This is a genomic window from Streptococcus sanguinis, assembly GCF_003943735.1.
GTDB lineage: Bacteria > Bacillota > Bacilli > Lactobacillales > Streptococcaceae > Streptococcus > Streptococcus sanguinis_E.
The window spans coordinates 56,283-113,953 of sequence record NZ_RJMV01000002.1; the positions used below are offsets into that span (position 1 = coordinate 56,283).

Sequence of the window (57,671 nt, forward strand, 5' to 3'; positions counted from 1 at the left end):
TGATGGAAGCCCATCCGGAGATTATCGCTTTAGATGCGACAAATTCCAGCAGACCTCAAGGAGAGAGTTTAAAAGCATTTTTCCAGAAAGTGAAAGAAAAATATCCTCAGCAGCTTTTGATGGCTGATTGTTCAACTCTTGACGAGATGCTGGAAGCTGATCGAATGGGATTTGATTTTATCGGAACAACCTTGGTGGGCTATACTAGTCAGAGCGAAGGAGATAAGATTGAAGCCAATGACTTTGAAATCATCCGAAAAGCTTTAGCTGAGATTCAGCACCCTCTGATTGCTGAGGGGAATATTGATAGTCCTGAAAAGGTGAAAAGAGTTCTAGAGCTGGGAGCCTTTAGTGTGGTAGTAGGATCTGCCATTACACGGCCGCAGCGGATTACAAGGAAGTTTGCAGACGCAACAAAAGAATAGAAAAGAGGAAGAATATGTCAAAATTAGAAAAATATGAAGGTGTCATTCCGGCTTTTTATGCTTGTTATGATGAAGCAGGAGAAGTAAGCCCAGAACGTGTTCGTGCTTTGACTCAGTACTTTATTGATAAGGGAGTTAAGGGTGTCTATGTTAATGGTTCTTCTGGTGAGTGTATTTACCTCAGTGTAGCAGACCGGAAATTAATTTTGGAAAATGTCATGGAAGTGGCTAAGGGCAAACTGACAGTTATCGCTCATGTGGCTTGCAACAACACTAAGGACAGTGTGGAACTGGCTAAGCATGCTGAAAGTTTGGGTGTTGATGCTATCGCTGCTATTCCTCCTATTTACTTCCGTTTGCCGGACTATTCTATCGCTAAGTACTGGAACGATATGAGTGCAGCGGCTCCGAATACTGACTTTGTCATCTACAATATTCCGCAGCTGTCTGGAACGACCCTGACACCAGCCCTCTATGCAGAAATGCGTAAAAATCCACGAGTTATTGGGGTTAAAAACTCTTCTATGCCGACTCAAGATATTCAAATCTTTGTCGCAGAAGGTGGGGAAGATCATATTGTCTTTAATGGTCCAGATGAACAGTTTATCAGCGGTCGAGTTATTGGTGCTAAGGCTGGAATTGGCGGAACCTATGCTGTGATGCCGGACCTCTTCCTGAAGCTCAACCAGCTTATCATTGACAAAAAACTGGATCGTGCTAAAGAACTGCAGCATGCGATTAATAGTGTGATTTACAAGATGGTCAGCGGTCGCGCAAATCTCTATGCTGTTATGAAAGAAATTCTTCGTCTCAATGAGGACTTAGATATTGGTTCTGTTCGAGCACCGTTAGAGCCTCTATCTGAGGGAGACTATGCGATTGCCAAAGAAGCGGCTGCTATGATTAAGCAGGTAAGAGAAGATTTCTTGTAATATAAAGAGTGTGACACCAGAGTCTAGGGCAGTCTAAGCCTGCCCATCCCACGCTCTGGAGATGAATAATAATGGAGAAATTCTATGGGAAATGTTGGTTTTACCACAATCGATATGATTATTCTGATTGTGTATTTACTAGTTGTTCTGGTAGCAGGTTTGCTGTTCTCCAAAAAGGAGATGCAGGGTAAAGAGTTCTTTAAAGGTGATGGAACGGTGCCTTGGTATGTAACATCTGTTTCCATTTTTGCTACATTGCTAAGTCCGATTTCCTTTATGACACTGGCGGGGAACTCTTATGCAGGGACTTGGCTGCTCTGGTTTGCCCAGTTGGGTATGATTTTTGCCATTCCAGTGGCTATTCGTTTCTTCTTGCCGATTTATGCACGTCTGGATATTGATACAGCCTATGACTACCTGCAAAAACGTTTTGGTTCTAAGGCCTTGCGGGCTTTGTCAGCTGTCTTCTTTATCATCTATCAAATCGGCCGCATGTCCATCATTATGTATCTACCTTCAGTGGCTCTGGCTACTCTGACGAAGATTGATGTCAATATCTTGATTATCGCGATGGGTGCGATTGCCATTGTTTACTCCTATACTGGCGGGGTCAAGTCAGTTCTGTGGACAGACTTTATTCAAGGTTCTGTACTCTTGATTGGTACAGTTGTAGGGCTTTTCTTCCTGATTGCTAATCTCAAGGGTGGCTTTGGCGATATTGCTAGTGAGCTGGCCAGCGGTAAATTTATCTCAGGAAATGAAACTATTTTCAATCCTAATTTGCTGAAAGATTCTATTTTCCTAATTATCTTGGGATCTGGTATCAATACCCTGTCCTCTTATGTATCTTCGCAAGATATCGTTCAGCGCTTTACGACAACTCAGAATGTGAAGAAACTCAATAAAATGATGTTTACGAATGGAGTTTTGTCAATCTTTATCGCTTCTGTCTTTTATCTGATTGGTACAGGCTTATACGTCTATTATCAAGTACAGCATCCAGGCAGTGAGGGCAGCTCGATTCCTCAAGACCAGATATTCACTTACTTTATCGCCTATGGTCTTCCAGTTGGAGTGACCGGTGTTCTGATTGCAGCAATTTATGCTGCTGCTCAGTCTACTATTTCTACGGGTCTTAATTCTGTAGCGACTTCTTGGACTCTGGATATTCAAGATGTTGTATCCAGCAATCTGGACGACAAGAAACGGACTAAAATCGCTCAATATGTTTCTCTAGGTGTAGGAGTCTTCTCCACAGTAGTTTCAATCGTGATGGCTCATACAGGTATTACATCGGCTTATGTTTGGTTTAATGGCTTTATGGGCTTGGTACTAGGTGTCTTGGGAGGAATCTTTATTCTAGGAATCTTCACCAAGCGTGCCAACCTCAAGGGAGCTTATGCGGCTATGATTGCTTCCAGTATTGTCCTACTAGTCATCAAGTACGCTTTGCCAGCAGAAGCAGTGAGTATCTGGGCTTATTCATTGATTTCAATTGTGGTTTCTTTAATTGTAGGCTATGTGGTTTCCGTCTTAACTGGAGGCAGGGCTGCGCCAGAGAATACAACAGTTTACGATATTGCAAGTATTCATGCAGATAAATCCTGGGAGGTACGGCACTAATGGAATTAGTTCAATATAAAGGAGCAGCTGTTGAGAGAGACATTCAGCATCCTGCCTTAAAAAAAGTCTTAGAATTTTTACAGACACATGATGTCAGCCAAGATGAAAAGGGCAACCACCCTGTGTCTGATGATTTCTTTTACAATGTCATTGAAATGACGACTACGACCGACGATGAACGGGTCTGGGAAAGTCATAGGGAATTTTACGATGTGCATCTGATTTTTGAAGGAAGGGAGCGCATCCACTATAACTTTTTGTCCAATATGGAAGAAGGGGATTATGATGCGGAAGGAGACTGGCAGCAGATGTCCGGCCAAGCTTTGTTTGACCTGATATTCACTCCTGGCAGCCTGCTCTTGCTGGATCCTAATGACGCCCATAAGACTGGACTGATAGCTGAAGAAGCCGGCCCCATCCGTAAGGTTGTCTTTAAAGTAAAAATTGTATAAAAGGCTGCGGGCGGGATGAGAAAGACAGATTGTTCTTAACATGCTGCCCCAGTTTTTTTAGTCAGTTTTGAACTTTATTTTCTGCTGGAGAATTCTAGCAAGGAAGGGTTGGAATTACTTTTGAGAAAGTGGTAGAATAAAGAAAATAGTTGCAGGAGGAAAGTGTCTGATGGTTTCTTTGGAAAAAAACATTTTGCCAGTGATTGAGTCTGTATACGGCAGTCTGACACACCTGGAAAAGAAGATTGCAGATTATTTTCTGTCTGATGAGGCGCTGACAGCTGATCTATCGGCTCAGGCTGTGTCTCAGAAGCTCTATGTCTCTGTGCCTTCTCTGACTCGCTTCGCTAAAAAATGTGGCTTTTCAGGCTATCGGCAGTTTATCTTTGAATTTCAGGAATCCAGCTCAGAAAGTAAAAATGTCAGTCGCGATTTGACCAGAAATGTCTTGTCTGATTATGGCGAATTGCTTAATAAGACTTTTTCCTTGATTGACGAAGAACAGTTCCTGCGCGTGGGGGATATGCTCAACAATGCTGGGCGAGTCTATATCTACGGGCAGGGGAGTTCAGGCTTAGTGGCTCGGGAAATGGAGTTTCGCTTCATGCGGTTGGGAATGGTTTGTAAGGCCATTACGGATGACCATATGATTCGGGTGAATAGAGTCATGCTTGATCCGGACTGTCTGGTTATTGGCATTTCCATATCTGGCGAGACTAAAATTATCACGCAGGCTATTCAGAATGCCCAAAAAGTCGGAGCCAAGACTGTGCTGGTAACTTCCAATAACAGCGACGACTTGAGGCAGCAGTGTGATGAACTGGTTCTAGTAGCTGTCAAGAAGCACTTGGCACAGGGCAATAATATCTCTCCTCAGTTTCCGGTTTTAGTTGTGATGGACATTTTCTATGCCTATTATATGGATTTAGACCGAGATCATCGCAGCCAAATCTTTACAAATACACTTTCAGCTTTAGAAGAAAATCAAGAAGAGAAGGAGTATGAATCGTGAATATTGTGGGAATAGATATCGGTGGGACAACGATTAAAGCAGATCTCTATCAGTCTGATGGATGTAGTCTAAATGAGTTTCGAGAAGTCGCCACTGAGATTGACTTTGAAAAGAAAACGAATCAGATTTTAGAACAGGTTTGCCAGCTAATAGCATTTTATAAGGAGAAGTTTGAGCTAGATGGAGTAGCGATTTCGTCTGCTGGTGTGGTTGACAGCCAGGCAGGAAAAATCAGTTATGCTGGCTATACTATTCCAGGCTATATTGGGACAGATTTCCGTAGTCGGGTTTTAAAAGAATTTGGTTTGCCGATTGCGATTGAAAATGATGTTAATTGTGCTGCTCTGGGTGAGGCTTGGCTAGGTGCTGCCAAAGGTCATGCTTCTGCAGTTATGATTACTGTCGGTACAGGCATTGGCGGTGGCATTATCTATGATGGAAAGATTGTCAATGGATCCACCTATACCGCTGGTGAGGTAGGCTATCTGCCTATGGAAGATGGACAGGACTGGCAATCTCTGGCCTCAACAACTGCCTTGTTAGCATTATACAGCCAAAAGACAGGTGAGCAAGGCCATACTGGGCGTAGTTTTTTTGCAGCGGTAGACCAGGGAGATAAGCTGGCGCAGGAAACACTTGATATATTCTTGGGCCGCCTAGCTAAAGGTCTCTTAACCCTGTCCTATATTCTAAATCCAGAGGTCTTGATTGTCGGAGGCGGCATATTAGCTAGATCTGAGCTTATTCTGCCACGTCTTGAAAGTCTGATGAAGCAGCAAGTAGTAGATCCGCGCTTTTTGCCTAAAAACTTAGTGGCAGCAGCTCTAGGGAATGAAGCCGGACGATTAGGCGCTGTTCGACATTTTCTGAATCAGGAGAAAAACTCTGTTTGAAAAAGATGTTTTCAGAAAGAATATGATATAATTTATGCAAGTACGAAGCTGTATTCCAGAAGATGACTATACCAGATGCTGGACTGTCAGCCAGGAATGCAGATTTTAAAATCCGTTTTCGAAGGTTTTTGAAAACGAGGGGGTGAATAGATGGCCAATGAAACACTTGAAAAAATGCAGGAAATTGAAACTGCTGCAGAAGAAGTTTTGATGGGCTACAGGAAGCAGACTCAGGAGCTGCGACAGCAGGTAGATGAAAATCTCAGGCAGCTGGGTCTGACCTATGACAATGAAACGCAGAAGCTGGCAGAAGAATTAACCGCGTCTTCCCAACAAAAGTTGGTGCTCCTGCAGCAAGACTTGGAGCAGACAACCCAGCAAAATGAGGCCAAGGTTGCGGCTGCGTTGACGGACAAAAAAGCAGACTTGGCGCGAGCCATTGTAGAGAAGGTGGTAGAAGCCTATGGCCATTAGTCAAATGCGGCAGCTGTCTCTGCTTCTGTCCAAGGAACTGCTGGATCAGCTTCTCTTTTACCTACAGGGCTTAGAGTCGGTTCAGATTCATGACTTGCGGCAGGAAGAGGACTGGCAGGCAGCCTTTGAGCAGGCTTTAGTCTTCCGGCCAGATCGGCAGCTATCTCAACAGGATTTGCTCAGTCGTCAAGAAAAGCTCGAGAGGCTAATTGCAGAGCTGGAGCCTTTTATGCCCAAAAAGAAACTGCTGGAATCCTTAAAAGAAGAGCCTTTAGAATTATCCTTTACTGCTTTAGAGCAGGCAGGGAAGGCTCGCGATGAGGTTGCGCTATTAGAAGGAATCAGTAAGCAACTCAGGGTCTTGCAAGAGGCCAAGGGTCAGATAGAAGCTGATTGCTTAGAAGTGGCTGCGCTGGAGAAGTGGGAGCCACTGGAGCTAACACCGCAAGCAGCTGCGACTTTCAGTCATCTGGGAGCTTTGATTGGGACGATTCCTAATACCGACGACGATGCTCTGCGCTTGGCTCTGGGAGCACATCCTGACCTGAAGTTTCAGGAAGTCTTTACCGATGATACAGAGCATGGGGTTCTTGTTTTTTATAAGACAGGCTCTCTGGAAGAAGTTCGCAAAATCTTGAAAGAGTATGGCTTTAAGCCTTTTGAGTATGACCATGAGGAACTGCCTGCTGAGCGAATAGCCCTGCTCAAGGCCAATATTCGACAGCAGGAGGCTGTGGCAGAAGCTCTAACTAAGAGTCTGGCAGCATCTAAGAACGAGTTGGATCAGCTCAAGGTTCAGCTGGACTATCTCTGCAATCTCTCCTCCCGTCAAGAAAGTAAAAATCAGTTAGCCAGTACGCAAAATCTGGCAGCCTTGGAAGGCTGGATCGAAAGCAAGCAGGTTCAAGCTCTTGAAGCTTGTTTGACAGAGCAGTTTGGTCAGAGCATTCTCATCCAGACCAGAGAGATTCGACAGGACGAGGAAGATAAGGTTCCGACCAAGCTTAAAAACAATGCCTTGGTGGAGCCCTTCGAGCTTGTGACGGAGATGTATTCCCTGCCTAAGTATGGTGATAAGGATCCAACCCCCGTCGTTTCCCTCTTTTATTTTGTATTCTTTGGCATGATGGTTGCCGACATCGGCTACGGTCTCTTGCTCTTTGTGGGCACCAGCTTGGCGCTGCACTTCTTGCATGTCAAGTCGGGGTTGGCTAAGAATCTGCGATTCTTCCGCCTGCTGGGTGTGGCAGTCATCATCTGGGGACTGGTTTATGGTTCTTTCTTTGGCCTTGAACTGCCCTTCGCTCTGATTAGCACCAGCTCTGATGCCATGACGATTCTGGTTATTTCGGTCGTCTTTGGCTTCATTACAGTGCTGGCGGGCCTCTTCCTCAGCGGTCTGAAAAATATCCTCCTCAAGGATTATGCAGAAGCTTATAATGCGGGTTTTGCTTGGGTGCTGATTTTGCTGGGGCTGCTACTCTTGGCCTTGGGAAATTTCTTCCCATCCTTGGCCTTTGCAGCAACGATTGGTCAGTGGCTGGCCATCATCAATGCTCTGGGTATACTGGCAGTATCCATTGTCAGTGCTAAGAGCTTGGCAGGATTAGGCTCAGGTCTCTTTAATCTCTACAATGTCAGCGGCTATGTAGGAGATCTTGTCAGTTTTACACGGCTGATGGCTCTGGGGCTTTCGGGAGCCAGCATTGGCTCGGCTTTTAACTTGATTGTTAGCCTCTTCCCACCTGTCGCTCGCTTTAGCATTGGCATTCTGCTCTTTATTGCCCTGCATTTGGTCAATATGTTTCTATCTTTTCTGTCCGGTTATGTGCACGGAGCGCGTTTGATTTTCGTGGAATTCTTTGGAAAATTCTACGACGGCGGCGGCAAGCCTTTCACTCCGCTCAAGCCTAGCGAAAAATACGTTCAGCAAAGCAAGAAATGATGAGAAGCTCATCTTAAAAAAACACTTTCTAAAACATCAAAACAAGCATTATTCATTCAACTAGCTGTTGGTTTTACGACAATTACAGCATTTTCATAGGAGTAAATCATGGAACATTTAGCATCATATTTTGGAACATACGGCGGCGCCTTTTTTGCAGGTCTGGGAGTAGCTTTGGCGGTCTTTCTCAGCGGAATGGGCTCAGCTCTGGGTGTTGGAAGCACGGGTCAAGCAGCGGCAGCCCTCTTGAAAGAGCAGCCGGAAAAATTCGCTCAAGCTCTGATTCTGCAGCTTTTGCCAGGTACCCAAGGTCTCTACGGCTTTGTTATCGGGATTACTGTCTTCTTTAATATCAAGCCAGAATTGGCTCTGCAATCAGGCGTGGCTTATTTCTTAGCTGCTTTGCCAGTTGCCATTGTTGGTTACTTTTCAGCCAAGCATCAAGGACGAGTGGCGACCGCTGGTATTCAGATTTTGGCCAAGCGTCCAGAAGAGGTCATGAAAGGGGTAATACTCGCGGCCATGGTTGAAACCTACGCCATCTTGGCCTTCGTTGTTTCCTTCATCATGGTTCTGAATGTGAAGTAAGGAGGCTTTTATGTCTGACATATCAGATCTCAAAGCTTCTGTCTTGGAGCAGGCTCACGAAAAGGGGCGTCTGCTTTTGGCCGAGGCTACTGAGAAAATAGAACAGGAAGCCAAGGAACGTGAGGCCCAGTTAGTTCGGCAAAAGCTTGGACAGCGGGAGCAGCAGCTGAAAGAAATCAGCCGGCGCAGTCAGCGCGATATTCAGCAGCTGGAAAATCAAAAGCGCCAGTCTACTTTGGTTATCAAGCAGCGGGTTCTCAGAGAGCTTTTTGAGGAGGCCTATGCTCAGATGGTGACTTGGTCACAGGCTGAAGAGGAGCATTTTCTGAAGAGTGTCCTAGCTAAATATCCAGATGAAGAGTTGACGCTGGTTTTCGGTGCTCTATCAGCTGAGAAATTCAGCTCCAGCCAGTTAGAAGACTTGAAAAAAGCCTTTCCGCAAGTACACTTTTCAGACCAGTCCATAGTCGGTCAGGCAGGTTTTGTGCTGAGCCAAGGACGAGTGGATGATAGTTATCTCTATCGTGACTTGCTGGACTCTGTCTGGCAGGAGGAAAGCTACCGTCTGGCTCAAGACATTTTCAAAGACCAGGCAGAATAGGAGGCGGACCATGAGTGAAACAAGCTTCTCTCAAGTCAATACAGCCATTAGCGTGCAGGAGGCTTCCTTTTTGACGCCCCAGCAATATGACCAGTTGCTGCAGGCTGACGATGCTGCCAGCCGTTCGGCTCTTCTGCAGGGAACGGTCTATGCCATGGATGCTGAAGCTATCAAGGATCTCAATGCCATTGAGCAAGTACTGATGAAGCATTTGTATTCCGTTTATAATTGGGCGCTTGAGATCAGTCCTAGTAAGGAGATAGTGGAGATTTTCACGCTCCGCTACACTTACCACAATCTCAAAGTTTTTCTCAAGGGTCGGGCGACAGGTCAGTCCTTGGAGCATTTGTTGATGCCAGTGGGGACCTATTCGCTGGAGGTTTTGGAGCACTTAGTCATGGCCTTTTCGGCTGAGTATTGTCCAGATTTCATGCTGGACGAGGTGCTTGCGACCTGGCAGGAATACCAGGATTATCAGGATGTGCGCGTGCTGGAGATTGGCATGGATATGGCTTATTTCAAGCATCTCAAGCGCCTGACACAGGAGTTGGAAGATGAGAGTCTGCTGCAGCTGGTGAATCTGACTATTGATTTTTACAATGCCATCACGGTCAAGCGGGCTGTTGGCTTGGGAAAACCGCGCAGCTTTATGAGGCAGCTTCTGTCTGATGAAGGAAGTCTTTCTGCTGCCAACTGGATTGCCATGGCAGAGCAGGGGGATTTCTTGACTTGGTTTAGCCAGGTCAATCCCTGCGGTTACGATCTGGATTTGCGCTCCTATGAGGAAAAAATGCGGAACCAGACCTTGACGACAGTAGAGCTAGAATATCTAGCGGACCTCTTGCAGGCTAAGTTGCTTGCGGCTGGTCAGTTTGAGACAGATGGCCCGCTCCCTCTGGCCCGCTATCTGCTGGGCAAGGAGCTGGAAGTCAAGAATCTGCGGCTGATTTTGACAGGTATGGACAATCAGCTGCCGGTAGAGCTTATCAGAGAAAGGATGCGACCGATTTATGGACAAGACTAGCTACAAGATTGCTGTCGTGGGGAATCGTGATACCATTCTCCCTTTTAAGCTGATTGGTTTTCAGACCTTTCCGGTTAAGGAAGCTCAGGAGACGGTCAATACCCTGCGTCGGCTAGCCCGTGAAGATTTCGGCATTATCTATCTGACGGAGGATATGGCTGCGGATATTCCAGAAACCCTGGCCTACTATGACCAGCTGGAGATTCCTGCTCTTGTGCTCATTCCTACCCATAAGGGGAGCACGGGACTGGCTCTTTCGCGGATTCATGAAAATGTCGAAAAGGCTGTTGGACAGGATATATTGTGAGGTTTTTATGCGAATCAATCAACTAGGTCAGCCCATTGGGGATGCTCTGCCGGATTTTCAGCCGGGGGATTTGCCTAACATGGAGCGAATCGAAGGCCAGTATGTTATTATCGAGCGTTTGTCCAAGGATAAGCATGGGGGGGATTTATATGAAGTGTATGGCCCGGAATCTCCTGCGGATATGTGGACCTATCTCTTTCAAAATCCTGTCCAGAGTCGGGAAGAATGGTCCCAGTTGCTAGATCAGATGCTGGCAGCACAGGATCGTTTTCACTATGCGATTGTGGACAAGGAGAGCGGCAAGGCTCTAGGAACTTTTGCTTTGATGAGGATCGATCGAAATAATCGCGTTATCGAAGTGGGAGCTGTGACCTATTCGCCCAAGCTGAAGCGCACCAGACTGGCTACGGAAGCCCAGTACTTACTGGCACGCTATGTCTTTGAAGAACTGGAGTATCGTCGCTATGAATGGAAATGCGATGCCCTTAATCAGCCATCAAGGCGGGCAGCAGAGCGACTTGGTTTCACCTATGAAGGCAGGTTTCGTCAGGCGGTAGTCTATAAGGGGCGCAACCGAGACACGGACTGGCTGTCTATAATTGACAAGGATTGGCCGGCCGTCAAGAGTCGACTAGACAAATGGCTGAGCCCAGACAATTTCGACGAAAAGGGCCAGCAAATAAAAGCCTTATCTGATTTTTAAAATGAAAAAACAATAATACTCTTTGGAAATTAAATTCAAACTAGGTCCGTATTTAACTTAGTTTGAGCTTAGATTTTCATTGAGAAACAAGAAAAATCTCCCAAGAATGGAGGAAGATTGTGAGTCAAGGAAAGATTATCAAAGTTTCTGGTCCTCTGGTGCTGGCATCAGGGATGCAGGAAGCGAATATTCAGGATATCTGCCGGGTTGGCGATTTGGGGCTGATCGGTGAAATTATTGAAATGCGGCGGGATCAAGCCTCTATTCAGGTTTATGAAGAAACTTCTGGCTTGGGTCCGGGAGAGCCAGTCATCACGACTGGAAGTCCTCTGTCCGTTGAACTGGGACCAGGCCTGATTTCCCAGATGTTTGACGGAATTCAGCGGCCTTTGGAGCGTTTCCAAACCATCACGGCGAGCGACTTCCTCGTCCGCGGTGTCCAATTGCCAAATCTAGACCGAGAGACTAAGTGGGATTTTGTTCCAAGTCTGTCTGTCGGAGATGCGGTTGAGGCAGGCGATATTCTGGGAACAGTGCAGGAGACCAATCTGGTGGAGCACCGCATCATGGTGCCAGTCGGCGTCAGTGGACGCTTGGCTAATATCTCAGCTGGCAGTTTCACTGTTGAAGAGACTGTTTACGAGATTGAGCAGGCGGACGGGTCTGTCTTTAAAGGGACTCTCATGCAAAAATGGCCGGTCCGTCGTGGGCGTCCTTTTGCTCAGAAGCTGATTCCAGTTGAGCCCTTGGTGACAGGTCAGCGGGTCATTGATACCTTCTTCCCAGTGACCAAGGGCGGAGCAGCAGCCGTACCAGGACCTTTCGGAGCCGGTAAGACTGTTGTTCAGCATCAGGTAGCCAAGTTTGCCAATGTTGACATCGTTATCTATGTTGGCTGCGGCGAGCGTGGCAATGAGATGACCGATGTACTCAATGAATTTCCAGAACTGATTGACCCAACGACAGGTCAGTCCATCATGCAGCGGACGGTGCTGATTGCCAACACCTCCAATATGCCGGTGGCGGCTAGGGAAGCGTCGATTTACACAGGGATTACGATTGCAGAATACTTCCGTGACATGGGCTACTCCGTGGCCATCATGGCGGACTCCACCTCTCGCTGGGCAGAAGCCCTGCGGGAAATGTCCGGCCGTCTGGAAGAAATGCCGGGTGACGAAGGCTATCCAGCCTATCTTGGCAGCCGGATTGCTGAGTACTATGAGCGGGCAGGCCGGGTCAAGACACTCGGTTCAACTGCGCGCGAAGGCTCTATAACCGCTATCGGAGCCGTATCACCTCCGGGCGGCGATATTTCTGAGCCGGTAACGCAAAATACCTTGAGGATTGTCAAGGTCTTCTGGGGCTTGGATGCCCAGCTGGCTCAACGTCGGCATTTCCCAGCTATCAACTGGTTGAGCTCTTACTCACTCTACCTAGACGAAGTAGGAGCCTATATTGACCAGCATGAGAAGATTGCTTGGGCAGAAAAGGTGACCAAGGCCATGAATATCCTGCAAAAGGAAAGCGAACTGCAGGAAATCGTGCGTTTGGTGGGCTTGGATTCCTTGTCTGAAAAGGACCGACTGACCATGAATGCAGCCAAGATGATTCGTGAGGACTACCTGCAACAGAATGCCTTTGATGATGTGGACACCTATACTTCTTTCAAAAAGCAGGTGGCTTTATTGAGCAATATCCTGACTTTCGATGCGGAGGCCAATCGTGCCTTGGAGCTTGGAGCTTATTTCCGGGAAATCATGGAAGGAACAGTGGAGCTGCGTGACCGAATTGCCCGCAGCAAGTTTATCCATGAAGACCAGTTGGAAAAAATTCAGGCTCTCAGTCAGACTATCGAGGAAACCCTGCACCAGATTCTTGCCCAAGGAGGACTAGACAATGAGCGTCATTAAAGAATACCGCACCGTCAGTGAAGTTGTCGGCCCTCTGATGATTGTCGACCAAGTCGCTGGCGTGCATTTCAATGAATTGGTAGAAATCCAGCTGCATGACGGCAGCAAGCGCCAGGGCCAGGTTCTGGAAGTCCAGGAAGACAAGGCTATGGTCCAGCTTTTTGAGGGATCAAGCGGCATCAATTTGGAAAAAGCCAAGGTCCGCTTTACCGGCCGTCCGCTAGAGCTGCCAGTGTCAGAAGACATGGTGGGCCGGATTTTCAATGGAATGGGCAAGTCGATTGACGGTGGCCCAGCTATCTTGCCAGAAAAATATCTGGATATTGACGGTCAAGCCATCAATCCAGTAGCTCGGGACTATCCGGATGAGTTTATCCAGACCGGTATTTCAGCCATCGACCATCTCAATACTCTGGTTCGGGGGCAAAAACTGCCAGTGTTTTCTGGATCTGGTCTGCCCCACAAGGAATTGGCTGCTCAAATCGCCCGTCAGGCGACCGTGCTCAATTCTGATGAAAACTTTGCCGTGGTCTTTGCGGCCATGGGGATTACCTTTGAAGAAGCTGAGTTTTTTATGAATGACCTCCGGGAGACGGGAGCCATTGACCGCTCAGTGCTCTTTATCAATCTGGCTAATGACCCAGCTATTGAGCGGATTGCGACGCCGCGGATTGCCCTAACAGCAGCCGAGTACTTAGCTTATGAAAAGGACATGCACGTTCTGGTTATCATGACCGACATGACCAACTACTGTGAAGCCCTGCGGGAAGTTTCTGCAGCTCGGCGTGAAGTGCCGGGCCGACGTGGGTATCCGGGTTACCTCTATACCAACCTGTCCACCCTCTATGAGCGGGCTGGTCGTCTGGTTGGTAAGAAAGGCTCAGTGACGCAGATTCCGATCCTGTCCATGCCAGAGGATGACATTACCCATCCGATTCCAGACTTGACGGGTTATATTACAGAAGGTCAGATTATCCTTTCACGCGACCTTTACAACAGCGGCTATCGTCCGCCCATCAATGTCCTCCCATCTCTGTCTCGTCTCAAGGACAAGGGTTCAGGTGAGGGCAAGACTAGGGGAGACCATGCCGCAACTATGAACCAATTATTTGCCGCCTATGCGCAAGGCAAGCAGGCCAAGGAGTTGGCTGTCGTTCTGGGGGAATCCGCCCTGTCCGAAACGGACAAGCTCTATGTGCGCTTTACTGACCGCTTCGAGCAGGAATACATCAATCAAGGCTTCCAGACCAATCGAACCATTGTGGAAAGCTTGGATCTGGGCTGGGAACTCTTATCCATCTTACCAAGAACAGAGCTTAAGCGGATCAAAGACGATATGATTGACCAATACCTGCCGCAGACCAAGGAGGAAGAAAGATGACGCGACTCAATGTCAAGCCGACTCGGATGGAGCTGAATAACTTAAAAGCCCGTCTCAAAACGGCTGTCCGTGGGCATAAGCTACTCAAGGACAAGCGGGATGAGCTGATGCGGCGCTTCATTGAGTCTGTCCGTGAGAACAATCAGCTTCGCCAAAAGGTCGAATCCGCTCTGGTTGGCCACCTGCAGGACTTTGTCATGGCAAAGGCGTTGGAGAGCGACCTCATGGTCGAGGAGATTTTTGCTGTGCCCACGCGGGAGGTCAATCTGCATGTGGAGACTGAGAATATCATGAGTGTGCGCGTGCCCAAGATGTACGCCCATATTGACAATCCGCATACTGATGACGAGGGAGACGTGGTGTATAGCTATGTGGCGTCTAATAGCCAGATGGATGAAACCATTGAAAGCATGAGCGATCTGCTTCATGACCTGCTGCGACTGGCTGAGATTGAGAAAAGCTGCCAGCTCATGGCGGATGAAATCGAGAAAACCCGCCGTCGGGTCAACGGACTAGAGTATGCTACCATCCCTGACCTCAAAGAAACCATCTACTACATCGAAATGAAACTGGAAGAAGCCGAACGAGCCAGCCTCGTCCGAATGATGAAGGTGAAGTAAGATGTGGAGGCGTTAAAAAACGACTGAAAAATAGGAACTGGACGATGGATTCGATGAATCCGAGCCAGTTCTCTTTTTTCCGAGTTTTTAGCCGAAGCTCGATTTAGCTGAGCTAACCCAGAGTGAATAGATATATTCACAGCAAAAATAGACGAAGAAGCGACAGCTTCTAGGAGATTTTATCTTTTTTGCCAAGAGCTTAGGTTAGGTTTAGTTCACCAGAGTAGAAAAAATTCAAATAAGTCCAAAAAAACAGAACCTCTCTAAATGGGGTTCTTTTGCTTGCTGCAATTTTTTATATGTTACAAAAAAATCTCCATGTTACAGGGGGCAGACAGTTTTGTTAAATAGGTCGAAAAAGGCTTTTTTCTTAGAAGATTTATGGTAAGATGGTTTTCGTATCATGAATGATTAGGAAGGTGCATTTTGCATATGAAAATGAATAAGAAATTACTTTTGGCTTCAACTGTTGCTTTGTCAGCATTGCCTTTGTTGACAACGCGAGCTGAGGAGCAGTCACAAAACTGGACTGCCAGAACAGTTGAGCAAATTAAAGCGGATATTACGAGCAATGAAAACCAACAAACTTACACTGTTCAATATGGAGACACTTTGGGAAATATCGCTCAAGCGATGAACATTGATCTTGTTGATTTGGCTAAAGTCAATCAAATTGCTAATGCTGACTTGATTTTCCCGGGTACTGTTTTGACCATTACAACAAATGGGCACAACGAAATTACCTCTGTAGAAATCCAAAGCTACCAAGCAGGAAATAATGCAGGTTTGGTAACGGAAGATTATACAGCAAGTGAGATTTTTGGTACTGAACAAGCCGCTCCAGCGGCACCGGCTCAAGCAGCAGAAACTCCAGCTGTTGAGGAAGCTGTTGCAGCTCCAGCAGACCAAGCACCAGCGCCTGCTGAGGAAGCTCCTGCCCCAGTAGCAGAAGTTGTAAGTGAAGCAGCCCCAGCTGCGGAAGCAAATGCAGCCGCTCCTGTAGAAGCAGCGCCACAGCCAGCAGTAGCTGCAAGTCCAGAAGCACCAGTAGAGGCAGCTCCAGAAGTGACTGAATTAGGCCAAGACCAAGTCAGTCAAGCAACTGCCGCTGTTGAGCCAACAACTTACAATGCTCCAGCTGTAACAGATGCTGCTAGCGTGACGACTAACAATCCTGCTAATGAAGGTCTTCAGCCACAGACTGCAGCTCTGAAAGAAGAAATAGCAGCTAAATATGGCATTACAGAATTTAGTCTTTACCGTCCAGGTGATAGCGGAGATCATGGTAAGGGATTGGCAGCTGACTTTATCGTTGGTGAGAATACTGAATTAGGAAACCAGGTCGCAGCCGATGTTACTTCTAATATGACTGAAAGAGGAATCTCTTACGTTATCTGGCAGCAACAGTTCTATGCACCATTTGAAAGCATTTATGGACCAGCTAATACTTGGAACCAAATGCCAGATCGTGGTAGCGTAACTGAAAACCACTACGACCACGTTCACGTATCTATGAATGAATAAGATGAATACAAGCCCAGAAATGGGCTTTTTCTTATATTCTCTGTGAAAAAGCGAGAATTTTCTGATAAATTTTGGTATAATAAAACGAACTACAGATAAAGGATGAGAGAGAATGACCTTAGTTTATCAATCAACACGTGACGAAAAGAATAGAGTAACAGCTAGCCAGGCGATTCTGCAAGGCTTGGCGACAGATGGCGGTCTCTTTACGCCCATTACCTATCCGCAGGTCGATTTGGACTTTGCCAAGCTCAAAGACGCTTCTTATCAGGAAATAGCCAAGCTGGTTTTGTCTGCATTTTTGGACGATTTTTCTGAAGAAGAGCTGGACTACTGTATCAACCATGCCTACGACAGCAAGTTTGATGATGCGGCGATTGCTCCCTTGGTCAAGCTGGATGGTCAGTATAATCTAGAACTTTTCCACGGAGCGACCATTGCCTTTAAGGACATGGCTTTGTCTATCCTGCCTCATCTGATGACAACCGCAGCCAAAAAGCACGGCTTGGAAAACAAAATTGTCATTCTGACAGCAACTTCTGGCGATACAGGCAAGGCGGCTATGGCAGGCTTTGCGGACGTTCCTGGGACTGAGATTATCGTCTTTTATCCGAAAGATGGTGTCAGCAAGGTCCAAGAGCTGCAAATGACGACACAGACAGGTGCCAATACGCATGTTGTTGCCATTGACGGCAACTTTGACGATGCCCAGACCAATGTCAAGCACATGTTCAACGACACAGACCTACGAGCTCGTCTCTTGGAGCACAAATTCCAGTTTTCATCAGCTAATTCTATGAATATCGGCCGTTTGGTGCCGCAGATTGTTTACTATGTCTATGCTTATGCTCAGTTAGTGAAGACAGGAGAAATCACAGCAGGAGACAAGGTCAACTTTACCGTTCCGACGGGGAACTTTGGGAATATTCTAGCTGCCTACTATGCCAAGCAAATCGGTCTGCCAGTTGGCAAGCTGATCTGTGCATCGAATGAAAACAATGTCCTGACCGACTTCTTCAAGACTCAGGTTTATGACAAGAAGCGGAGCTTTAAGGTGACGTCTAGTCCTTCCATGGATATTTTGGTTTCCTCTAACTTGGAGCGCTTGATTTTCCATCTGTCTGGTAACAGCGCAGAGAAAACAGCTGCCCTGATGGCGGCTCTGAATGAGCATGGACAGTATGAACTAACGGACTTTGACGCTGAGATTTTGGAACTATTTGCGGCTGATTATGCGACAGAAGAAGAAACAGCAACTGAAATCAAGCGGGTCTATCAAGCATCTGACTACATCGAAGACCCTCATACAGCCGTTGCGTCCGCTGTCTATCAAAAATACTTGGCAGAGACAGGTGATCAGCGCAAGACTGTTATCGCGTCTACCGCTAGCCCTTATAAATTCCCAGTCGTGGCTGTTGAGGCTGTGACTGGTCAGTCAGGACTTAGTGACTTCGAGGCTTTGGATCAACTGCACGAACTTTCTGGCGTAGCCTTGCCACCAGCTGTGGATGGCTTAGAAACAGCCCCAGTGCGCCACAAAACGACGGTCGCTGCAGATCAAATGCAGGCAGCGGTTGAGGATTATTTGGGGTTGTAAAAAACAAAAACATCAGCTTATTCATTGGCTGATGTTTTATAATCTATTTCAATACAATCAACTGCTTCCCAGCTAGGCTGTAACTGTCAGCTAGCGGTGCGATTGGTTTTTGGACATCAATGGCTGGATACTGGAGATGCAATCTTTGCTTGTTTTTATTTTCGTAGACAGCCTCTTGGTTGCCAAAGTTGATGACGATTGTCATACTTTCTTTGCTGTCTTGAATCTTGTACTCCAATAAACTGTCTGATAGCCAGTTGATCTGACAGGCTTGCTTGATGGCGGTGCTGGTCTTTAGATGCAGCAGCGGATGTGCCCTGCGAAAGGCAATCAGCTGTTTAACAAAAGCAATGTCCTCTGTGTAATGCAGGGAGCGCAGCCAGTCTAGTTTATTGATTTCGTCAGGCATATTGTAGGTGTTGTCAATCAGATTTTTAGTCCGGAAAAATTCCTGACCGCTGTGGATAAAGGGCACACCTTGGGCCAGCAGTACGAGGTGGAGGGCCAGCCGCGAATTGGCCAGCCGATCCCGCAGGGTGATAGCAGGATTGACGATATCAAAGTAATCAAAAACTGTTGCATTATCATGGCACTCGATATAATTAATGGCCTGCTGGGGCGCTGTGAAGTGGGGCTCGCCTTTTAGACCGATATTGGCTGTCAGGACATTCTCAAGCTGACTGGCAGGAGTCTTGCTCTCGATTTGCCGGCCTTGGGCGATGGTCTGCTTGAGACTGTCACGGAAATGGTCGCTGAAAAATCCATAATCTGGCAGTTGGGCAGCATTGTACTGATGAGCCAATCGCTCACTTGCCAGTCCAGTGTCCATCTGCCAGCCTTCACCGTAGAGATAGATGTTGGGATAGAGTGCCTTGATCTCGTCAGCTATCTGCTGCATGGTTTGGATATCTAAAACCCCCATCAGATCAAAGCGGAAACCGTCAAAGCCATAGAGGCTGACCCATTGTTTGACCGACTGCTTGATATAGCGGCGGACCATGGCCTTCTCACTGGCTACATCATTGCCACAGAAAGTTCCGTTGGTCCGGTAGCCCATGTCATTGAGCCGGAAAAAATAGCCGGGCACGATTTTTTCAAAAGCATAGCTGTTGGCATCATAGACATGATTGTAGACAACATCCATGATGACGCTGATATCAGCATTGTGGAAGGCAGTAATGGCCGCCTGTAGCTCTATGACACGGGCATAGGGGTCTCGTGGGTCGCTGGCAAAACTGCCGTCTGGGACATTGTACTGGACAGGATCGTAGCCCCAGTTGTAGACGAGCTCAGGATGCTTTTCATCAACGCTGCCAAAATCGTAGACAGGCAGAAGCTGCACGTGGCTGATACCTAGTTCTTTCAGATAGTCCAGACCAAACTTCTGACCGTGAACGACTGGAGATTCGCTCAGCGAGGCAAACTTCCCAGGATAAGAGAAACCAGCTTCTTTCTGCATAGAGAAATCACGGACGCTCATTTCATAAATGACGGCTTCTGTCGGATCCAGCTGTGTTTTCGCTCGTTTGATAGGCTTTTTAATCTTTTCTAAATCAATGACATAGCTGTTGCCCGAATTGACATCTGAGGATAGGGCGTAGGGATCGTGGACTTCAATCCACTTGCCATTAATCTTATGGAGATAAGAATAGGAGGCTCCCTCTAAATCTCCCTCAATGTGGGCATGCCAGACTCCCCTATCCAGACGTTTGAGATGGTGAACCTGGTCTTTCAGATGTAGGAGGACTTTTTCGGAAATGGGTGCCCAGAGTCTGAAGTCGGTGGCTTGGGGGCTGTACTGAGCTCCCAAATCGTCGCCTGCATAATCAAAAATCTCATCGAAAATAGGCTTTTTCACGATATGGCGGTACTGCAAGTCGGTATGGTTGCGGTCTTGGTCATAGACCTTGTAGGACTGCGTCAGGTCAATGGGCTCATTAGCCGACACGGTATAGATAATCCGCTCTTCCTGATTGTTGATGTTTTTGATAGTTAAAGGGCTGGAGCTGTGCTTGTCTTCCAGTGTAAAGTGGATGGAATAGGCATCAAAGCTCTTTTCCAGTTCGATAGTGATAATGTTTTCGTCATCTAAATAGGCTTGAAAAATACGAAAGGCCATGTTTTTCCTCTTTCTTTGTCAATTTCTCTTCGGGTAATTGTTTTGAGTTTAGGGCTCTGCCCTGGTTGGGACAAGGCCGATATGTGAATCGTTGATGAATGAGCAAAAGCACTCGGATTAGCGAGTGCTGATGCTATGCGGGATCAACTGGCGATAGCAGATTTGCTTGTCTTCTTTATTGTCCTTGATGATTTGGAAGAGAGTCCGGAAAGACTCTTTCCCAAGCTCGAGGGCATTGATATCAATATAGGCATCGACATCGATGCGCGGTTTGATAGAGTCAAAGGTGATAATGGGAATCTGGTAGTCCTGATCTTTGAGATAGTGCAGGGCTCCTTCTGCTACCAAGGTATCAGAGGTTACGATAGCTTCAATCTCATCCAGTGGCAGCTCCTCCATAATCTTGTAACTGTTGTCTTCCAGAAGGAAACCGAAGGCAAATTTGATAATGCGTTCATCCAAAGGCCGGTCTGCTTCATTCAGGGCTTGCTTGTAGCCTGTGTAACGATCCTGAGAAACGACCAGCTCCTTATTCCCAGCTAGAAAGGCAATTTTCCGATAGCCCTTGTCAAGGAAGTATCTGGTCGCGTCATAGCCGGCCTTGATATTGTCGTTGTCCACCAGAGAGATGAAAGGTGAGACAGCTTTTCCAAGGATAAGGAAGGGGAAGTTGTTTCTGACTGCAAAGTCGACCAAAGGATCGTCCTGCTTAGAATAAAGGAAGATCAGTCCGTCTACTCGCTTTCCTAAAATCATCTGCTTCATATTTTCCAAGCGGTGCTGTTCATCTTGCCCGGTGCTGATCTGGATGGCATAGTCATAGTCAGAAGCAATCTGAGAAATCCCCCGCAACACAGTTGGGAAAAAAGGGTTTTGATAGAAGACATCTGAGTCGTCCGGCAGGACCAAGCCGATGACCTGGCTGGACTGGCTGACCAGACTTCTGGCATTGAGGTTGGGATGATAGTCCAGCTCCTTCATAGCAGCACGGACCCGTTTTTTAGTTTCTTCACTGATGGTTGATTTATTTTGCACGACGCGGGTCACGGTAGAGGGTGATACGCCTGCTAGTTTTGCGACTTCTTTGATAGTAACTCGCATAAAAACCTCCTAAAGGCCTGCATTTGCTGGAAATCCTTACGATAACATGAACTATTTTAAATCTACTAGTAGAAGCACTTGCTTTCTAAGAGTCATGCAAACCTCTGCCAAAAATGGTTCTTATAACCAGTGATTTTGCCTAACTATTATGGTTAAAAAAGCAAGTATAAAGCAGTTTCTCCGCAAACGCAAACGTTTTCTGTTTGTAAGAACATTTTAACACAAAAAGAGAACGCTTGCAAGAAGAGAAAAACGGTAAACAATTGGGGCAGTAGGAGAGTCCTAAAAGAGCATTATATCCATTAACCAATAAATTGAAAAAAATCTCAAAAACCCCTTGCACTAAAAAAAAAAATAGGTTATAATCAAGTCGACGCAAACGTTTGCATTAAGTAAAAATGAAAAGGCGTAGAGGAAAAAATAACGAGGTGACAAAATGAAAAAACGTCAAAGCGGCGTGCTCATGCACATTTCATCCCTTCCGGGCAAGTACGGTATCGGATCTTTTGGCCAAAGTGCTTATGATTTTGTAGACTTCTTGGTTCGCACCAAGCAGCGCTATTGGCAGATTTTGCCACTGGGAACGACCAGTTATGGTGATTCTCCTTATCAGTCTTTCTCTGCTTTTGCTGGGAATACCTACTTTATCGATTTTGATATTCTGATAGAAGAAGGTTTGTTGGACGAGGCGGATGTTAAGGGAGCTGATTTCGGAGATGATCCTAGAAAAGTGGATTATGCAAAGATTTTCGATGCTCGCCGTCCAATCATGGAAAAAGCAGTAGCTCGCTTCTTGAAAGCAGACGATCTGTCTGACTATGAGAGCTTTGTGGAGCAAAATGCAGCTTGGCTGGAAGTTTTCGCTGAGTACATGGCTATCAAGGAGCATTTTGATAATCTAGCTTGGACTGAGTGGCCGGATGAAGCCATCCGTCGCCGTGAAGCTGCTAGCCTCGCGTCATACCGTGAGAAGCTGGCTGACAAGCTGACCTACCATCGTGTGACCCAGTATCTCTTCTTTAAGCAGTGGTTAAGATTAAAAGCCTATGCTAATGAACATCACATCGAGATTGTCGGTGATATGCCAATTTATGTGGCAGCTGACAGTGCTGATGTGTGGGCACAGCCTCACTTCTTTAAGACAGATGCTGTTGGTAAGCCAACTTGTGTGGCAGGCTGTCCGCCAGATGAATTTTCAGAAACTGGCCAGCTTTGGGGCAATCCTATCTATGACTGGGAAGCTATGGACAAAGATGGTTATGCTTGGTGGATTGAGCGTCTGCGTGAAAGCTTCAAGATTTACGACATTGTCCGTATCGACCACTTCCGCGGCTTTGAGTCTTACTGGGAAGTACCTGCTGGCTCAGAAACATCTGCTTCTGGTAAGTGGGTAAAAGGTCCTGATTACAAGCTCTTTGCAGCGGTTAAGGAAGCCTTGGGTGATTTGAATATCATCGCAGAAGACCTAGGCTTTATGACGGACGAAGTGATCGAGCTGCGCGAGCGCACTGGTTTCCCAGGAATGAAGATCTTGCAATTCGCCTTCAATCCTGATGATGAAAGCATCGATAGCCCGCATCTGGCGCCAAACAACTCAGTCATGTATACCGGAACCCATGATAACAATACTGTTTTGGGTTGGTACAAGGATGAGATTGACGACGCTACTCGCCAGTACATGGCTCAGTACACCAACCGTAAGGAGTACGAAACAGTACCTCATGCAATGCTGCGCACAATCTTTGCTTCAGTCAGCTTTATGGCCATTGCGACCATGCAAGACCTGCTGGAATTAGATAGTGCAGCACGGATGAACTATCCATCCACAATTGGTGGCAACTGGACTTGGCGGATGACAGCTGAAGAGCTGAATCCAATCGTCGAAGGTGAGCTTTACAGCTTGACTAAGACTTACCGTCGTATGAATACCGATTTAATTAACAAATAAAGAATAGCTAACTAGACTTGAAAGGAGTAATCATGTCAAACTTACAAACTTATATCAAAAATACTTATTCAAAAAATCTTGCTGATTGCAGCAATGAAGAACTTTATCTGGCTCTTTTGAACTACACTAAATTAGCCAGCGCTCAAAAGCCAGTCAATACTGGTAAGAAAAAACTCTACTATATTTCAGCAGAGTTTCTGATCGGTAAACTTTTGTCTAATAACTTGATCAACCTTGGACTTTACGATGATGTGAAGCAAGAACTGGCAGATGCTGGCAAGGACTTGATCGAAGTAGAAGAAGTTGAGTTGGAGCCGTCTCTGGGTAACGGAGGCTTGGGCCGTCTGGCTGCCTGCTTCCTGGACTCTATTGCGACACTTGGTCTCAATGGTGATGGTGTAGGACTGAACTACCACTTTGGTCTTTTCCAACAGGTTTTGAAAAACAACGAACAGACAACGATTCCTAACTTCTGGCTGACTGAGCAAAACTGGTTGGTTCGCTCTAGCCGCAGCTACCAAGTGCCATTTGCTCACTTCACTCTGACATCTACTCTTTATGATATTGATGTGCCAGGTTACAAGACAGAAACTAAGAACCGTCTTCGTCTCTTTGATTTGGACTCAGTGGATGCAGATATCATCACAGACGGTATTGACTTCGATAAGACAGATATCGCTCGCAACTTGACCCTCTTCCTCTATCCAGATGATAGTGACAAGCAAGGTGAACTGCTCCGTATCTTCCAGCAATACTTCATGGTTTCAAATGGTGCTCAGCTGATTATTGACGAAGCGATTGAAAAAGGCAGCAACCTGCACGACTTGGCAGACTACGCTGTCATCCAAATCAATGATACCCACCCATCTCTGGTTATCCCAGAAATGATTCGTCTCTTGACTGAACGTGGTTTGGATCTGGATGAAGCAATTGCCATCGTACAGAAGATGACTGCTTATACAAATCACACGATTCTGGCAGAAGCTCTTGAAAAATGGCCTTTGGAATTCTTGAAAGAAGTAGTACCGCACCTGGTACCTATCATCAAAGAGCTTGACAAGCGCGTGAAAGCTAAATACGCAGATCCAGCAGTGCAAATCATTGATGAGGACGATCGTGTGCACATGGCTCACATGGATATCCACTACGGATACAGTGTCAATGGAGTTGCAGCTCTGCATACAGAAATCCTGAAAAACTCTGAGCTTAAAGCCTTCTACGATATCTACCCTGAAAAATTCAATAACAAGACCAACGGTATTACTTTCCGCCGCTGGCTCATGCATGCGAACCCACGCCTGTCTCATTATTTGGATGAGTTGCTGGGCCGCGACTGGCACCATGATGCAACTAAGCTCGAAGGCTTGTTGGAATTCACTGGCGCTGCAAATGTTAAAGAAAAATTGGAAGGCATCAAGGCTCATAACAAGCGTAAATTGGCTCGTCACTTGAAGGAAGCACAAGGTGTGGAAATCAATCCAGAATCTATCTTTGATATCCAAATCAAGCGTCTGCATGAGTACAAGCGCCAACAAATGAACGCTCTGTATGTTATCCACAAGTATCTGGACATCAAGGCTGGTAACATCCCTGCTCGTCCAATCACTGTCTTCTTCGGTGGTAAGGCTGCTCCTGCTTACACAATTGCACAGGACATCATCCACCTCATCCTTTGCTTGTCAGAAGTGATTGCTAATGACCCTCAAGTGGCTCCACACCTGCAAGTAGTTATGGTAGAAAACTACAATGTTACAGCGTCTAGCTTCTTGATTGCAGCTGGTGATATTTCTGAGCAAATTTCCCTGGCTTCTAAGGAAGCATCTGGTACTGGTAACATGAAGTTCATGCTTAACGGTGCTTTGACTCTTGGTACTATGGACGGAGCGAATGTTGAGATTGCAGAGCTGGTCGGCGAAGACAACATCTACATCTTCGGTGAAGATTCTGAAACTGTTATTGACCTCTACGCAAAATCTGCTTACAAGTCTAGTGAGTACTATGCGCGCGAAGCTATCAAGCCGTTGGTTGACTTTATCGTCAGCGATGAAGTATTGGCAGTTGGTAAAGCTGAACGCTTGGAACGTCTTTACAATGAACTGATCAGCAAGGACTGGTTCATGACTCTGCTGGATCTAGAAGACTATATCCAAGTCAAAGAGCGCATGCTGGCGGACTATGAAGACCGCGATGCTTGGATGGACAAAGTCATCGTCAATATTGCCAAAGCTGGCTTCTTCTCATCCGACCGTACGATCGCTCAATACGAAGAAGAAGTATGGCACTTGAACAGCTAATATTCTTTGAATCAAAAAAGCCGAGACAGCAGTGTTTCGGCTTTGATTTTTGAATAAAATATGTGGATAGGGATTTAGCTATTGTGTGGGCTTCTGAAAAGGTGAAAGCCTCTTGGTCTTGTCAGCTTTTTCTTTTCGGTGTATAATAAGTGAAAATATTTCTTTACAGGAGGCGTTCATGAAAAAGAAACCAATTTATCTTTATGTTTTGCTGGGCTTGTCAACCGTGGGAACCTTGTGGGGACTTTTTGGCAAGTTCACTTCTTCTGATGCTGGAGTGAAAAGCATTCTTAAGCAGATAGAAGAACCAGCAAAATCCCAATATGCAACTTATTTTAGCAAGAGTGCAGAAGTGGCGAATTCGCTAGTCAATAATTTCTTTTTTTACGGGCACATCGTTCTCTTAATAGTGGCTCTTTTCTTCCTTTTTAGGAAAGATATATTTAAGGCCAATCTTGTCTACATTGCCGATGTTCTTGTGGGCTTGATTTCGACAGCCTATGCTTATGTGGTATCAAAGGGAATTATAGCTTCTTCTTTTTCAGACTCGACTCTTCTTTCGGCACAGATGACGGGGTTGAATTTCTCCATCCTCCTTTCAGTAGTCATTAGCCTAATCTTCCTTTCCATCGTCGTCTTTAAGCTAATCCAGCAGCAAAAAGAGGCTGAAAAAGCGGAACTAGCTGCAAACGAATAAGATTTGACAAATAACAGATAAGTGCTTACAATTTTAAGAAGCAATATCTGTTATTTTTTAGAATGGAGAATACAATGACAAAGGTTTCCTTGGTTTACATCAGCTTGAGCGGCAATACAGAGAGTTTTGTCCGCCGGCTGACAGACTATTTGCTGGAGCAGCATCTAAGCCTAGAGGTAGAGAAGATTCATATCAAAGACTTGGTAAAGGAAGGGCAGCCCTTTTTTGAAATGGACAATCCTTTTATCGCTTTTCTGCCGACTTATCTGGAAGGCGGCAATGGTGTGGACAATGGCGATGTAGAAATTCTGACAACCGATGTGGGGGACTTTATCGCCTATGGTCAGAATGCCAGCAAGTGTCTGGGCGTCATTGGCAGCGGCAATCGAAACTTTAACAACCAATACTGTCTGACTGCCAAGCAATACTCAGAGCGCTTCGGATTTCCGGTTTTGGCCGATTTTGAAATGCGCGGCATGTTGGGAGACATTAAGAAGGTTGCAGGGATTATTGAAGAACTTTATCATATTGAAAAAAACGAAAACCAGTGAGGTTTTCGTTTTTTGATGTTTCTAAATCAAGGTTACATCTTTTCTGGGGCTTCTACTCCCAGCAAACGCAGAGCTTCTTTGAGGACAACAGCTGTTGAGTAGCTGAGAGCCAGACGGCTGTCGCGCTCAGGGCTTTCGTCCAGAATCCGTGTGTGTGCATAGTATTTGTTAAAGGCTTGAGCTAAGCTGATAGCGTATTTGGCAATCAGAGATGGCTCATAGTTATCAGCAGCACGCTTGACAACGCGACCGAAATCTTGGAGCAGCTTGATAATTTCCCAGCTTTCTGGATCGTTCAAGCTGTATGTAGCCTCTGCATCTGGCTGGAAGTTCGCCTTGCGCAGGATAGACTGGATACGAGCATAGGCATACTGGATGTAAGGGCCTGTTTCTCCCTCGAAGGAAACCATGGCTTCCAAATCAAAGTCGTAACCATTGCGACGGTCGGTTTTGAGGTCGTAGAACTTAACTGCTCCTACCCCAACTGCACGAGCAACAGCTTCCTTGTTTTCCAAATCTGGGTTTTTAGCTTCAATCTGGCTCTTAGCCCGGCTGATAGCTTCCAGCAGAGTTGGTTCGAGAAGGATGATATTTCCTTTACGTGTAGACAGCTTTTGACGGTTTTTAGTCACCAGTCCGAAGTCAACGTGAATCATGTCATCGCTCCAGTCAAAGCCCATCTTTTTCAGAACGGCCTTGAGTTGTCTGAAGTGGTTGGCCTGCTCTTGACCTACAACATAGACATTTTTGACAAAGTTGTAAGTGCGAGCTCGGTAGATGGCTGTTGCAATATCACGTGTGATGTAGAGGGTAGCACCGTCTGATTTTTTAATCATAGCAGGCGGAAGGTTAAAGTCTTCCAAGTCTACAATGCTAGCTCCTTTTGATTCCTGTAAAAGACCTTTTTCTTCGAGGATTTGAATCCCTTCGTCCATCTTGTCATTGTAGAAGGCTTCACCATTTAGACTGTCAAATTCGACACCTAGGAGTTCGTAGATACGGTTGAATTCTGTCAGACTTTCGTCGCGGAACCATTGCCAGAGCTCAGTTGCTTCTGGGTCGCCATCTTCCAGCTTCTTGAACCAAAGGCGGCCTTCTTCATCCAGAGATGGGTCGTTTTCAATCTCGGCATTGATACGCACATAGAGTTTGAGGAGCTCGTCGATAGGGTTGGCTTCAACAGCTTCCTGGCTTCCCCACTTCTTATAAGCTACCATCAGGAGGCCAAACTGTTTGCCCCAGTCTCCCAAGTGGTTGATTTTGATGGTGTTGTAGCCTATTTTACGGAAGATGTTGGAAAGAGCGTCACCGATAACAGTAGAACGCAAGTGGCCGACTGAGAAAGGCTTGGCAATGTTTGGACTGGACAGGTCGATGGTGATATTCTGATTATTTCCTTCGTTTTGCTGGCCATAGTCAGCTCCGTCTTTGATGACTTCTTTGATGACTTGGCCAGAAATTTCAGACTTACTGAGGAAAAAGTTGACATAAGGACCAGTCGCAACGACTTTATCAAAATGCGCTGTGTCAATCTTTTCAGCGATGTCAGCAGCGATGATTTGAGGAGCTTTGCGCTCAGTCTTTGCCAGAGAAAAGGCTGGGAAGGCGATATCGCCAAGTTCAGAGCTCTTTGGCTGCTCCAATAAATTTAAAATAGCGTCTTGATCAAGGCTGTCAATAACCTTGGCCAATTCGCCGGCAATCAACTGTTTGTTATCCATATTTGCTCCTTTGTGTCTTTTGTTATTATTTTATCACATTTTTCAAGGAATCTTCAATTTTTTTGGGAATAATTTTTGGGCTAATAGGAATTTTTCTGATATAATAAGAGGGATAAGAACCTGTATTTATAGATGAGTTTTCCATCTAAATGCTTCCTTCCCTGACACTCTTGGTTAAAGTTTTTTGTTTATTCTCAGTATTCCTGCAAATCTTTGCCTAGATTGATGGAGAAGCAGTCTTTCATCGGATGGAGTATTCTTCATGAATGCAGCTTCTAAATATTCAATAATGAGGTAAAAATGAGAAAGAATGACCGTCATCAGTTAGTCAAAACGATGATTAAGGAGGAAAAGCTAGGAACGCAAAAGGAGATTCAGGATCGTCTGGAAGCGCAAGGGATTTATGTAACACAGACTACCCTGTCGCGTGACCTCCGTGAAATCGGCCTGACTAAAGTTAAGAAGAAGGGGCTGACTTATTATGTTTTGGCGCATGAGACCGAAGAGATTGATTTTATAGAGTTTTTAGCCAAGCATGTGGAGAGTGTAGCCAGGGCAGAGTTTAGTCTGGTTCTTCGTACAGGCCTGGGAGAGGCAACAGTGCTGGCCAATGTCGTGGATAGCTCATTCGATAGCCGCATTCTGGGAACCGTTGCGGGTGCTAATACTCTTTTAGTGGTTTGCCGGGATCAGGCAGCTGCTCAGGAGATTGAGGAGCAAATACAGGAAGTGATGTAGGGTCACATTTTTCAGGAAAAATGGAGAGGTTTGAGACGGGAGTCCTGACCTCGTTTGTTTTTAGAAAGGATAGAGATGGCAGTAGAAAAGTTATCGCCAGGCATGCAGCAGTATTTGGATATCAAAAAGGACTATCCAGATGCTTTCTTGCTCTTTCGGATGGGAGATTTCTATGAGTTATTTTATGATGATGCGGTCAATGCCGCGCAGATTTTAGAGATTTCTCTCACCAGCCGCAATAAAAATGCTGAAAATCCCATTCCCATGGCCGGAGTTCCCTATCATTCGGCTCAGCAGTATATTGATGTTTTGGTCGAATCAGGCTATAAGGTGGCGATTGCGGAGCAGATGGAAGACCCTAAAGAAGCCAAGGGGGTTGTTAAGCGGGAGGTCGTGCAGGTTATCACGCCGGGGACAGTGGTGGACTCCAGTAAGCCGGACTCTGCTAATAACTTTCTGGTGGCTCTGGATTACTCAGACGGCCTCTATGGTCTGGCTTATATGGACTTGGTGACCGGTGAGTTTCAGGTGACCAGTTTAGAGGACTTTGCCTTGGTCTGCGGGGAAATCCGCAATTTGAAGGCTAGGGAAGTGGTGTTGGGCTATGCCTTGCCAGAAGCTGAGGAGCAGGTCTTGGCTGGACAGATGAACCTCTTACTGTCCTATGTACAGACGGCCTTGGACGATGTCCAGCTGCTGGGCGAGGAGCTGTCTCCTATGGAACATCAGGCGGCGGGGAAACTGCTGGAGTATGTGCACCGGACCCAGATGAGAGAGCTCAGCCATTTGAAGAAGGCTCAGCATTATGAAATCAAGGACTTTCTGCAAATGGACTATGCCACCAAGGCGAGTCTGGATTTGACGGAAAATGCTCGCTCAGGCAAGAAGCACGGCAGTCTTTATTGGCTAATGGACGAGACCAAGACAGCCATGGGCGGTCGCATGCTGCGCTCTTGGATTCAGCGTCCGCTGATTGATGAAGCGCGAATCATCCAGCGGCAGAATGTCGTCGAGGTTTTTCTGGAACATTTCTTTGAGCGGAGTGATTTGACGGAGAGCCTCAAGGGAGTCTATGATATCGAGCGGCTGGCTAGTCGAGTGTCTTTTGGCAAGACCAATCCCAAGGATCTGCTGCAGCTGGCAGCTACATTGGGCAATGTGCCTCAGATTAAGGCTATCCTGCAAGGAATTGGCAGTCCGCATCTAGCTCGTTTGATTGAGGGATTGGATCCTATTCCAGAGTTGGCGGGCTTGATTAGCTCAGCTATTTCGCCGGATGCACCTCATATCATCACCGAGGGCAATATCATTCGGACCGGTTTTGATGAGACCTTGGATCAGTATCGGCTTGTGCTGAGGGATGGGACCGGATGGATTGCGGAGCTGGAAGTCAAAGAACGTGCCAACAGCGGCATCAGCAATCTGAAGATTGATTACAACAAAAAAGATGGTTACTATTTCCATGTGACCAATTCCCAGCTGTCTCATGTTCCCAGTCATTTCTTCCGCAAGGCGACCCTGAAAAATTCGGAGCGTTTTGGAACGGAGGAGTTGGCCCGGATTGAGGGAGAGATGTTGGAGGCGCGTGAAAAATCTGCTAATTTGGAATACGAGATTTTCATGCGGATTCGCGAGGAAGCTGGCAAATACATCCAGCGCTTGCAGGCCTTGGCACAAACGCTGGCAGCTGTAGATGTCCTGCAGAGCTTTGCTGCGGTAGCAGAGCAACTACATTTGGTGCGCCCTGTCTTTACTGCAGAGCGCCGTCTGCAGATTGAAAAAGGTCGGCATGCTGTCGTGGAAAAGGTCATGGGAGCCCAAAGCTACATTCCAAATAATATTCTGCTGGACCAGGAAACGGACATCCAGCTGATTACTGGGCCTAATATGAGCGGGAAATCGACCTATATGCGCCAGCTGGCTATTATCGTCATTATGGCACAGATGGGCTCTTATGTGCCTGCTCAGTCTGCCAGTCTGCCGCTATTCGATGCGATTTTCACTCGTATCGGTGCGGCGGATGATTTGGTGTCCGGCCAGTCCACTTTTATGGTGGAGATGATGGAGGCCAATCGAGCCATTCGGCAGGCTAGCGAGCGTTCGCTCATTCTCTTTGATGAGCTGGGGCGTGGAACGGCGACTTATGATGGGATGGCGCTGGCTCAGGCTATTATCGAGCACATTCATCACTATACTGGGGCCAAAACCCTCTTTGCCACCCACTATCACGAGCTGACAGCCTTAGAGGATAGTTTGGAGCATTTGGAAAATGTCCATGTGGCAACCTTGGAAAAGGACGGGCAGGTGACTTTCCTGCATAAGATTGAGCCAGGTCCGGCTGACAAGTCTTACGGAATCCATGTGGCGAAAATTGCCGGACTTCCTGAGAAATTGCTGGAACGAGCGGATAGCATTTTGAGTCATTTGGAGAGTCAGGATACAGGACTAGACTCAGAGCTTCCTGCTGCATCCAGACCGAAGCAGTCACAAGTGGCGGAGCAGATGTCTCTTTTTGCAGAAGGGACGGAAAATCCGGTTCTAACCGAACTCCGAGACTTGGATATCTACAATATGACTCCCCTGGAAGTCATGGCAGCAGTGGCCGAGCTCAAGAAAAAGCTGTAAAAACAAAGAACAGACTTGTTAATGCCTCAAGTCTGTTCTTTTTATTTCTCACGATTTGCTAGACAAGCCGCTATTGATCTTTTGAATGTTGCGGTAGGTGTGGTAGTAGATAGCGCCTGAAATGATTAGATAGATAAGGGTGAATTCCCCGACGGCAGTCAGTGTCAGGCTGAGTATTTTTTCTCTTGGAAAAAATCCAGCTAGATTAGCCAAAAGTGCAAAGGTCAGAATCATCACGCCAAAGTGGCTAACGACGGAGCGCAGGATGCTCCAGTCTCTTTGGAAGAAGCTTCCACTCCATCTGAAAATAGCTCCCATGATAAACCAGATAAGCATGCAGTAGAGCATGATAAGGGAAACATGGACATGCTGGCTCAAAAAGAAGTGGCCGATAGGAGAGCGAGGATGAAGCGGTAGATAAACTGGATTGTAAAAATAAGAAACAATCATGGAGAAGAAGAGACCAATGAAAATCCCTCCAATCCCTCCGAAAAAGAGTTCTTTAAGACGAGTTTTCATAATTGCAACCTTTCTTTGATAGATTTGAGATAACGGCGGGACGAGTAAGTCTGATCGCCGTTTTTCAGAAATATTTGAATCAGACCATTTGGAGTCAGCTTGAGGTGGCTGATTTGCCGGTTGTTGATAATCTCCGATTGAGAAATCTGCAGGAAATAGTCCGGTAGGACCTGCAGCAATTGATAAAGAGCTTGTTGAGCTCGATAGCTTTCTCTTGCTGTTCGGACTCGGACCTGACGATTTTCTGTATAGATTCGGTGGATTTCCTTAGCATCCAGCAGATAGATTTCGTCCTCTTTTTTGACATGAATCTTGTCTTCTTTGCCTAGATGTTGAGCAAAGTGGACCAATTCCTGAATGCTTTCTGTCATGAGGCGAGCCTCAATGCTGACGGAGTCTTCGGTGACTTGAGAATCGATTCTTAGCTTAACTTTCATAACTTCCTCCTTTCACCTTTATTAAACCGCAACTTGGCAGCGAAAACAAGCCCTTTTGTCTATGTGGCAGCTATTTGTGTCTATCTGGTTTGTCTTGTGAGCAGAGTGGTTGAGAAAAGGCTGTCTTCTGATAGAAAGAGCCCAATGTGTTATAATAGATAGCAGAACAAATACGGAGAAAATGATGTCAAAAATTATCGAACTTCCAGAAATTCTAGCCAATCAGATTGCGGCCGGTGAAGTCATTGAGCGGCCTAGCAGCGTGGTCAAGGAGCTAGTGGAGAATTCAATTGATGCGGGTGCCAGTCAGATTACCATCGAAATCGAAGAAGCCGGACTCAAGAGCATTCAGGTGACGGATAATGGCGAGGGCATAGACCACGAAGATGTTCCTCTGGCCCTTCGCCGCCATGCTACCAGTAAAATCAAGAAGCAGGCGGATCTCTTTCGGATTCGAACACTGGGTTTTCGTGGTGAGGCCATTCCTTCCATTGCTTCTGTCTCGCGTTTTACCATTGAAACAGCAACGGAAGCCGGCCAGCACGGGACTCAGCTGGTTGCCCAAGGTGGTGAGATTGAAGAGCATGTGCCTACTAGTAGTCCAGTGGGAACGAAAATCAAGATAGAAGATCTTTTCTTTAACACCCCAGCTCGGCTCAAGTATATGAAGAGCCAGCAGGCTGAGCTGTCCCATATCGTTGATGTGATTAATCGGCTCAGTCTGGCCCATCCGGAAGTGGCTTTCACCCTTATCAGCGACGGCCGCGAACTGACACGAACTGCCGGCAGTGGCAATCTACGTCAGGCTATTGCGGGAATCTATGGTCTGGCAACAGCTAAGAAAATGGTGGAAATCTCTGCTTCAGATCTGGACTTTGAGGTGAGCGGCTATGTCAGCTTGCCTGAGCTAACTCGCGCCAATCGGAATTATATTACGATTCTCATCAACGGCCGCTATATTAAGAATTTCCTGCTCAATCGTGCTATTTTGGATGGCTACGGCAGCAAGCTGATGGTAGGACGTTTTCCACTCGCGGTCATCAATATTCAGATTGACCCCTATCTGGCCGATGTCAATGTCCATCCGACCAAGCAAGAGGTGAGGATTTCTAAAGAGCGGGAACTCATGGCCTTGATTTCGCAAGCTATTGCGACCAGTCTCAAGGAGCAAGACCTTATCCCGGATGCTTTGGAAAATCTAGCCAAATCAACTGTTAAACGTGCGACTAAGCCCGAACAGACCAGTCTTCCCCTTAAAGAAAATCGCCTCTACTACGATAAGGAGCAGAATGACTTCTTCCTCAAGCCGCAGGTGGCCGAGCAACAACTATCCTTTGAAGAATCAGCGGAGCCTATTCATGAAGCGACCGATGAAAAAGCAGAGTCGCAACCGACTTCAGTCAAATTTGCAGAGAGAAAGCTGGCCAGCTATGACCAACTAGACCATCCAGAGCTAGATCAAGCCAGTCTGGAGCGGGCTGTGGATAAGTTGGAACAGGAAGAGAAGTCAAGCTTCCCAGAGTTAGAATATTTCGGCCAGATGCATGGCACTTATCTATTTGCTCAGGGCAAGGGCGGTCTTTACATTATTGACCAGCATGCTGCTCAAGAGCGGGTCAAGTATGAGTATTATCGGGAGAAGATTGGGGATGTGGACAATAGCCAGCAGCAGCTCTTGGTGCCTTATATCTTTGAATTTCCAGCGGACGATATGCTGAGAATCAAGCAGCGGATGGAGCTGTTAGAAGACGCTGGCATCTTTTTAGAAGAGTACGGAGCCAACCAGTTTATCCTCCGTGAGCATCCCATTTGGTTCAAGGAAGAGGAGATTGAGGCCGGCATCTATGAGATGTGTGATATGCTTCTCCTGACCAAGGAAGTTTCCATCAAGAAATATCGAGCAGAGCTAGCCATTATGATGAGCTGCAAACGCTCCATCAAGGCCAATCACAGTCTGGATGACTACTCTGCGCGTGACTTGCTCTTTCAGCTGTCCCAGTGTGACAATCCCTATAATTGCCCACACGGTCGGCCGGTCTTGGTCAACTTTACCAAGTCAGATATGGAAAAAATGTTCCGTCGCATTCAGGAAAATCATACTAGCCTGCGGGAGTTGGGGAAATACTAAACTTTATAGAAGATAAAACAGCCCTAGTCATAGAACTAGAGCTGTTTTTGATGTTTGAGCTGAACTTGTGTTCCAGCAAGCAAATCAGCTGGATGGCGTTTGTCCTTGCGAAGCAGTCCCATCATCAGAAAGATCAAGAAGAGAATACCTGCTGAAGTTGACAAGAAAATTGACAGGGCATCTGCTTGATAAGCACTACGAATAGCTCCCATATGTCCCAACTGCCAAGGGAAAAACTTGATAGCAGAGCGCAAAAGGCTGTGGGAAAGGCTCCTATGTTTGTAAACTAACTGTAAACCTGCCCAACGCTTGCCAAAACTGCCTTTTCTATAGTCTAGCCAAGCAAAGATGATAGTTAGAGGAAGAACGGAGGTAGAAAAAGCCAGAAGCTGGCTCTGGACTTCAGTGAATGCAGGAATGCCTCCTAGAACCAGATTGTAACAGCCCATAGCTAGTAAAAAAAGAGCAATGAGATAGAATGAGATGAAGAGCCAGTCTCCAAGCAGCTCTTTCAGACGAGTTTTGACAGGTATGGGATTGTCAGTTTTTAGTTTCATCTTTAGCACCTTCTTTCTTAAAATCATCAAGGCCGATAACCTTGTCCAGATACTTTTTCTTAATCTTTAGCGCCTTGCTAATAGCTATTGCGGATGCGATTAAGAGGAAGAAGGCCAACCAGACTAGGGCAGTGAATGTTGCTGGAAAGCTAGAACCTGCAAAGAAGAGAAAGATAGCTAGGTCAGATATAAAAATATACAGAACCTGCCAAAAGCCATAAGATTTCACTTCCTTGTAGTAGCGGTTCTTTTCGTCTTCTGAGAGGACGGGTTTTATTTCAGGCTTGTCACTGTCTTCTAAAAGCAGATAATCTGTCGTCACTTGGAAAATCTTGCTCAGCTCTACAATTTTTTCCAGCTCTGGCAGTGCTTGGCCAGATTCCCACTTGGAAATGCTCTGGCGAGAGACATTGATTTGTTCAGCTAGTTTTTCTTGTGACCAGCCTTTTTCTTTTCTTAGTTCAAATAATTTATCAGCGAGTTTCATCGTGACAGCCTCCTTTTCTTTGCTAACTCTATCCTAACAGCTTTTAGTTATCTTGAGAATACAGCTTCCTGTACATTTTGTCAACCGCTGGTTGCACTTCTGTTTGCAGTTTCCAAACAGAAAATATGATATACTAGATAGGCAAAATGATACAAAAAGAAGGAAGATTATGTACGAATATTTTAAAGGAATCATCAGTAAAATAACAGCCAAGTACATTGTGTTGGAAGTCAACTCTATCGGCTATATTCTTCATGTAGCTAATCCTTATGCTTACTCAGGACATCTTCATCAGGAAGCAAAGGTCTATGTGCACCAGGTGGTGAGAGAAGATGCGGAGCTCCTGTACGGTTTTGCGACCGAGGAGGAGAAGCAACTCTTTCTCAGCTTGATTTCAGTCTCAGGTATCGGCCCAGTGTCTGCTCTGGCTATCATTGCGGCGGATGATAATGCTGGCTTAGTGCAAGCCATTGAGCAGAAAAACATCACCTACCTGACCAAGTTTCCTAAGATTGGCAAGAAGACAGCCCAGCAGATGGTGCTGGACTTGGAAGGAAAGGTAGTGGCGGCGGATGGTATGGCAGAAAGTAAGGCACCCGTCCAGACTGCGGATAATCAGGAGCTGGAGGAAGCCATGGAAGCTATGCTGGCTCTGGGCTACAAAGCTGCTGAACTCAAGAAAATCAAGAAATTCTTTGAAGGAACGACGGATACAGCAGAAAACTATATCAAGTCTGCTCTTAAGATGTTGGTGAAATAGGAGACCAAATATGACCAAACGCTGCGGTTGGGTAAAGATGAACAACCCTTTATATGTAGCCTATCATGATGAGGAGTGGGGCAAGCCTCTCCATGATGATCATAAATTATTTGAATTGCTCTGCATGGAGACCTATCAGGCTGGACTTTCTTGGGAGACCATTCTGAATAAACGCCAGGCTTTTCGGGAAGCTTTTCATTTCTATGATGCCCAGAAAATTGCTCAGATGACGGATGCGGATCTGGATGCTCTTTTAAATAATCCTGATATCATCCGCAATAAGATGAAGATCTATGCGACTAGGGCTAATGCCCAAGCTTTTTTGGCTGTTCAAAAGCAGTTTGGCTCTTTTAATGACTATATCTGGTCCTTTGTAGATTTCAAAACGATTAACAATCAGATTGTCCATTACAAGGAAGCACCTACTAAGACAGAGCTGTCAGAAACTATGTCCAAGGCGCTGAAAAAGCAAGGCTTCAAATTTGTCGGTCCCGTTTGTGTCTATTCATTCCTAGAAGCAGCTGGCCTTATCAACGATCATGAAAATGACTGTGACTTCAATTTACATAAAATACCGTTTGAGAAAGATTCTCAACAGTATTTTTCAATTTCTTCTTTTAGAGATTTTACTAGCTCTTTTTCATCGGCAAGTTGTAGTAGAGCAATCCCTTTTTTTATTAATTCGTTATCATTTTTGCAAATTCCAAGTCGAATCTGTGAAAGCCCGAGGGAATCATAACGTTTTTCTTTTTTTGACAAATCGTAAATGTATTTAGTAATTTCAGCGCATTCTCTCTTTAATCCATTATAAAGATAGATGGTAGAAAGGTTGACTAAGAGTCCGATTTGTAGATTATTCCCATTGCGAAATGATTGGTATTTTTTTATGCTATTTAAAATCTTTTGGGTAAATTGTTTGATATTTTCTAAAGGGAAGAAATAAAGAATAGTAGAAAGAAGTCGAAAATCACTTTCATACCAAGTGTCCTGTTTTTCTAAATACGCCCAAATTTTATTGGTAGTAGCATTAATTTCTTTTGTCTCAGAAATTCCATTTTGTCTCAGATGAATAGTAATATTGATGCTATCTAAAGCATGTTTAATCGGAATATCGGAATGTTTACATAGATATGCCTCGCATTCTCTCTTTAATTGTAACAAACCTTTCGTCCCTACAATAGTCTCACCTTGGTTATAAAGAGAATTTAAAATTTTCTGTCTCTGACTAGGTTGATAATAATCACAAATGTATTTAAATTCTTCTAGTGTCATATCTATCTGGCGAAGTAAAAAAATCATGGTATCGAACTTTGGCACGACTTGTCCGCTTTCAATTCGTGCCAAAGTTGAGCGAGCTAAAAAATCCCCACAAATTTCTTCTTGAGTCAGCCCTTTTGATTTTCTAATTTCTTTATAGATTTTTCCATAATCCCAGCGCATAANAACCCTCTTTGAAAATGTTACTAAAAGCTACGTTTTGAGAAAGCGTTTTAAAATAGTATATCATTAAATAAAAGGGAGGGCAAATATGAAAAAAATAATGTACAATTTAATTTTACTGGCAGTAACGTCAATAGTTACTACAAGTGTACTTCCATGGTGGTGGTCATGGTGGTAAAGTGAATAGAATAGGAAAGGGGCGAGTCCAATGGTCTAAATAATTCAAAAAAGCAGGCAAAGATTAAATATATATATATTTAAAAATTAGAATCTATAAAATTAAAGGAGGTGAGACCAAGGGGTCGTTGATTGTGACTAGCTAAGCTATAAATTGGAAAGGTAAAATATTCTCTAAAAACTATAAAATATTCAATATAGGAGTGTAGTTATGAAAATAAGAATTAAAAATAAAACATTAGCTTTNTTAGCTACAGTTTCTTTAGGTTTTGGGCTAACTACTATGACTAGTATCGTTAGTGCAGAAGTAGCATATCCAGCCCCATATCCGATTATTGATGAATGGAATTATGGTGTGAATGATAACTATGGTTATTCTAATTACTATGTTAAATCTCCGAATAATATTGGTTCAAAATCTTCGATAACTAATCTTTGGGGAACTGTTAAGTCATCTGATTCTCAAAAATATGGATGGGCAATGTCAAGTTCAACAAAAAGTTGGAATGATGTTCGATTAAATGCACATTGGAACTACTTTAAATTTTAACAATAGTTTATGAAAGTTGGAAGACCCAATAATATTATAGGGTCTTTTATAATATAGGTAGGAGCTTATGAAATTAAAATTAGGTGTTATAGGACTCTTTTTTTGCTTAATTGCTGCCATTGGTCTGGTTAGTATTAGTGATACTCAAAAACCAATACCTTTACCAATTGATGGTGCCTTCTCCATTCAAGGGAAAAGCAATCTTTCTAATGAAGAAGTGTATCAAATGATTAGTGGCCTATCAGAAGAGACAAAAGTTAAAATATACAAGCCGGTGGTTCAGAATTCAGGACAGTTGACTTATATAAATCTTGATGATGCCAGCCATGAACAATTAAAGTCTATACCGATAACAGGGATGTACTATACTCTAGGGGAAATAGATTCAAATGGTTTAAAAAAACTTACGTCTACAGGTCTGCAAGTAGTATATATGGCTTACCCTTGGTATATGGGAGGAATGATACAATTTACTGGCTCTTTAAGATTTTTGTTAATGATTTCAATTTACTTAACCTTATTAGTTGTTTTATTTGTTGTTAGAGCGAGAAAGATTAAAGAAGGGATGATAAGACGTTCTTTAGGATTGCCTGTGTATAACCTAAAAAAGGATTATTTAATTTCTGTTACTTTTGAGCTGATTTTAGTTGCTTTATTGATGGTTTTCTATGGCTCTTTTCTGGGGAGTGGTCTCTTCACCTATAGTTCCAAGTTATTCTTCTCTCTACTTCTAACCAATTTTATAATTTTTCAAATCATTGATCTCATCACCTTTGTTTTATTTTGGCTGACGATTCAGGTTGAAAAGCCTATTGAAATTATAAAAAATAAGGCCAAAAACAGCCTCATTTTTATCGTATGGCTTGCGGTTATTTCTAGCATAATAGTTGTTTCAGGAGTCTTTTTACGGGAAACAAAGGCTAGTCAATCAAAGATAAATATACAGATAAAGCATTTAGAACCATGGAGTGCAGTAAAAGATTGGAAAAGACTAGAGTTTTTGGGTATTGAAAATGAATCTGTTACTAATGGAGAAGAAGCAAATGACTCAGGAGCTAAGTATATAGAGATTGCTAAAGCCTTAAAAAAACTGGATTTTATATATATCAAATCATCTTCAGCCTATGTTCCAGATTTTATGAAAACTTCTCATGTTACAGAAGATTTTTCTAAGCAATTAAAAAGTGATGGGATAACGAATCCAGAGGTTAATAAAGAGCTGGTTTATATCAATCAAACAGGTGCTAAGGTACAAAATAAAGTTAATGGAACAAACTATCGTATTTTAGATAATAAAATAGCAACCATCTATATTCCTAATAAATTTAAAGAGAATAAGGCATCAATCGAGAATACGGTTGTAGCAGAACAATTTACTGGTACAAACTATACAAAAGATGATCTTACGGTGCAAGTCATTCCTGATGGGCAAGAATTTTTCTATTTCAATGAAAATGGCAGTAGTGTCCCTGAAAATAAAGATAATCTACCTTTGGAAAGTGTGACAAATAGTAAGAGTAATATAGTGGTTGTATTAGATACTGATAAAATGGTAGAAACTAACGATTTTATTTTGGCAAGCAATATCATATATAACTCACTTTTTAGTCCAGAAGCAATTAAGGACATCAACGATTTGAGTGCTAGTTTGAATTTTTCAATCAATCCAGTCGAGGTTTACCAAACTGTGAAACTTAATATTCAATCTTTAGAGCACCAAATTCTCCTTTCAAAAATACTGCAAATAGTTATTTGCGGAATTGTATTTCTACTCATTTATCAATATGCTCAAATGTTTGTTGCCTTAAAACAGAATGACTATGTCAAAAAAATCATTTTAGGCCTATCGAAAACAGGTATGGCCATTTCAAGTCTAAAATATTTTATGATAACGATTATAATGGTTATCTTATTGACATTTATCATGACAGGACAAATAGAGTTATTGTATATTGGTCTTGCTTCTTTAACGGTTTTAATGATGTCAATGATAATAAGTTTCAGAAAATTATCTGATAGATACACTCAAATTCTAAAAGGGGATGACTAATGACAATTGAAATTGTGAATGTTACAAAAAAATATGGCTCAAAAGAAATATTTACAGATTTAAATTTAACCTTTGAAGCTGGGAAAAGCTACGCCTTGATTGGCGGTTCGGGTTCAGGTAAAAGTACCTTGCTAAACATTATAGGAAGGCTAGAAAAAATTGACAGTGGAAAAGTGTTAGTTGATAAACAGGATATTTGGAAAACCAAAGAAAGAACCTATTTTAAAAATACTATTGGGTATGTATTCCAAAATTATTCTTTGATAGAAAACAAAACAGTATATGATAATTTAAAACTCCTCAATAAAGACAAAAAGATTATATCTGAGATACTTGAAAAAGTAGGCCTTTCTACGGACTATTTAAAACATAAAATATATGAATTGTCTGGGGGACAGGCTCAGCGTGTAGCTATTGCAAGAATGTTAATGAAACCGCGTAAAATTATTTTAGCGGATGAACCTACAGGAGCCTTGGATAGTGAGATTGGGAATGAAATCATCAACTTATTATTGAGTGAAGCAGCCAAGAATAATTATGTTATTATAGCAACACATGATCCAGCTGTATATAGTAAAGTTGATGTTATCGTTGACATAAAAGATATAGGAAGTCAGGCATGAAAAAGAAAATTTATATTAGTTTGCTACTAGTCATTGGAGTACTCGCAATCGTCTTAATTGGCAAACAAGTGATTAAAAAAGAAAATTCCAATAAACCTTCGGTGGATTTAACAGTCTATACAATCTCTTCGAATGATACCGAAAGATGGGATAAGGTAAGGCAAGTAGAAACAGAAGATGCTGTCTATCTAATATCTGTCAAAGAAGTAGCATCTTCAGAAGAAGTGTTTTCAAATATTATTGCAGATGGCACTGCTATGGGGTTTGGAGTTAGTGAAGAAGAAGTTAAACAATTTAACAATAATTTAGGAACTACTGTAGTAGATGCTAAAAATAATAAATTGATTGGGATAGAATTCTTCACTTTTTCTGATGATGGCAAGGGATTTTCAGTAGCGAATTTTGATTACGGCAAAAAAGAGTTTAATAATCAAAAAAAAGAAAAGAAAGAGTTCTATAAAAAACTATACGAAGCGTTTAAAAAATAATTTATGATGACACGACAAACGCATAAAGACAAAAGTTCCAATAAATTTTTGAAATACAAATCTTGATTCAGCTCATTTGTCAAAGGTAGCTGCAGTTTTACTTTCCTCTTTTTTCTTTACTTGTCTGTTCTCTTTCATAATAGTGCGACTATATTCCTTGTTTCATAGAAAAAATTCCTTGGTTTTCTAACATCCAAGGAATTTCGTTTAGTTATCCTTCTGCCTCCAAATCTTTTCCTTGATAAAGATGCGCAGTTCATAGAAGAGCATAAAGAGGGTGGAGATGAGGAAGCCAGCCATAAAGATATGGTGCAAGTAAGCGAAGGCACCAATATAAACCAAGATGGAAAAAAGGTAGAGGATGACTAAATAATGCCATTTTTTGGCCTTGCTATCTTCGATAACCTTTTTCTCCAAGCGCTCATCCTCCTTGATGAGTGTGTCCAGACTGATATCAAATTCCCGACTGATAGCGATGAGATTTCCAATATCAGGGATACCTTTTTCGCTTTCCCAGCGGGCAATGGCAGAGCGGGAAACCTTGAGTCTTTCTGCCAAAGCCTCCTGAGTGAGTTGATTTTGTTGACGAATGTCTTTGAGCACTTGTGAAATTTTCATGATGATCTCCTTTCTTCAAATAAAATTATTTAGATGATTTCCTTTTTTCATCTTTATTATAAAAATAATGAAACCATTTGCCAATAGCATTTCCCTAACAATCCAGTTATTCTGCATAACACCAGTCCTTCTTAAAAGTTTTCCACAGCATGTTGACAAGTTTGTCAAGGAGCTTGACAGTTCTTTTTATTTCCTGAAATGAAAATCAACTTTTTTAAGATTTTTTGTGATAAAATAAAGCCAATTCCGAATAGTAAGGTAGGAGGTTCTATGAAAGCAGAAATTATTGCTGTGGGCACCGAGATTCTGACGGGTCAGATTGTCAATACCAATGCCCAATTTTTATCTGAAAAACTGGCGAGTCTGGGGATTGATGTCTATTTTCAGACAGCAGTGGGGGACAATGAAAATCGTCTCCTATCTGTTTTGGAAATTGCTAAAGGGCGCAGTAATCTGATTATCCTGACTGGAGGCTTGGGGCCAACAGAGGATGATTTGACCAAGCAGACCTTGGCCAAGTTCTTAAGACGTGAGCTCAATTTTGACTCACAGGCTGTGGAAAAGCTGGATCGCTTTTTTGCTAGTCGACCGGATTATGCCCGAACGCCCAACAATGAGCGTCAGGCCCAGCTGGTTGAAGGCTCGGCTCCTTTACCAAATGCGACCGGCTTAGCTGTCGGAGGCTTGTTAGAAGCAGACGGAGTGACCTATGTAGTCTTGCCTGGCCCGCCTAGCGAGCTCAAGCCCATGGTCAATAATGAGCTGGTTCCCCTCTTATCCACAGGTCAGAAATTGTACTCACGGGTGCTGCGTTTCTTTGGTATCGGCGAGAGTCAGCTAGTGACTATTTTGTCAGAGATGATTGAGCAGCAGAGTGACCCCACCATTGCTCCTTATGCAAAGACAGGGGAAGTTACCCTGCGATTGTCCACCAAGGCCTTGAGTCAGGCAGAAGCTGACACCAAGTTTGAGGCTGTGGAAAAGGAAATTTTGGCACATAAGACTTTTGAGGGACAGTCACTGTCAGAGATTTTCTATGGTTACGGTGATGACAATTCCTTAGCTCAGGTGGCTTTTGAGTTGCTGAAGAGTCAAGGGAAGACGATTTCGGCGGCGGAGAGTCTGACAGCAGGTCTCTTTCAAGCGACCCTGGCAGATTTTGCTGGAGCCTCTTCCATTTTTTCAGGTGGCTTTGTCACCTACAGCATGGAGGAAAAGAGCCGGATGCTGGATATTTCGTTGGGAGACTTGGAGAAGCATGGAGTTGTTTCAGCTTTTACGGCTGGGAAAATGGCAGAGCAGGCTAGAAAGCTGACCGAAAGCGACCTAGCTGTCAGTTTGACAGGTGTGGCAGGCCCAGATTCACTGGAAGATCATCCAGCAGGGACTGTTTTTATCGGCTTAGCTAGCGCTGCTGGAACGGAAATTATTAAGGTCAATATTGCTGGACGCAGTCGTCGTGATGTGAGGAAAATTGCTGTTCTGCACGCCTTCAACCTAGTACGAAAAACTTTATTAAATAGCTGATTTTTGGTATAATGACGAAGATGGCCAAAAGATATTTTAGAAAAAACAGGAGAAATAAATGGCAAAGAAACAAAAAAAATTAGACGAAATCTCAAAGAAATTCGGCGATGAGCGCCAAAAAGCCTTGGATAATGCTCTTAAAAACATTGAAAAGGATTTTGGTAAGGGAGCCATTATGCGTCTGGGCGAGCGGGCAGAGCAAAAGGTTCAAGTTATGAGTTCTGGCTCTTTGGCTTTAGATATTGCTCTTGGCGCTGGGGGTTATCCTAAGGGACGGATTATTGAAATCTATGGTCCGGAGTCTTCTGGTAAGACAACCGTTGCTCTTCACGCAGTTGCTCAAGCGCAAAAAGAAGGTGGTATCGCAGCCTTTATCGATGCTGAGCATGCTTTGGATCCGTCATACGCGGCTGCTCTGGGTGTTAATATTGATGAGTTGCTGCTGTCTCAACCAGACTCTGGTGAACAGGGACTGGAAATTGCTGGTAAGCTGATTGACTCAGGTGCGGTGGACTTGGTGGTTGTGGACTCCGTTGCAGCCCTAGTACCACGTGCGGAAATCGATGGCGATATTGGTGACAGCCATGTCGGCTTGCAGGCTCGGATGATGAGCCAGGCTATGCGCAAGCTGTCTGCTTCTATCAACAAAACGAAGACGATTGCGATTTTCATTAACCAGCTGCGTGAAAAAGTTGGCGTTATGTTTGGTAATCCTGAAACAACACCAGGTGGCCGTGCACTGAAGTTCTATGCTTCTGTCCGTTTGGATGTCCGTGGTAATACTCAAATCAAGGGAACTGGTGATGAGAAAGATACCAATGTTGGTAAAGAAACCAAGATCAAGGTTGTTAAAAATAAGGTTGCTCCGCCATTCAAGGAAGCCTTTGTAGAAATCATGTACGGGGAAGGTATTTCTAAGACAGGTGAGTTGATTAAGATTGCGACTGATTTGGATATCATTAAAAAAGCTGGTGCTTGGTACTCCTACAATGATGAAAAGATTGGTCAAGGATCTGAAAATGCTAAGAAGTACTTGGCTGATCATCCAGAAGTCTTTGATGAAATTGACCGCCAGGTTCGTGTACGCTATGGTTTGATTGAAGGCGATGACTTGGCAGAAGTGGTTGGCAGCAAGGCTGAAAGCCCTGTGGAAACGATGGAAGAAGTGACTCTGGATTTGGACGATGCCATCGAAATTGAAGAGTAATTTTGCAAAATAGGTCGCAAGACCGATGGTTTTTGTGATATAATAGACTACGATATTAGTATCGTGTAGCGAAAGGAGTACTTACATGATCACAATCTATACTGTCTCAAGTTGTACTAGTTGTAAAAAAGCAAAAACCTGGCTAAACGCTCATCAATTAACTTATAAAGAACAAAATTTAGGCAAAGAAGGCATCACCAAAGAGGAACTTCTGGATATTTTAACTAAAACAGAAAATGGTATCGCGAGCATTGTTTCATCAAAAAACCGCTATGCTAAAGGTTTGGGTGTTGACATTGAAGAGTTAAGTGTCAACGAAGTTCTTGATATTATCATGGAGACCCCGCGTATTTTGAAAAGTCCCATTTTAGTGGATGATAAACGTCTCCAAGTTGGTTACAAAGAAGATGATATCCGTGCTTTTCTGCCACGTTCTGTTCGCAATGTTGAAAATGCAGAAGCTCGTCTGCGGGCAGCTCTCTAATCTTTGAATATAACTGAAAGAGTCGGGAAGAGAATCTCGGCTCTTCTTTTGGTTCGGGTTGACAGAGGGCTTTGGCGACTGGATGGATTGACAAGGGGCAGAACTGTGATACAATATCTCTGAGGAGGATGGAAGATGAAGAAAATTTTAGTAGGACTGGGATTGAGTGTGGCACTGCTAGCAGGCTGTGGACATAAAAAGACAGAGACGAATTCGAATGCGGCTGACAAGAAAGAAATCAGCAATAATCTGCCTATCATTGATAATGCCAAGCAGCAGGAAGTGATTACTCGAACGCTTGTTTTTCCAAAGGATGAACGAGGAAACCAGCAGAGTCAGACGGTGACTTATCAGGGAGAGCATTTTAAACGCTTGGTCATTGAAAGGCTGACTACGACTGATGATGAGATGAAAGAAGCCATCAAACAAATGGGGCTGGAGGAAGCGCAGAAGTCGCTCAATGAGTCACTGGAGCAGGATGCAGACTATGTGCAGGCTCGTGGACTTCAAGGCTTTAGCGGCTCAGTCACTATTTTGAATGAGAACGAGCTGAAAATGACGTCCACTTATGACTTTGAGAGTTTGGATATCGAAAAAGCAGCAGCTATGCCTTATTTTCAAAATCTCAAGCTCAAAGAAATGATTAAGCTGACGCCAGAAGAATATATCAACAATCTCCTGATGAATGGAGCAGAAGAGCAGAAATAAGCTGCTCTTTTTTATTACATTTTAATGACAGAGTGACAATCAGTTTGACAGCGCCGTTTTTATAATGATATGATAAAATCAGCTCAATATTGAAGGAGATAAGACATGAGAAAATTAATTGTCTTTTTGCTGGCAGCTTTGGCAATCTTAACAGCCTGCGGTCAGCAGTCAAATAACAGTTCATCCTCACAGGGAGGAGCTGGAAAAGGAGATATTGTCACTAAGTCCTATAAAACTGAGAAGCAATTAGAACATGGAAAAGAAACCAGAATCTTAACCGTCAGCTACAGCGGACAGAAGTATGAGAAGGTTATCCTGCATGTCAGCAAGGCTATTCCTGACAACATCAAGGAAGCTCTGTCAAAACAGGATGTTTCCACCGTAAAGAAGGAAATGCTGTCTTTGATCGAGGAAGCACTGGGGCTGAAAGAGGCGGTGAATATCACCGGTCTTGACTTGAAAACAGATATGACAGCGGAAGAGATTTCTCTGGAGATGACTATCGATCCTGAGAATCTAGACTACGAAGCAGCCAAAAAGCTTCCAAACTACGCGCAGCTGTTTGAGCAAATCGAGACCCTGAGTCCGGAAGAATTGCTTAACAAGTTTAAGGGAAGCGACGGTGTGGAAGTGCCGTCTTCAAATTAGGAAGTTTCCATCCAGTTCTCTGAAGAGAGCTGGATTTTTGCTGGATTTCAGAGTCAGACTTCGGATAAATATTAGCTAAAGCTTATTGAAAAATTAGGAGAATTCGGGTGAATTAAATTTGTGAAAAGCCTATAATTATGCTATAATAGGGATATTCTAAAGAAAGAGGGTGTAATTGTGGGATTTACAGATGAAACAGTACGTTTTAATCTCGATGATTCAAATAAAAAGGAAATTAGCGAGACTTTGACCGATGTCTACAAGTCGCTCAATGAAAAAGGATACAATCCAATCAATCAAATCGTGGGATACGTACTCAGTGGTGATCCTGCGTACGTACCTCGCTATAACAATGCCCGCAATCAAATCCGCAAATACGAGCGCGATGAGATTGTTGAGGAGTTAGTTCGTTATTATTTGAAAGGACAAGGCGTCGATCTCTAATGAGAATTATGGGATTAGATGTGGGCTCAAAAACGGTTGGGGTTGCTATTAGTGATCCTCTTGGTTTTACAGCTCAAGGACTGGAGATTATTCCGATTCATGAAGAAAAGGGCGAATTCGGCCTAGAGCGCTTGGGTGAGCTGGTGAAAGAGTATAAGGTTGATAAGTTCGTTATTGGCCTGCCTAAGAACATGAACAATACCAGTGGACCTCGGGTGGAGGCCAGTCAGGCTTATGGTCAGCGGATTGCTGAGCTATTTGGCCTGCCGGTTGACTATCAGGATGAGCGTTTGACGACGGTGGCTGCTGAGCGCATGCTGGTGGAGCAGGCGGATATTAGCCGCAGCAAGCGCAAGAAAGTTATTGATAAGCTAGCCGCGCAGCTGATTTTGCAGAATTATCTGGATCGAAATTTTTAGAAAAGAAATGAAGGAGACACTAGTATGACACATGATCATAACCATGACCACGAGCATGAAGAGCGTGAATTAATCACCTTGGTTGACGAGCAAGGGAACGAAACTTTATTTGAAATTCTTTTGACCATTGACGGTAAGGAAGAGTTTGGAAAGAATTATGTTCTTTTGATTCCGGCTAATGCGGAAGAAGATGAGAACGGTGAGGTAGAGATTCAAGCTTATTCCTTTACTGAAAATGAAGATGGCACAGAAGGAGACCTGCAGCCAATCCCAGAAGACTCAAATGCTGAATGGGATATGATTGAAGAAGTCTTCAACAGCTTTATGGAGGAGTAAGACTGGCTCTGCCTTGGTCAGGAATGGGCAAGTGCAGGTGAGAGACCGTTTAAACTTGATAGTAGAGGGAAGTAGCCAAGCCTTGGCTCTTTTCCAGCGTGCATTATGATAAACATTAGAAAGAGGAGCGAGTTGCAATTCAGATTTGAATTCTGCTTCGCTGCTCTTTTTTGGGTAAGAAAATGAATGAAATTGAAGAATGGCTGAACAGCCGAATTGGTCTAAACTTTCGTTCGGGTCTAGGGCGGATGCAGCAGGCAGTGACTCTTTTGGGGAATCCTGAGCGGAGCTATCCAACGATTCATGTAACTGGTACAAATGGCAAAGGTTCTACTATTGCCTTTATGCGTCAGCTGTTTGCGGGGCATAGTCGCAAGACAGGAAGTTTTACTTCGCCTCACATGATTAGTATTCATGATCGGATTTGTATCAACGGCCAACCGATTGCTTCAGCTGATTTTATCCGTCTGGGTCAGCAGGTGCAAAAGATAGAGCAAGAACTGCTCAAAAGTCATGACCAGCTGTCCTATTTTGAAATTCTGACTTTGATTGCTTTTCTCTATTTCAAGGAGCAGGAAGTGGATTTGGCCTTGATTGAGGTAGGGATTGGCGGACTCTTGGACACGACCAATGTCATTACGGGAGATATTGCGGTCATCAGCTCTGTGGGCTTGGACCATCAAGAAACTCTGGGAAGGGGCTTAACGGCGATTGCGGAACAAAAGGCAGGGATTTTCAAGACGGGGCGGCCAGCGGTCATCGGGCCGCTGCCAGAGGAGGCACGATTGGTTTGTAAGCAACGAGCTGAGGAGCTGGGAATAGAACTCTATCAGTATGGTCGCGATTTTTCTCTGACGAATCAGTCTTTTTCCAATTCGACTATGACCCTATCCAATCTTGAACTGGGTCTCAAGGGGGGCTATCAGGAGGAAAATGCAGCGCTGGCCCTGCAGGCATTCCTGCTCTTCATGCAGCAGCAAGGCTGGGAAATAGATTCTGCTAGGATTCGGACGGCCTTGCAGGAGACTCGTTGGGCTGGGCGCTTGGAAGAAGTCAGTCCAGGTATCTATCTTGATGGGGCCCATAATCTTCCTGCGCTGCAGAGGTTAGTAGAGTTTATCCAGAGCCAGAATGACAAAGAGTGCCTGCTTCTTTTCGGTGCTCTCAAGCGTAAGGACTATAGCGCTATGCTGGCTTATCTGCGAGAGGCCTTGCCAGATGTTCAGTTGACGGTTACTTCCTTTTCTGATGGAGATTCCCTTGGTCAAGCTGAAGCGGACGGCTTCTTCTACATAGAGGATTATCGGCAACTTATTCAGAATTTTCGGGAGAGGCAAAACGATAATCAGCTGCTTTTCATTACGGGCTCTCTCTATTTTATTGCGGAAGTCAGAGCTTATTTGACAAGTTTATAAATTGACCGCCAGAGTCCCGCTTTGGTACAATAAAGACAGAAGAAAAAGGAGAATACTATGGCAATTTCTAAAAAGTTAATGATTTCAGGTTTAACTGCTGCGGCTGTTTTGGCCTTGACAGCTTGCGGTTCTAATCAGAACCAGACAGCACCTTCCTCTCAGTCTCAGTCAGTCGCTTCCAGCAAGCCAGCAGAGTCTTCGTCGGTAGCTAGCACGTCTAGTGCGGCCAATAGCAGCTCATCAGCTTCTGCATCCTCTTCTGAGCAAGCAGCCAATGGCGAGCTGGATGGCAGCTATCAGACAAGTCATGAAGGCGATCAGCTGACCTTACAGATTTCAGGAACTACTGGCCAGCTGACCAAGGTCGAGCCTGATGGTGATCAGGAAATAGAACAGGTTCAAATTGATGCTACCAACCAGACTATGGTCATTGGGGATGATGTCAAGCGCTATCGCATTGAGGGCAATCAGCTGACTATCGAGGACCTTTCCCAAGAGCCTTATGATGATGACACACTGGTCTTTACAAAACAATGATGAAAAAGCCCTGTCTTGAATAGGGTTTTTCCTTTTATCAGCTGCGGAAAGGGAGTGAAGGTCTGAGGCAGAGCAGTTTTCAAAAGCTGTCATAGTTTTTTCATCGGTCGGAAATGCGGTTTGCATTGATATAAACGTTGTTTTAAGGCGCTTTTACTGCTATACTAGAATATATGCAATGAGATAGGAGAGTGTATGACTTTCAGGAAATTCCGCTTATTAATGTCAAAATACGGTTTCAGCATCATTATTATGCTGCTGGAGCTGGTCTTTGTCTTTGTTGCGTTTTTCTATTTTAATGAGATTGCACCCAACTGGCTGTCAGTGGTCATGATTGTTTTCCTGTATATTGGGACCATTTTAGCCATTGTCAACCGCAATATGCCGCCGGAGAGTAAGGTGACCTGGCTCCTGATTGCTGTGGTACCGGTATTTGGCTTCCTGCTCTATCTGATGTTTGGCGAGCGGCGGCTGTCTAAAAAGGAAATGATCCAGCTGGAAAATATGGACTCTATGAAATTTCGTGAGGACAACAGCTACGATCTTCGTGTCCAGCTGAAAAAGAAAAACAAGTCGGCCTACGGCATTATCAAGTCATTACTGAGTATGGACAATAATGCGGATGTCTATGACGGTACAGCTTCTCGCTATTTTCCCATCGGTGAGGAGATGTTTGAGGCTATGTTGGAGGATCTGCGGGCTGCTGAGAAATTCATTTTTCTGGAATTTTATATCATCGATGAAGGGCTGATGTGGGACAGTGTTCTGGAAATCTTGGTCGAAAAAGCTTCGCAAGGCGTTGAAGTCAAGCTGCTCTATGATGATATTGGCTGCATGGCTACTTTGCCAGGCGATTATACCCGTAAGCTGCGCAAGATGGGCATCGAGGCTTATAAGTTTAACAAGGTGATTCCGCGAATGACGGTATCCTACAACAACCGTGACCACCGCAAGATTTTGGTCATTGACGGTCAGGTTGGCTATACTGGCGGCATCAATCTGGCTGACGAGTATATCAATCATATCGTCCGTTTTGGCCACTGGAAAGATGGCGGTGTCCGCTTGGAAGGTCGGGCAGTCAAGGCTCTGACGCGGCTCTTTCTCATGAACTGGTATATCAATCGTGGGGAAATTACAGACTTTGACAAGTACCATCTGGAAAATAAAGCTGTCGAAGGCAAAGGGCTTTACGTTCCCTATGGCAGCGGGCCTAAGCCTATTTATAAGGATCAGGTTGGCAAAACGGTCTATCAAAATATCATCAGTCAGGCTACGGACTATGTCTACATTACCACGCCTTATCTGATTATTGACTATGACCTGACGGAGGATATCAAGAATGCTGCTATGCGGGGAGTGGATGTCCGCATTGTGACTCCTTTCATTCCGGACAAGAAGCTGATTCAGATTGTTACCCGCGGAGCCTATCCGGATCTGATGGAAGCAGGGGTTAAGATCTTTGAGTACACGCCAGGTTTTATCCACAGTAAGAACGTGGTGGCCGATGATGAATTTGCCGTGGTAGGGACGATTAATTTTGACTACCGCAGTCTGGTGCACCATTATGAAAATGCAGTCCTGATGTATCATACGGAGAGTATCCCAGCTATCAAGGAAGATTTTGAAGCCATTTTTGAGGCTTCTGAGGAAATTCTTCCTGAAAATCTTGATAGCAGCTGGTATCGTCGCTTTATCAAAGAAATCATGCAGCTCTTTGCACCTATGCTCTAATGCCAAGGGGGCAAATTCTGCAGCAATATACAGAAAATCTGAGGCGGAAGTTTTAGATTTTTTGCATGTGCTTTTGTTAATCGTGCTGAGATGTGTTCTTGACATTTTTGCTTTTATGTGGGGGCGGATTTTTGCTCTGTTTTTACGAATGTAAAAAATAAAGGAATTTTTTAAGATGACAATGGAGAAAATTTCCAGTCAGCCGCTTGCTTATGAAACGAGAGAATATCGCTGTTTTCGGGAATTGGAGGAGCTGGCTAGAAGCTATAATGCTCAGAAGAAGGGTCAAGAGAAAGCTGACAGGAGGACAGGAATTTGATATACTAGATGGGACTGATATCAAGGAGAATATTTTATATGCATGATACAACGGAAGAAAAAGTTTTAGAGGTTTCAGAGGAGCAGCTGACTAGGGCTGAAAGGTCTGAGCAAAAAATTACCAATCCAGAGCCGACGCCCTATTTTTTGACGCTCTTGTGCAGTTTGGCTATCAGCCTGCTGAGTGTGGTCAATCCTTTGTTGACCAATCTAGCAACGAATTTACAAAGCCAGAACCTCTATGCCGGCTGGGCCATGACTCAGGGGCAGGTGCCTTATTCGCAAATATATGGGACTAGTGGCCTGCTTTACTATCTGATGGCTTGGACCAGCAGCCTGGCTTTTGGCCAGCTTTTGTGGATGGTCTTTCAGACGCTGGCTCTGTGGCTGGCTGGACTTTTCCTGCACAAGACCTTGGTGCTCTTACAGCCTAAACAGGATTTATCGCGCAGCCTCCTACTGCTCTTTTACCTTCTAGTCTTTGCTCTTGGATTTGGCGGTCTTTACTCTAGTATTTTTGTTCTGCCCTTTATTTTTTGGAATCTATCTTTTTTGGTGCGCTATCTGCAGGATTCAATCAAGGATGAAAAGTTCATTATCTATGGAGCTTTTGGAGCTCTTGCTTTTATGATTGATCCGGTTTCCAGCCTAGTCTTCTACTCTTTGACTGCTCTGGTACTTTTGGTTTACAATATCGCAGCCAAGCGTGCGGCTCGAGGCTTCTATCAGCTTTTAGCTGGTCTCTTTGGCTTCTCAGTGATTTTTTATCCTATCGGCTACTTTACTGTTGCCAATCGAACCTTTGGCCAGGCTATCAGTCAGGTGACCTATGCTTGGGATTCCATCAGTTTGATTGGCAGTCATAGTATTTCTAATCTGATTTATTATGGCTTGTTGACTCTTGGTTTGGGTTTTATCTCTGCTTTGGGTGCCAATCTCTTTTCAAGAGAAAAGGGGCAAGCAACCAGCCTGCGCGTCTTGCGCTTTATCGGTCTGCTAGGGCTCTTCATTACTGTCTTTGCGGTTTTTATCCTGCCAGATCAGGGAAGCTATCAACTGCTTCCTGCTCTGCCTTTTGCCATGATTCTTTTTGCTTTGTGGTTCAATAAAGGCAAGCAGCAAGCACCAGGGCGTCATCGCAGGGATCGCCGTCGCCCTACCATGTGGACTTCTTATCTTTCAGGCCAGTTCTTTCTGCCACTCTTAGCCATCTTTTATCTGATTGGCTATCCTTTGGTCAATGAGTATATCCTTTCCAGCGGTGTCTCTGCTGAAAGAAGTGAGGCGGCTCAGTATATTAAGGAAAAGACCAAGGATGGGGACACCATCTATGCCTGGGACACCTCGGCTAGTCTGTATCAGAAGAGCAGCCGCTTATCTGCTGTCTCTCTCTTGACTCCAACTTTGTATGTGGGAACGGCTGAAAATCGTTTGGGTCTTCAGAAGGGACTTGAAAACAGCCAGCCCAAGTATATTTTGGTTAACAATGATGTCAAATTGCTATCAGATGTGAAGCAGCTAATTTCCCAAAATTACAAGGAAGCTGACCTCAAACTCGACCATTTCAAGCTTTATCAACTCAAGTAGTAAAAAATCAATATGTTGTGTCTAAAGTTAAAAATTAACTTTTTTTCCACAACATATTGATTTTTAATTTTAACGTGTTATAATGAAACTTGTATCAACTTATTTATAAAATACTGTTCTTTGGATGAACTACTGTCGGAGATTTCCTAGAAATTTCTTGGCAGGTGGGTGGTCTGAAGAGACTTGATTTGTCCTAAGGGCAGGAAAAGGAAGTGTTCATGATGATTTTAAGGGAAGAGAAGTTTGAAACTGCTCCAGCGATTTATGTGGAGAAGCGGGACGGCCGTAGGGTGGCTTTTGATGTGTCAAAGATCTATAAGGCTATGGTGCGGGCAGCTCAGGAAGTCGGTCCGCTGAATCCGATGCTGGAAGCCAAGCTAGAAGCTATCACAGACCGCATTGTGGCAGAAATCAGCAGTCGCTTCGCTAAGTATGTTAAAATCTATGAGATTCAGAATATCGTTGAGCATGAGCTTTTAAATGCCAAGGAATATGCTATTGCGGAGAACTACATTACTTACCGCACCCAACGGGATTTTGAGCGCTCAAAAGCGACTGATATCAACTTTACCATTGACAAGCTCCTCAACAAAGATCGTACGGTAGTCAATGAGAATGCCAATAAGGACAGTGATGTTTTCAATACCCAACGGGATTTGACGGCTGGGATTGTCGGCAAATCCATCGGCCTTAAGATGCTGCCGCCTCATGTGGCCAACGCCCACCAGAAGGGGGATATCCACTACCATGATTTGGACTACAGCCCTTATACACCGATGACGAACTGCTGTTTGATTGACTTTGACGGCATGCTGAAAAATGGCTTCAAGATTGGGAATGCAGAAGTAGAGAGTCCCAAGTCTATCCAGACTGCGACAGCTCAAATCTCGCAAATCATTGCCAATGTAGCTTCTAGTCAGTACGGAGGTTGCTCAGCGGACCGAATTGACCAAGTCTTGGCGCCCTATGCTGAGCTTAATTATCAAAAGCATCTCAAGGATGCAGAGCAATGGGTTTTGCCGGATAAGCAGGAAGAGTACGCCTGGGCGAAAACCAAGAAAGACATCTACGATGCCATGCAGTCGCTGGAGTATGAGATTAATACTCTCTTTACCTCTAATGGTCAGACTCCTTTTACTTCGCTGGGCTTTGGTCTGGGCACCAATCGTTTTGAGCGGGAAATTCAGAAGGCCATTCTCAATATCCGTATCAAGGGACTGGGAAGTGAGCACCGAACAGCAATTTTCCCTAAGCTGATTTTCACCCTTAAGCGTGGGCTCAATCTTGAGCCGGGAACGCCTAACTACGACATCAAAGAACTGGCTCTGGAGTGTGCCACTAAGCGCATGTATCCAGATGTGCTTTCCTATGACAAGATTATCGACTTGACTGGATCGTTCAAGGTACCGATGGGCTGCCGTTCTTTCCTGCAAGGCTGGAAGGATGAAAATGGTCAGGAAGTCAACTCCGGCCGTATGAATCTAGGTGTCGTTACTGTCAATCTGCCGCGGATTGCGCTTGAATCCGAGGGGGATCTGGATAAATTCTGGGAACTCTTTAATGAGCGGATGAATATCGCTGAGGACGCTTTGGTCTACCGAGTGGAGCGGACCAAGGAAGCCAGTCCAGCCAATGCACCGATTCTTTATCAGTATGGGGCTTTTGGCCAACGCTTGGGCAAGTATGATCAGGTAGACCAGCTCTTTACTCACCGTCGTGCAACGGTTTCCCTAGGCTATATCGGTCTCTATGAAGTGGCAGCAGTCTTTTACGGCGGTAATTGGGAGACCAATCCTGAAGCCAAGGACTTTACGGTTGCTATTGTCAAAGATATGAAGCGTAGGGTACAAGAGTGGTCAGATCAGTATGACTATCATTTCTCTGTCTACTCGACGCCATCTGAAAGTCTGACCGACCGCTTCTGCCGTTTGGATACAGAGAAGTTTGGGGTTGTTTCAGATATTACCGACAAGGAATACTATACTAACTCCTTCCACTACGATGTGCGCAAGAATCCAACGCCTTTTGAAAAGCTGGACTTTGAGAAGATTTATCCTGAAGTGGGAGCCTCAGGCGGCTTTATCCACTACTGTGAATATCCTGTTCTCCAGCAAAATCCCAAGGCTCTGGAAGCAGTTTGGGACTATGCCTATGATCGAGTCGGCTATCTGGGAACCAATACACCGATTGACCGCTGTTACAAGTGTAACTTTGAGGGAGATTTTACGCCGACCGAGCGGGGCTTCACCTGTCCAAACTGCGGCAACAACGATCCCAAGACGGTTGATGTGGTCAAGCGGACCTGCGGCTACTTAGGAAATCCGCAAGCCCGCCCAATGGTCAATGGCCGTCACAAGGAAATATCAGCTCGGGTCAAGCACATGAATGGCTCGACTATTAAGTACGAAGGAAATTAAGATGGGAAAGTATCAATTGGACGACAAAGGAAAGGCTCAGGTGCAGCGTTTCCATGAAAAACATTCGCAGGGCGGCAACGGTAAGAAAGAGCGATTAGCCAAACTGCGTCAGCAATTTTTAGAAAAGAACACAAAACAATAGAAGTCAGAGTGGGGCGCAAGGCGGTCTCACTCTCTTCGTATCAGGAGGAAGTATGGAACTGAGACGACCGAAGCTAGAAGACAAGGAAAAGATTTTAGAGATGCTGGCTGACTTTGAAGCAGCTGGCAGCCGACAGGATGGCTTCTTTGGCGGAGCGGATTTTGTCTATGAGGACTGGCTGGAGACGATTCAGCTAGCTGAGGCAGGTCTAGGCTTGCCGCAAGGTTTTGTGCCCTACATCCAACTAATCTCTTTTGCAGCGGATGGTCAGGCTGTGGGCTTTCTCAATCTGCGCTTGCGGCTCAATGGCTACTTGTTCCAAGAAGGCGGGCATATCGGCTATAGTATCCGTCCGTCTGCGCGTGGGAAAGGATTGGCCAAAGATCAGCTGCGACAAGGCTTGCAAGTAGCCAAAAGTAAAAATATTAAACGAGTCCTATTGACTTGCGATGGTGACAATGGAGCCAGTCGAGCAGTGATTCTGGCTAATGGCGGAGCTTTAGAGGATATTCGAGGCGGGAAAGAGCGTTATTGGATTGATATAGATTGAGGAAAGCCTATGAAGTTACGACGACCAACTTTGGAAGATAAAGACGCGATTTTAGAGATGATTGCGGAGTTCGATGCAGCAAAATCCTATATGCACGGTGGCATGGGCTCCACTTGGAAGCGAGCAAAGGATTATGAGGATTGGTTACAAATGGTGAGACGACAGGAAGATGTGGCAAACTTGCCAGCAGGTTGGGTTCCTGCCATTCAATTTTTATCCTTTGATGAGACTGGCTTGCCTCTGGGCTTTTTAGCCCTGCGCCTATCCTTGAATGACAAATTATTTGTAGAGGGTGGGCATATTGGCTATTCTATTCGGCCCAGTCAACGCAGGAAGGGATTGGCTAAGTTGCAGCTAGAGTTAGGGCTGGCAGAGGCTAGAAAGCAAGGACTAGAACGAGTGCTGATTACCTGCGATGAAGACAACGAAGCCAGCCGACGCACGATTCTCTCCGCTGGCGGTGTTTACGAAAATACAATCGACAGAAGTCAGCGTTACTGGATTGATGTCAATTAAGGAGGGAACATGGAGCTAAGAAGACCAACTTTGGAAGATAAAGATG

Annotated in this window: 57 protein-coding genes and 1 pseudogene (2 of these 58 cut by a window edge); 49 read left to right on the top strand and 9 right to left on the bottom strand. The window is 44.7% G+C overall.

Features of this window, described 5'->3' with window-relative positions; translation table 11 throughout:
• The 18 genes from D8877_RS02715 to thrC form a co-directional block, all read left to right on the top strand.
• A protein-coding gene (locus tag D8877_RS02715; protein WP_125337557.1) for an N-acetylmannosamine-6-phosphate 2-epimerase crosses the window boundary here: on the top strand, positions 1-425 show its 3' portion. It extends 277 nt beyond the left edge of the window; only the last 425 of its 702 coding nucleotides appear in the window; its start codon lies off the left edge, out of view; its stop codon occupies positions 423-425.
• 14 nt (positions 426-439) lie between these two features.
• Complete coding sequence (locus D8877_RS02720; protein ID WP_125337558.1) at positions 440-1,357, top strand: dihydrodipicolinate synthase family protein; 918 nt, start codon at positions 440-442, stop codon at positions 1,355-1,357.
• An 84-nt stretch (positions 1,358-1,441) separates the two neighbouring features.
• A complete protein-coding gene (locus D8877_RS02725; RefSeq protein ID WP_125352367.1) occupies positions 1,442-2,980 on the top strand; it encodes a sodium:solute symporter family protein in 1,539 nt (512 codons plus the stop codon).
• Complete coding sequence (locus D8877_RS02730) at positions 2,980-3,432, top strand: NanQ anomerase/TabA/YiaL family protein (protein ID WP_002916757.1); 453 nt, start codon at positions 2,980-2,982, stop codon at positions 3,430-3,432. The genes D8877_RS02725 and D8877_RS02730 overlap by 1 nt, the downstream gene beginning before the upstream one ends.
• A 169-nt stretch (positions 3,433-3,601) precedes the next feature.
• The gene (locus tag D8877_RS02735) at positions 3,602-4,444 is read left to right on the top strand and encodes a MurR/RpiR family transcriptional regulator (RefSeq protein WP_125352369.1); all 843 of its coding nucleotides are present in this window, start codon (positions 3,602-3,604) and stop codon (positions 4,442-4,444) included.
• On the top strand, positions 4,441-5,337 hold the full coding sequence (locus D8877_RS02740; RefSeq protein WP_125352371.1) for an ROK family protein: 897 nt from the start codon (positions 4,441-4,443) through the stop codon (positions 5,335-5,337). The genes D8877_RS02735 and D8877_RS02740 overlap by 4 nt, the downstream gene beginning before the upstream one ends.
• Positions 5,338-5,487: 150 nt before the next feature.
• Positions 5,488-5,811, top strand: coding sequence for a hypothetical protein (locus D8877_RS02745; RefSeq protein WP_125352373.1), 324 nt, complete (start codon positions 5,488-5,490; stop codon positions 5,809-5,811).
• Entirely contained in the window at positions 5,801-7,756 is a 1,956-nt protein-coding gene (locus D8877_RS02750; RefSeq protein WP_125352375.1) for a V-type ATP synthase subunit I, read from the top strand. Before D8877_RS02745 ends, D8877_RS02750 begins: the two co-directional genes overlap by 11 nt.
• A gap of 108 nt (positions 7,757-7,864) precedes the next feature.
• Positions 7,865-8,344: a V-type ATP synthase subunit K gene (locus D8877_RS02755; protein WP_002898768.1), complete on the top strand. Its 480-nt coding sequence runs from the start codon at positions 7,865-7,867 to the stop codon at positions 8,342-8,344.
• A gap of 10 nt (positions 8,345-8,354) precedes the next feature.
• Positions 8,355-8,945 carry a hypothetical protein gene (locus D8877_RS02760; protein WP_125352377.1) on the top strand — a complete coding sequence of 197 codons (591 nt, stop codon included), beginning with the start codon at positions 8,355-8,357 and terminating at the stop codon, positions 8,943-8,945.
• Between the two features lie 10 nt (positions 8,946-8,955).
• Positions 8,956-9,969, top strand: coding sequence for a V-type ATPase subunit (locus tag D8877_RS02765; protein ID WP_125352379.1), 1,014 nt, complete (start codon positions 8,956-8,958; stop codon positions 9,967-9,969).
• A complete protein-coding gene (locus D8877_RS02770; protein WP_002894448.1) occupies positions 9,956-10,276 on the top strand; it encodes a V-type ATP synthase subunit F in 321 nt (106 codons plus the stop codon). Before D8877_RS02765 ends, D8877_RS02770 begins: the two co-directional genes overlap by 14 nt.
• 7 nt (positions 10,277-10,283) lie before the next feature.
• On the top strand, positions 10,284-10,979 hold the full coding sequence (locus D8877_RS02775; protein ID WP_125352381.1) for a GNAT family N-acetyltransferase: 696 nt from the start codon (positions 10,284-10,286) through the stop codon (positions 10,977-10,979).
• A 119-nt stretch (positions 10,980-11,098) separates the two neighbouring features.
• Positions 11,099-12,889, top strand: a complete 1,791-nt coding sequence (locus tag D8877_RS02780) for a V-type ATP synthase subunit A (protein ID WP_125352383.1) — start codon at positions 11,099-11,101, stop codon at positions 12,887-12,889.
• On the top strand, positions 12,876-14,270 hold the full coding sequence (locus D8877_RS02785; protein ID WP_125352385.1) for a V-type ATP synthase subunit B: 1,395 nt from the start codon (positions 12,876-12,878) through the stop codon (positions 14,268-14,270). Before D8877_RS02780 ends, D8877_RS02785 begins: the two co-directional genes overlap by 14 nt.
• Complete coding sequence (locus D8877_RS02790; RefSeq protein WP_125352387.1) at positions 14,267-14,890, top strand: V-type ATP synthase subunit D; 624 nt, start codon at positions 14,267-14,269, stop codon at positions 14,888-14,890. Before D8877_RS02785 ends, D8877_RS02790 begins: the two co-directional genes overlap by 4 nt.
• A 432-nt stretch (positions 14,891-15,322) precedes the next feature.
• A complete protein-coding gene (locus tag D8877_RS02795) occupies positions 15,323-16,414 on the top strand; it encodes a LysM peptidoglycan-binding domain-containing protein (protein ID WP_125352389.1) in 1,092 nt (363 codons plus the stop codon).
• 112 nt (positions 16,415-16,526) lie between these two features.
• Positions 16,527-18,011, top strand: coding sequence for a threonine synthase (gene thrC, locus D8877_RS02800; protein ID WP_125352391.1), 1,485 nt, complete (start codon positions 16,527-16,529; stop codon positions 18,009-18,011).
• Between the two features lie 43 nt (positions 18,012-18,054).
• On the opposite strand, the gene pulA is transcribed toward thrC, so the two are convergent.
• Positions 18,055-20,130, bottom strand: coding sequence for a type I pullulanase (pulA, locus tag D8877_RS02805; RefSeq protein ID WP_125352393.1), 2,076 nt, complete (start codon positions 20,128-20,130; stop codon positions 18,055-18,057).
• Positions 20,131-20,247: 117 nt separating this feature from the next.
• Positions 20,248-21,231 (bottom strand): LacI family DNA-binding transcriptional regulator, encoded by a 984-nt coding sequence (locus D8877_RS02810; protein ID WP_125352395.1) that lies wholly within the window; start codon positions 21,229-21,231, stop codon positions 20,248-20,250.
• Positions 21,232-21,667: 436 nt separating this feature from the next.
• Between D8877_RS02810 and malQ the strand changes: the two genes are divergently transcribed.
• The 4 genes from malQ (at position 21,668) to nrdI (ending at position 26,721) form a co-directional block, all read left to right on the top strand.
• Positions 21,668-23,179, top strand: coding sequence for a 4-alpha-glucanotransferase (malQ, locus tag D8877_RS02815; protein ID WP_002926395.1), 1,512 nt, complete (start codon positions 21,668-21,670; stop codon positions 23,177-23,179).
• 32 nt (positions 23,180-23,211) lie between these two features.
• On the top strand, positions 23,212-25,473 hold the full coding sequence (gene glgP, locus D8877_RS02820; RefSeq protein ID WP_002899305.1) for a glycogen/starch/alpha-glucan family phosphorylase: 2,262 nt from the start codon (positions 23,212-23,214) through the stop codon (positions 25,471-25,473).
• Between the two features lie 178 nt (positions 25,474-25,651).
• Positions 25,652-26,170, top strand: coding sequence for an ABC transporter permease (locus D8877_RS02825; RefSeq protein WP_125352397.1), 519 nt, complete (start codon positions 25,652-25,654; stop codon positions 26,168-26,170).
• Between the two features lie 62 nt (positions 26,171-26,232).
• A complete protein-coding gene (nrdI, locus tag D8877_RS02830) occupies positions 26,233-26,721 on the top strand; it encodes a class Ib ribonucleoside-diphosphate reductase assembly flavoprotein NrdI (RefSeq protein ID WP_125352400.1) in 489 nt (162 codons plus the stop codon).
• A 32-nt stretch (positions 26,722-26,753) separates the two neighbouring features.
• On the opposite strand, the gene argS is transcribed toward nrdI, so the two are convergent.
• The gene (argS, locus tag D8877_RS02835) at positions 26,754-28,442 is read right to left on the bottom strand and encodes an arginine--tRNA ligase (RefSeq protein ID WP_125352402.1); all 1,689 of its coding nucleotides are present in this window, start codon (positions 28,440-28,442) and stop codon (positions 26,754-26,756) included.
• 300 nt (positions 28,443-28,742) lie between these two features.
• Between argS and argR the strand changes: the two genes are divergently transcribed.
• The gene (argR, locus tag D8877_RS02840) at positions 28,743-29,180 is read left to right on the top strand and encodes an arginine repressor (protein WP_002902018.1); all 438 of its coding nucleotides are present in this window, start codon (positions 28,743-28,745) and stop codon (positions 29,178-29,180) included.
• A gap of 75 nt (positions 29,181-29,255) precedes the next feature.
• Positions 29,256-31,805, top strand: coding sequence for a DNA mismatch repair protein MutS (mutS, locus tag D8877_RS02845; RefSeq protein ID WP_125352404.1), 2,550 nt, complete (start codon positions 29,256-29,258; stop codon positions 31,803-31,805).
• A gap of 48 nt (positions 31,806-31,853) precedes the next feature.
• Here the strand turns inward: mutS and D8877_RS02850 are convergent, their stop codons facing one another.
• Positions 31,854-32,324: a DUF3021 family protein gene (locus D8877_RS02850; protein ID WP_125352406.1), complete on the bottom strand. Its 471-nt coding sequence runs from the start codon at positions 32,322-32,324 to the stop codon at positions 31,854-31,856.
• Complete coding sequence (locus tag D8877_RS02855) at positions 32,321-32,761, bottom strand: LytTR family DNA-binding domain-containing protein (protein WP_125352408.1); 441 nt, start codon at positions 32,759-32,761, stop codon at positions 32,321-32,323. Before D8877_RS02855 ends, D8877_RS02850 begins: the two co-directional genes overlap by 4 nt.
• A gap of 184 nt (positions 32,762-32,945) precedes the next feature.
• On the opposite strand from D8877_RS02855, the gene mutL reads away from it, so the two are divergent.
• Positions 32,946-34,889: a DNA mismatch repair endonuclease MutL gene (gene mutL / locus D8877_RS02860; RefSeq protein ID WP_125352410.1), complete on the top strand. Its 1,944-nt coding sequence runs from the start codon at positions 32,946-32,948 to the stop codon at positions 34,887-34,889.
• Positions 34,890-34,924: 35 nt separating this feature from the next.
• Here mutL and D8877_RS02865 read toward each other — a convergent pair whose 3' ends face one another.
• Positions 34,925-35,446: an RDD family protein gene (locus D8877_RS02865; RefSeq protein WP_185760146.1), complete on the bottom strand. Its 522-nt coding sequence runs from the start codon at positions 35,444-35,446 to the stop codon at positions 34,925-34,927.
• Positions 35,430-35,933: a helix-turn-helix domain-containing protein gene (locus D8877_RS02870; RefSeq protein WP_125352414.1), complete on the bottom strand. Its 504-nt coding sequence runs from the start codon at positions 35,931-35,933 to the stop codon at positions 35,430-35,432. The genes D8877_RS02865 and D8877_RS02870 overlap by 17 nt, the downstream gene beginning before the upstream one ends.
• A gap of 169 nt (positions 35,934-36,102) precedes the next feature.
• Between D8877_RS02870 and ruvA the strand changes: the two genes are divergently transcribed.
• Positions 36,103-36,693 carry a Holliday junction branch migration protein RuvA gene (gene ruvA, locus D8877_RS02875; protein ID WP_125342390.1) on the top strand — a complete coding sequence of 197 codons (591 nt, stop codon included), beginning with the start codon at positions 36,103-36,105 and terminating at the stop codon, positions 36,691-36,693.
• 10 nt (positions 36,694-36,703) lie between these two features.
• A pseudogene (locus D8877_RS02880) lies at positions 36,704-37,252 on the top strand (DNA-3-methyladenine glycosylase I); the annotation flags it as partial.
• Between the two features lie 32 nt (positions 37,253-37,284).
• Here the strand turns inward: D8877_RS02880 and D8877_RS02885 are convergent.
• Entirely contained in the window at positions 37,285-38,133 is an 849-nt protein-coding gene (locus tag D8877_RS02885; RefSeq protein ID WP_125352416.1) for a helix-turn-helix domain-containing protein, read from the bottom strand.
• Positions 38,134-38,521: 388 nt separating this feature from the next.
• Here D8877_RS02885 and D8877_RS02890 point away from each other — a divergent pair, with 388 nt between their 5' ends.
• The 4 genes from D8877_RS02890 (at position 38,522) to D8877_RS02905 (ending at position 42,021) form a co-directional block, all read left to right on the top strand.
• Positions 38,522-38,860, top strand: a complete 339-nt coding sequence (locus tag D8877_RS02890) for a hypothetical protein (RefSeq protein ID WP_125352418.1) — start codon at positions 38,522-38,524, stop codon at positions 38,858-38,860.
• A 67-nt stretch (positions 38,861-38,927) separates the two neighbouring features.
• Positions 38,928-40,910 (top strand): bacteriocin-associated integral membrane family protein, encoded by a 1,983-nt coding sequence (locus tag D8877_RS02895; protein WP_125337579.1) that lies wholly within the window; start codon positions 38,928-38,930, stop codon positions 40,908-40,910.
• The gene (locus tag D8877_RS02900) at positions 40,910-41,533 is read left to right on the top strand and encodes an ATP-binding cassette domain-containing protein (RefSeq protein ID WP_002922687.1); all 624 of its coding nucleotides are present in this window, start codon (positions 40,910-40,912) and stop codon (positions 41,531-41,533) included. Before D8877_RS02895 ends, D8877_RS02900 begins: the two co-directional genes overlap by 1 nt.
• Positions 41,530-42,021 (top strand): hypothetical protein, encoded by a 492-nt coding sequence (locus tag D8877_RS02905; protein ID WP_125352420.1) that lies wholly within the window; start codon positions 41,530-41,532, stop codon positions 42,019-42,021. The genes D8877_RS02900 and D8877_RS02905 overlap by 4 nt, the downstream gene beginning before the upstream one ends.
• A 207-nt stretch (positions 42,022-42,228) precedes the next feature.
• On the opposite strand, the gene D8877_RS02910 is transcribed toward D8877_RS02905, so the two are convergent.
• The gene (locus tag D8877_RS02910) at positions 42,229-42,639 is read right to left on the bottom strand and encodes a helix-turn-helix domain-containing protein (RefSeq protein WP_125352422.1); all 411 of its coding nucleotides are present in this window, start codon (positions 42,637-42,639) and stop codon (positions 42,229-42,231) included.
• Between the two features lie 270 nt (positions 42,640-42,909).
• Between D8877_RS02910 and D8877_RS02920 the strand changes: the two genes are divergently transcribed.
• The 18 genes from D8877_RS02920 to D8877_RS03005 all read left to right on the top strand — a co-directional run.
• Complete coding sequence (locus D8877_RS02920) at positions 42,910-44,166, top strand: competence/damage-inducible protein A (RefSeq protein ID WP_185760147.1); 1,257 nt, start codon at positions 42,910-42,912, stop codon at positions 44,164-44,166.
• Between the two features lie 58 nt (positions 44,167-44,224).
• The gene (gene recA, locus D8877_RS02925) at positions 44,225-45,373 is read left to right on the top strand and encodes a recombinase RecA (protein ID WP_002894079.1); all 1,149 of its coding nucleotides are present in this window, start codon (positions 44,225-44,227) and stop codon (positions 45,371-45,373) included.
• Positions 45,374-45,458: 85 nt separating this feature from the next.
• Positions 45,459-45,857 (top strand): transcriptional regulator Spx, encoded by a 399-nt coding sequence (spx, locus tag D8877_RS02930; protein WP_002894078.1) that lies wholly within the window; start codon positions 45,459-45,461, stop codon positions 45,855-45,857.
• A 135-nt stretch (positions 45,858-45,992) separates the two neighbouring features.
• Positions 45,993-46,565: an SP0191 family lipoprotein gene (locus tag D8877_RS02935; protein ID WP_002920427.1), complete on the top strand. Its 573-nt coding sequence runs from the start codon at positions 45,993-45,995 to the stop codon at positions 46,563-46,565.
• Between the two features lie 105 nt (positions 46,566-46,670).
• Complete coding sequence (locus D8877_RS02940) at positions 46,671-47,213, top strand: hypothetical protein (protein WP_049552834.1); 543 nt, start codon at positions 46,671-46,673, stop codon at positions 47,211-47,213.
• Positions 47,214-47,390: 177 nt separating this feature from the next.
• Positions 47,391-47,657 carry an IreB family regulatory phosphoprotein gene (locus D8877_RS02945; RefSeq protein WP_002894075.1) on the top strand — a complete coding sequence of 89 codons (267 nt, stop codon included), beginning with the start codon at positions 47,391-47,393 and terminating at the stop codon, positions 47,655-47,657.
• On the top strand, positions 47,657-48,076 hold the full coding sequence (gene ruvX / locus D8877_RS02950; protein WP_011837635.1) for a Holliday junction resolvase RuvX: 420 nt from the start codon (positions 47,657-47,659) through the stop codon (positions 48,074-48,076). Before D8877_RS02945 ends, ruvX begins: the two co-directional genes overlap by 1 nt.
• A 24-nt stretch (positions 48,077-48,100) precedes the next feature.
• Positions 48,101-48,412 carry a DUF1292 domain-containing protein gene (locus D8877_RS02955; protein WP_125352428.1) on the top strand — a complete coding sequence of 104 codons (312 nt, stop codon included), beginning with the start codon at positions 48,101-48,103 and terminating at the stop codon, positions 48,410-48,412.
• A gap of 182 nt (positions 48,413-48,594) precedes the next feature.
• Positions 48,595-49,827, top strand: a complete 1,233-nt coding sequence (locus tag D8877_RS02960; RefSeq protein ID WP_125352430.1) for a bifunctional folylpolyglutamate synthase/dihydrofolate synthase — start codon at positions 48,595-48,597, stop codon at positions 49,825-49,827.
• A gap of 57 nt (positions 49,828-49,884) precedes the next feature.
• Positions 49,885-50,364 carry an SP_0198 family lipoprotein gene (locus D8877_RS02965; protein WP_125352432.1) on the top strand — a complete coding sequence of 160 codons (480 nt, stop codon included), beginning with the start codon at positions 49,885-49,887 and terminating at the stop codon, positions 50,362-50,364.
• A gap of 195 nt (positions 50,365-50,559) precedes the next feature.
• Positions 50,560-52,095, top strand: a complete 1,536-nt coding sequence (gene cls, locus D8877_RS02970) for a cardiolipin synthase (protein WP_125340243.1) — start codon at positions 50,560-50,562, stop codon at positions 52,093-52,095.
• A 175-nt stretch (positions 52,096-52,270) separates the two neighbouring features.
• Positions 52,271-52,414 (top strand): hypothetical protein, encoded by a 144-nt coding sequence (locus D8877_RS02975; protein WP_002899268.1) that lies wholly within the window; start codon positions 52,271-52,273, stop codon positions 52,412-52,414.
• A gap of 38 nt (positions 52,415-52,452) precedes the next feature.
• A complete protein-coding gene (locus D8877_RS02980; RefSeq protein ID WP_125340244.1) occupies positions 52,453-54,000 on the top strand; it encodes a heme transporter CcmD in 1,548 nt (515 codons plus the stop codon).
• 221 nt (positions 54,001-54,221) lie between these two features.
• Complete coding sequence (gene nrdD / locus D8877_RS02985) at positions 54,222-56,417, top strand: anaerobic ribonucleoside-triphosphate reductase (RefSeq protein WP_125340387.1); 2,196 nt, start codon at positions 54,222-54,224, stop codon at positions 56,415-56,417.
• Between the two features lies 1 nt (position 56,418).
• On the top strand, positions 56,419-56,559 hold the full coding sequence (locus D8877_RS02990; RefSeq protein ID WP_185755758.1) for a hypothetical protein: 141 nt from the start codon (positions 56,419-56,421) through the stop codon (positions 56,557-56,559).
• 52 nt (positions 56,560-56,611) lie between these two features.
• Entirely contained in the window at positions 56,612-57,109 is a 498-nt protein-coding gene (locus tag D8877_RS02995) for a GNAT family N-acetyltransferase (RefSeq protein ID WP_125340246.1), read from the top strand.
• A 9-nt stretch (positions 57,110-57,118) separates the two neighbouring features.
• Positions 57,119-57,625 (top strand): GNAT family N-acetyltransferase, encoded by a 507-nt coding sequence (locus D8877_RS03000; RefSeq protein ID WP_125340247.1) that lies wholly within the window; start codon positions 57,119-57,121, stop codon positions 57,623-57,625.
• A 9-nt stretch (positions 57,626-57,634) separates the two neighbouring features.
• On the top strand, positions 57,635-57,671 hold the start of the coding sequence (locus D8877_RS03005; RefSeq protein ID WP_125340248.1) for a GNAT family N-acetyltransferase. The gene runs 509 nt beyond the window's last position; only the first 37 of its 546 coding nucleotides appear in the window; the start codon lies at positions 57,635-57,637; the stop codon falls past the right edge of the window.

Coding starts and splice junctions, on each gene's coding strand:
- D8877_RS02965 (WP_125352432.1), top strand. CDS start 49,885: ATGGCAATTTCTAAAAAGTTAATGATTTCAGGTTTAACTGCTGCGGCT.
- argR (WP_002902018.1), top strand. CDS start 28,743: ATGAGAAAGAATGACCGTCATCAGTTAGTCAAAACGATGATTAAGGAG.
- nrdI (WP_125352400.1), top strand. CDS start 26,233: ATGGAGAATACAATGACAAAGGTTTCCTTGGTTTACATCAGCTTGAGC.
- argS (WP_125352402.1), bottom strand. CDS start 28,442: ATGGATAACAAACAGTTGATTGCCGGCGAATTGGCCAAGGTTATTGAC.
- D8877_RS02755 (WP_002898768.1), top strand. CDS start 7,865: ATGGAACATTTAGCATCATATTTTGGAACATACGGCGGCGCCTTTTTT.
- D8877_RS02975 (WP_002899268.1), top strand. CDS start 52,271: ATGACAATGGAGAAAATTTCCAGTCAGCCGCTTGCTTATGAAACGAGA.
- D8877_RS02790 (WP_125352387.1), top strand. CDS start 14,267: ATGACGCGACTCAATGTCAAGCCGACTCGGATGGAGCTGAATAACTTA.
- ruvA (WP_125342390.1), top strand. CDS start 36,103: ATGTACGAATATTTTAAAGGAATCATCAGTAAAATAACAGCCAAGTAC.
- D8877_RS02865 (WP_185760146.1), bottom strand. CDS start 35,446: ATGAAACTAAAAACTGACAATCCCATACCTGTCAAAACTCGTCTGAAA.
- D8877_RS02920 (WP_185760147.1), top strand. CDS start 42,910: ATGAAAGCAGAAATTATTGCTGTGGGCACCGAGATTCTGACGGGTCAG.
- D8877_RS02825 (WP_125352397.1), top strand. CDS start 25,652: ATGAAAAAGAAACCAATTTATCTTTATGTTTTGCTGGGCTTGTCAACC.
- D8877_RS02785 (WP_125352385.1), top strand. CDS start 12,876: ATGAGCGTCATTAAAGAATACCGCACCGTCAGTGAAGTTGTCGGCCCT.
- D8877_RS02810 (WP_125352395.1), bottom strand. CDS start 21,231: ATGCGAGTTACTATCAAAGAAGTCGCAAAACTAGCAGGCGTATCACCC.
- D8877_RS02775 (WP_125352381.1), top strand. CDS start 10,284: ATGCGAATCAATCAACTAGGTCAGCCCATTGGGGATGCTCTGCCGGAT.
- D8877_RS02995 (WP_125340246.1), top strand. CDS start 56,612: ATGGAACTGAGACGACCGAAGCTAGAAGACAAGGAAAAGATTTTAGAG.
- D8877_RS02900 (WP_002922687.1), top strand. CDS start 40,910: ATGACAATTGAAATTGTGAATGTTACAAAAAAATATGGCTCAAAAGAA.
- D8877_RS02960 (WP_125352430.1), top strand. CDS start 48,595: ATGAATGAAATTGAAGAATGGCTGAACAGCCGAATTGGTCTAAACTTT.
- thrC (WP_125352391.1), top strand. CDS start 16,527: ATGACCTTAGTTTATCAATCAACACGTGACGAAAAGAATAGAGTAACA.
- mutL (WP_125352410.1), top strand. CDS start 32,946: ATGTCAAAAATTATCGAACTTCCAGAAATTCTAGCCAATCAGATTGCG.
- pulA (WP_125352393.1), bottom strand. CDS start 20,130: ATGGCCTTTCGTATTTTTCAAGCCTATTTAGATGACGAAAACATTATC.
- D8877_RS02735 (WP_125352369.1), top strand. CDS start 3,602: ATGGTTTCTTTGGAAAAAAACATTTTGCCAGTGATTGAGTCTGTATAC.
- nrdD (WP_125340387.1), top strand. CDS start 54,222: ATGATTTTAAGGGAAGAGAAGTTTGAAACTGCTCCAGCGATTTATGTG.
- spx (WP_002894078.1), top strand. CDS start 45,459: ATGATCACAATCTATACTGTCTCAAGTTGTACTAGTTGTAAAAAAGCA.
- D8877_RS02720 (WP_125337558.1), top strand. CDS start 440: ATGTCAAAATTAGAAAAATATGAAGGTGTCATTCCGGCTTTTTATGCT.
- D8877_RS02855 (WP_125352408.1), bottom strand. CDS start 32,761: ATGAAAGTTAAGCTAAGAATCGATTCTCAAGTCACCGAAGACTCCGTC.
- D8877_RS02980 (WP_125340244.1), top strand. CDS start 52,453: ATGCATGATACAACGGAAGAAAAAGTTTTAGAGGTTTCAGAGGAGCAG.
- D8877_RS02955 (WP_125352428.1), top strand. CDS start 48,101: ATGACACATGATCATAACCATGACCACGAGCATGAAGAGCGTGAATTA.
- D8877_RS02760 (WP_125352377.1), top strand. CDS start 8,355: ATGTCTGACATATCAGATCTCAAAGCTTCTGTCTTGGAGCAGGCTCAC.
- D8877_RS02910 (WP_125352422.1), bottom strand. CDS start 42,639: ATGAAAATTTCACAAGTGCTCAAAGACATTCGTCAACAAAATCAACTC.
- mutS (WP_125352404.1), top strand. CDS start 29,256: ATGGCAGTAGAAAAGTTATCGCCAGGCATGCAGCAGTATTTGGATATC.
- D8877_RS02795 (WP_125352389.1), top strand. CDS start 15,323: ATGAAAATGAATAAGAAATTACTTTTGGCTTCAACTGTTGCTTTGTCA.
- D8877_RS02730 (WP_002916757.1), top strand. CDS start 2,980: ATGGAATTAGTTCAATATAAAGGAGCAGCTGTTGAGAGAGACATTCAG.
- D8877_RS02935 (WP_002920427.1), top strand. CDS start 45,993: ATGAAGAAAATTTTAGTAGGACTGGGATTGAGTGTGGCACTGCTAGCA.
- D8877_RS02885 (WP_125352416.1), bottom strand. CDS start 38,133: ATGCGCTGGGATTATGGAAAAATCTATAAAGAAATTAGAAAATCAAAA.
- D8877_RS02895 (WP_125337579.1), top strand. CDS start 38,928: ATGAAATTAAAATTAGGTGTTATAGGACTCTTTTTTTGCTTAATTGCT.
- D8877_RS02850 (WP_125352406.1), bottom strand. CDS start 32,324: ATGAAAACTCGTCTTAAAGAACTCTTTTTCGGAGGGATTGGAGGGATT.
- recA (WP_002894079.1), top strand. CDS start 44,225: ATGGCAAAGAAACAAAAAAAATTAGACGAAATCTCAAAGAAATTCGGC.
- malQ (WP_002926395.1), top strand. CDS start 21,668: ATGAAAAAACGTCAAAGCGGCGTGCTCATGCACATTTCATCCCTTCCG.
- D8877_RS02940 (WP_049552834.1), top strand. CDS start 46,671: ATGAGAAAATTAATTGTCTTTTTGCTGGCAGCTTTGGCAATCTTAACA.
- glgP (WP_002899305.1), top strand. CDS start 23,212: ATGTCAAACTTACAAACTTATATCAAAAATACTTATTCAAAAAATCTT.
- D8877_RS02745 (WP_125352373.1), top strand. CDS start 5,488: ATGGCCAATGAAACACTTGAAAAAATGCAGGAAATTGAAACTGCTGCA.
- cls (WP_125340243.1), top strand. CDS start 50,560: ATGACTTTCAGGAAATTCCGCTTATTAATGTCAAAATACGGTTTCAGC.
- D8877_RS02870 (WP_125352414.1), bottom strand. CDS start 35,933: ATGAAACTCGCTGATAAATTATTTGAACTAAGAAAAGAAAAAGGCTGG.
- ruvX (WP_011837635.1), top strand. CDS start 47,657: ATGAGAATTATGGGATTAGATGTGGGCTCAAAAACGGTTGGGGTTGCT.
- D8877_RS03000 (WP_125340247.1), top strand. CDS start 57,119: ATGAAGTTACGACGACCAACTTTGGAAGATAAAGACGCGATTTTAGAG.
- D8877_RS02770 (WP_002894448.1), top strand. CDS start 9,956: ATGGACAAGACTAGCTACAAGATTGCTGTCGTGGGGAATCGTGATACC.
- D8877_RS02765 (WP_125352379.1), top strand. CDS start 8,956: ATGAGTGAAACAAGCTTCTCTCAAGTCAATACAGCCATTAGCGTGCAG.
- D8877_RS02990 (WP_185755758.1), top strand. CDS start 56,419: ATGGGAAAGTATCAATTGGACGACAAAGGAAAGGCTCAGGTGCAGCGT.
- D8877_RS02750 (WP_125352375.1), top strand. CDS start 5,801: ATGGCCATTAGTCAAATGCGGCAGCTGTCTCTGCTTCTGTCCAAGGAA.
- D8877_RS02905 (WP_125352420.1), top strand. CDS start 41,530: ATGAAAAAGAAAATTTATATTAGTTTGCTACTAGTCATTGGAGTACTC.
- D8877_RS02725 (WP_125352367.1), top strand. CDS start 1,442: ATGGGAAATGTTGGTTTTACCACAATCGATATGATTATTCTGATTGTG.